Source organism: Halochromatium sp. NSM3 (assembly GCF_059621085.1).
In genome coordinates this window covers 1-56,616 of record NZ_JCAQIA010000002.1, presented here as the reverse complement: position 1 = coordinate 56,616, position 56,616 = coordinate 1, and the positions used below count along the sequence as shown (strand labels likewise).

52 protein-coding genes, 3 tRNA genes and 1 pseudogene (1 of these 56 only partly in view) are annotated in these 56,616 nt (G+C 64.5%); 32 read left to right on the top strand and 24 right to left on the bottom strand.

The genetic code is table 11. From position 1 onward, the window contains the following. Together AC54T3_RS01420 and AC54T3_RS01415 are read left to right on the top strand one after the other, a co-directional pair. Nucleotides 1-740: the 3' portion of a phytoene/squalene synthase family protein gene (locus AC54T3_RS01420; protein WP_496621726.1), read on the top strand. Its footprint begins 379 nt before the window's first position; only the last 740 of its 1,119 coding nucleotides appear in the window; its start codon lies beyond the left edge, outside the window; its stop codon occupies nt 738-740. Nucleotides 741-775: 35 nt separating this feature from the next. Further along, nucleotides 776-1,129, top strand: coding sequence for a hypothetical protein (locus tag AC54T3_RS01415; protein WP_496621724.1), 354 nt, complete (start codon nt 776-778; stop codon nt 1,127-1,129). Here AC54T3_RS01415 and AC54T3_RS01410 read toward each other — a convergent pair. Together AC54T3_RS01410 and AC54T3_RS01405 are read right to left on the bottom strand one after the other, a co-directional pair. Next, on the bottom strand, nt 1,126-1,905 hold the full coding sequence (locus AC54T3_RS01410) for a UDP-2,3-diacylglucosamine diphosphatase (protein ID WP_496621723.1): 780 nt from the start codon (nt 1,903-1,905) through the stop codon (nt 1,126-1,128). The two genes, AC54T3_RS01415 and AC54T3_RS01410, sit on opposite strands and share 4 nt — an antisense overlap. 77 nt (nt 1,906-1,982) lie before the next feature. Next, a complete protein-coding gene (locus tag AC54T3_RS01405; protein WP_496621722.1) occupies nt 1,983-2,471 on the bottom strand; it encodes a peptidylprolyl isomerase in 489 nt (162 codons plus the stop codon). 149 nt (nt 2,472-2,620) lie between these two features. Between AC54T3_RS01405 and cysS the strand changes: the two genes are divergently transcribed. After that, entirely contained in the window at nt 2,621-4,117 is a 1,497-nt protein-coding gene (cysS, locus tag AC54T3_RS01400) for a cysteine--tRNA ligase (protein WP_496621721.1), read from the top strand. A gap of 55 nt (nt 4,118-4,172) precedes the next feature. Here cysS and folD read toward each other — a convergent pair whose 3' ends face one another. Next, a complete protein-coding gene (gene folD / locus AC54T3_RS01395) occupies nt 4,173-5,024 on the bottom strand; it encodes a bifunctional methylenetetrahydrofolate dehydrogenase/methenyltetrahydrofolate cyclohydrolase FolD (RefSeq protein WP_496621720.1) in 852 nt (283 codons plus the stop codon). 192 nt (nt 5,025-5,216) lie between these two features. Between folD and AC54T3_RS01390 the strand changes: the two genes are divergently transcribed. From AC54T3_RS01390 to AC54T3_RS01375, 4 genes are all read left to right on the top strand, one after another. Beyond that, a tRNA-Pro gene (locus tag AC54T3_RS01390) sits at nt 5,217-5,293 on the top strand. 17 nt (nt 5,294-5,310) lie between these two features. Further along, a tRNA-Arg gene (locus AC54T3_RS01385) sits at nt 5,311-5,387 on the top strand. A gap of 47 nt (nt 5,388-5,434) precedes the next feature. Beyond that, nucleotides 5,435-5,510, top strand: a tRNA-His gene (locus AC54T3_RS01380). Nucleotides 5,511-5,613: 103 nt separating this feature from the next. Beyond that, the gene (locus AC54T3_RS01375) at nt 5,614-6,249 is read left to right on the top strand and encodes a class I SAM-dependent methyltransferase (RefSeq protein WP_496621718.1); all 636 of its coding nucleotides are present in this window, start codon (nt 5,614-5,616) and stop codon (nt 6,247-6,249) included. Here the strand turns inward: AC54T3_RS01375 and AC54T3_RS01370 are convergent. Genes AC54T3_RS01370 through AC54T3_RS01350 form a run of 5 tightly spaced genes read right to left on the bottom strand, consistent with a single transcriptional unit; the run spans nt 6,246 to nt 10,517 of the window. Further along, nucleotides 6,246-7,580 carry an MFS transporter gene (locus AC54T3_RS01370; protein ID WP_496621717.1) on the bottom strand — a complete coding sequence of 445 codons (1,335 nt, stop codon included), beginning with the start codon at nt 7,578-7,580 and terminating at the stop codon, nt 6,246-6,248. The genes AC54T3_RS01375 and AC54T3_RS01370 overlap by 4 nt on opposite strands. Then, entirely contained in the window at nt 7,561-7,989 is a 429-nt protein-coding gene (locus AC54T3_RS01365; protein ID WP_496621715.1) for a DsrE family protein, read from the bottom strand. Before AC54T3_RS01365 ends, AC54T3_RS01370 begins: the two co-directional genes overlap by 20 nt. Nucleotides 7,990-8,028: 39 nt before the next feature. Further along, the gene (locus AC54T3_RS01360) at nt 8,029-9,450 is read right to left on the bottom strand and encodes a PhoH family protein (protein WP_496621713.1); all 1,422 of its coding nucleotides are present in this window, start codon (nt 9,448-9,450) and stop codon (nt 8,029-8,031) included. An 11-nt stretch (nt 9,451-9,461) separates the two neighbouring features. After that, nucleotides 9,462-9,929: a peroxiredoxin gene (locus tag AC54T3_RS01355; RefSeq protein ID WP_496621712.1), complete on the bottom strand. Its 468-nt coding sequence runs from the start codon at nt 9,927-9,929 to the stop codon at nt 9,462-9,464. 48 nt (nt 9,930-9,977) lie between these two features. After that, nucleotides 9,978-10,517, bottom strand: a complete 540-nt coding sequence (locus tag AC54T3_RS01350; protein WP_496621710.1) for a glycine cleavage system transcriptional repressor — start codon at nt 10,515-10,517, stop codon at nt 9,978-9,980. Nucleotides 10,518-10,678: 161 nt separating this feature from the next. Here AC54T3_RS01350 and dapA point away from each other — a divergent pair, with 161 nt between their 5' ends. Next, nucleotides 10,679-11,554, top strand: coding sequence for a 4-hydroxy-tetrahydrodipicolinate synthase (dapA, locus tag AC54T3_RS01345; RefSeq protein ID WP_496621709.1), 876 nt, complete (start codon nt 10,679-10,681; stop codon nt 11,552-11,554). Nucleotides 11,555-11,594: 40 nt separating this feature from the next. Continuing rightward, nucleotides 11,595-12,866, top strand: coding sequence for an NlpB/DapX family lipoprotein (bamC, locus tag AC54T3_RS01340; protein WP_496621707.1), 1,272 nt, complete (start codon nt 11,595-11,597; stop codon nt 12,864-12,866). A 43-nt stretch (nt 12,867-12,909) separates the two neighbouring features. On the opposite strand, the gene AC54T3_RS01335 is transcribed toward bamC, so the two are convergent. From AC54T3_RS01335 to metG, 5 genes and pseudogenes are all read right to left on the bottom strand, one after another. Further along, entirely contained in the window at nt 12,910-14,757 is a 1,848-nt protein-coding gene (locus AC54T3_RS01335; protein WP_496621705.1) for an amino acid ABC transporter ATP-binding/permease protein, read from the bottom strand. Next, the gene (cydD, locus tag AC54T3_RS01330; RefSeq protein WP_496621704.1) at nt 14,750-16,501 is read right to left on the bottom strand and encodes a thiol reductant ABC exporter subunit CydD; all 1,752 of its coding nucleotides are present in this window, start codon (nt 16,499-16,501) and stop codon (nt 14,750-14,752) included. The genes AC54T3_RS01335 and cydD overlap by 8 nt, the downstream gene beginning before the upstream one ends. A gap of 114 nt (nt 16,502-16,615) precedes the next feature. Next, entirely contained in the window at nt 16,616-17,161 is a 546-nt protein-coding gene (locus AC54T3_RS01325; protein WP_496621702.1) for a lipocalin family protein, read from the bottom strand. Between the two features lie 91 nt (nt 17,162-17,252). Then, nucleotides 17,253-18,074, bottom strand: coding sequence for a DUF1295 domain-containing protein (locus tag AC54T3_RS01320; RefSeq protein WP_496621700.1), 822 nt, complete (start codon nt 18,072-18,074; stop codon nt 17,253-17,255). A gap of 116 nt (nt 18,075-18,190) precedes the next feature. Further along, nucleotides 18,191-19,864, bottom strand: a pseudogene (metG, locus tag AC54T3_RS01315) (methionine--tRNA ligase); the annotation flags it as partial. A 241-nt stretch (nt 19,865-20,105) separates the two neighbouring features. Between metG and apbC the strand changes: the two are divergent. From apbC to mtgA, 3 genes are all read left to right on the top strand, one after another. After that, nucleotides 20,106-21,197 (top strand): iron-sulfur cluster carrier protein ApbC, encoded by a 1,092-nt coding sequence (gene apbC / locus AC54T3_RS01310; protein ID WP_496621699.1) that lies wholly within the window; start codon nt 20,106-20,108, stop codon nt 21,195-21,197. A gap of 382 nt (nt 21,198-21,579) precedes the next feature. Next, nucleotides 21,580-22,911, top strand: a complete 1,332-nt coding sequence (locus tag AC54T3_RS01305; RefSeq protein ID WP_496621884.1) for a porin — start codon at nt 21,580-21,582, stop codon at nt 22,909-22,911. Nucleotides 22,912-23,081: 170 nt separating this feature from the next. Continuing rightward, a complete protein-coding gene (mtgA, locus tag AC54T3_RS01300) occupies nt 23,082-23,786 on the top strand; it encodes a monofunctional biosynthetic peptidoglycan transglycosylase (protein ID WP_496621697.1) in 705 nt (234 codons plus the stop codon). Between the two features lie 69 nt (nt 23,787-23,855). Here the strand turns inward: mtgA and ribF are convergent, their stop codons facing one another. Together ribF and murJ are read right to left on the bottom strand one after the other, a co-directional pair. Then, the gene (ribF, locus tag AC54T3_RS01295; protein ID WP_496621695.1) at nt 23,856-24,797 is read right to left on the bottom strand and encodes a bifunctional riboflavin kinase/FAD synthetase; all 942 of its coding nucleotides are present in this window, start codon (nt 24,795-24,797) and stop codon (nt 23,856-23,858) included. 190 nt (nt 24,798-24,987) lie between these two features. After that, the gene (gene murJ, locus AC54T3_RS01290) at nt 24,988-26,532 is read right to left on the bottom strand and encodes a murein biosynthesis integral membrane protein MurJ (RefSeq protein WP_496621694.1); all 1,545 of its coding nucleotides are present in this window, start codon (nt 26,530-26,532) and stop codon (nt 24,988-24,990) included. 179 nt (nt 26,533-26,711) lie between these two features. On the opposite strand from murJ, the gene rpsT reads away from it, so the two are divergent. Genes rpsT through AC54T3_RS01270 form a run of 4 tightly spaced genes read left to right on the top strand, consistent with a single transcriptional unit; the run spans nt 26,712 to nt 27,832 of the window. Further along, complete coding sequence (gene rpsT / locus AC54T3_RS01285; protein ID WP_201244090.1) at nt 26,712-26,978, top strand: 30S ribosomal protein S20; 267 nt, start codon at nt 26,712-26,714, stop codon at nt 26,976-26,978. After that, a complete protein-coding gene (locus AC54T3_RS01280) occupies nt 26,978-27,304 on the top strand; it encodes a cupin domain-containing protein (RefSeq protein ID WP_496621882.1) in 327 nt (108 codons plus the stop codon). Before rpsT ends, AC54T3_RS01280 begins: the two co-directional genes overlap by 1 nt. Nucleotide 27,305: 1 nt before the next feature. Continuing rightward, entirely contained in the window at nt 27,306-27,443 is a 138-nt protein-coding gene (locus AC54T3_RS01275; RefSeq protein ID WP_496621692.1) for a hypothetical protein, read from the top strand. Further along, a complete protein-coding gene (locus AC54T3_RS01270; RefSeq protein WP_496621690.1) occupies nt 27,443-27,832 on the top strand; it encodes a hypothetical protein in 390 nt (129 codons plus the stop codon). The genes AC54T3_RS01275 and AC54T3_RS01270 overlap by 1 nt, the downstream gene beginning before the upstream one ends. Here AC54T3_RS01270 and AC54T3_RS01265 read toward each other — a convergent pair. The 7 genes from AC54T3_RS01265 to ribBA form a co-directional block, all read right to left on the bottom strand. Beyond that, nucleotides 27,809-29,281, bottom strand: coding sequence for a carotenoid oxygenase family protein (locus AC54T3_RS01265; RefSeq protein ID WP_496621688.1), 1,473 nt, complete (start codon nt 29,279-29,281; stop codon nt 27,809-27,811). The genes AC54T3_RS01270 and AC54T3_RS01265 overlap by 24 nt on opposite strands. A 112-nt stretch (nt 29,282-29,393) precedes the next feature. Further along, the gene (parC, locus tag AC54T3_RS01260; RefSeq protein WP_496621687.1) at nt 29,394-31,643 is read right to left on the bottom strand and encodes a DNA topoisomerase IV subunit A; all 2,250 of its coding nucleotides are present in this window, start codon (nt 31,641-31,643) and stop codon (nt 29,394-29,396) included. 64 nt (nt 31,644-31,707) lie between these two features. Then, entirely contained in the window at nt 31,708-32,247 is a 540-nt protein-coding gene (locus AC54T3_RS01255; RefSeq protein ID WP_496621685.1) for a phosphatidylglycerophosphatase A family protein, read from the bottom strand. Nucleotides 32,248-32,346: 99 nt separating this feature from the next. Continuing rightward, on the bottom strand, nt 32,347-33,300 hold the full coding sequence (gene thiL / locus AC54T3_RS01250) for a thiamine-phosphate kinase (RefSeq protein ID WP_496621684.1): 954 nt from the start codon (nt 33,298-33,300) through the stop codon (nt 32,347-32,349). 73 nt (nt 33,301-33,373) lie between these two features. Beyond that, complete coding sequence (gene nusB, locus AC54T3_RS01245) at nt 33,374-33,997, bottom strand: transcription antitermination factor NusB (RefSeq protein WP_496621682.1); 624 nt, start codon at nt 33,995-33,997, stop codon at nt 33,374-33,376. Nucleotide 33,998: 1 nt separating this feature from the next. Beyond that, a complete protein-coding gene (gene ribH, locus AC54T3_RS01240) occupies nt 33,999-34,466 on the bottom strand; it encodes a 6,7-dimethyl-8-ribityllumazine synthase (protein ID WP_496621681.1) in 468 nt (155 codons plus the stop codon). Nucleotides 34,467-34,487: 21 nt separating this feature from the next. Next, nucleotides 34,488-35,627 (bottom strand): bifunctional 3,4-dihydroxy-2-butanone-4-phosphate synthase/GTP cyclohydrolase II, encoded by a 1,140-nt coding sequence (ribBA, locus tag AC54T3_RS01235; protein ID WP_496621680.1) that lies wholly within the window; start codon nt 35,625-35,627, stop codon nt 34,488-34,490. Nucleotides 35,628-35,777: 150 nt separating this feature from the next. Here ribBA and lipA point away from each other — a divergent pair, with 150 nt between their 5' ends. From lipA to AC54T3_RS01195, 8 genes are all read left to right on the top strand, one after another. Beyond that, nucleotides 35,778-36,752, top strand: a complete 975-nt coding sequence (lipA, locus tag AC54T3_RS01230; RefSeq protein WP_496621678.1) for a lipoyl synthase — start codon at nt 35,778-35,780, stop codon at nt 36,750-36,752. 148 nt (nt 36,753-36,900) lie between these two features. Further along, on the top strand, nt 36,901-37,593 hold the full coding sequence (locus tag AC54T3_RS01225; protein WP_496621677.1) for a riboflavin synthase: 693 nt from the start codon (nt 36,901-36,903) through the stop codon (nt 37,591-37,593). 32 nt (nt 37,594-37,625) lie between these two features. Further along, entirely contained in the window at nt 37,626-38,744 is a 1,119-nt protein-coding gene (gene mnmA / locus AC54T3_RS01220; protein WP_496621675.1) for a tRNA 2-thiouridine(34) synthase MnmA, read from the top strand. Nucleotides 38,745-38,975: 231 nt separating this feature from the next. Continuing rightward, nucleotides 38,976-39,617, top strand: coding sequence for a high frequency lysogenization protein HflD (gene hflD, locus AC54T3_RS01215; RefSeq protein WP_496621673.1), 642 nt, complete (start codon nt 38,976-38,978; stop codon nt 39,615-39,617). A 48-nt stretch (nt 39,618-39,665) separates the two neighbouring features. Beyond that, entirely contained in the window at nt 39,666-42,332 is a 2,667-nt protein-coding gene (acnA, locus tag AC54T3_RS01210) for an aconitate hydratase AcnA (RefSeq protein WP_496621672.1), read from the top strand. Between the two features lie 18 nt (nt 42,333-42,350). Then, a complete protein-coding gene (gene purB / locus AC54T3_RS01205) occupies nt 42,351-43,718 on the top strand; it encodes an adenylosuccinate lyase (protein WP_496621670.1) in 1,368 nt (455 codons plus the stop codon). A gap of 28 nt (nt 43,719-43,746) precedes the next feature. Continuing rightward, the gene (locus AC54T3_RS01200; RefSeq protein ID WP_496621668.1) at nt 43,747-44,787 is read left to right on the top strand and encodes a DMT family transporter; all 1,041 of its coding nucleotides are present in this window, start codon (nt 43,747-43,749) and stop codon (nt 44,785-44,787) included. After that, the gene (locus AC54T3_RS01195; RefSeq protein WP_496621666.1) at nt 44,784-45,986 is read left to right on the top strand and encodes a JmjC domain-containing protein; all 1,203 of its coding nucleotides are present in this window, start codon (nt 44,784-44,786) and stop codon (nt 45,984-45,986) included. Before AC54T3_RS01200 ends, AC54T3_RS01195 begins: the two co-directional genes overlap by 4 nt. A 124-nt stretch (nt 45,987-46,110) precedes the next feature. On the opposite strand, the gene AC54T3_RS01190 is transcribed toward AC54T3_RS01195, so the two are convergent. Both AC54T3_RS01190 and AC54T3_RS01185 read right to left on the bottom strand, forming a co-directional pair. After that, a complete protein-coding gene (locus AC54T3_RS01190; protein ID WP_496621665.1) occupies nt 46,111-46,683 on the bottom strand; it encodes an OmpA family protein in 573 nt (190 codons plus the stop codon). 156 nt (nt 46,684-46,839) lie between these two features. Continuing rightward, complete coding sequence (locus AC54T3_RS01185; protein ID WP_496621664.1) at nt 46,840-47,439, bottom strand: OmpA family protein; 600 nt, start codon at nt 47,437-47,439, stop codon at nt 46,840-46,842. 335 nt (nt 47,440-47,774) lie between these two features. On the opposite strand from AC54T3_RS01185, the gene AC54T3_RS01180 reads away from it, so the two are divergent. The 8 genes from AC54T3_RS01180 (at nt 47,775) to AC54T3_RS01145 (ending at nt 56,305) form a co-directional block, all read left to right on the top strand. Continuing rightward, nucleotides 47,775-48,509, top strand: coding sequence for a uracil-DNA glycosylase family protein (locus AC54T3_RS01180; RefSeq protein ID WP_496621662.1), 735 nt, complete (start codon nt 47,775-47,777; stop codon nt 48,507-48,509). A 171-nt stretch (nt 48,510-48,680) separates the two neighbouring features. Further along, nucleotides 48,681-50,024: a V-type ATP synthase subunit B gene (locus AC54T3_RS01175; RefSeq protein WP_496621661.1), complete on the top strand. Its 1,344-nt coding sequence runs from the start codon at nt 48,681-48,683 to the stop codon at nt 50,022-50,024. A gap of 20 nt (nt 50,025-50,044) precedes the next feature. Then, nucleotides 50,045-50,650 carry a V-type ATP synthase subunit D gene (locus tag AC54T3_RS01170; RefSeq protein WP_496621659.1) on the top strand — a complete coding sequence of 202 codons (606 nt, stop codon included), beginning with the start codon at nt 50,045-50,047 and terminating at the stop codon, nt 50,648-50,650. Nucleotide 50,651: 1 nt separating this feature from the next. Then, nucleotides 50,652-52,466, top strand: coding sequence for a V-type ATP synthase subunit I (locus AC54T3_RS01165; protein ID WP_496621658.1), 1,815 nt, complete (start codon nt 50,652-50,654; stop codon nt 52,464-52,466). Continuing rightward, complete coding sequence (locus AC54T3_RS01160; protein WP_496621657.1) at nt 52,463-52,909, top strand: ATP synthase subunit C; 447 nt, start codon at nt 52,463-52,465, stop codon at nt 52,907-52,909. The genes AC54T3_RS01165 and AC54T3_RS01160 overlap by 4 nt, the downstream gene beginning before the upstream one ends. A 12-nt stretch (nt 52,910-52,921) precedes the next feature. Then, complete coding sequence (locus AC54T3_RS01155) at nt 52,922-53,626, top strand: hypothetical protein (RefSeq protein ID WP_496621655.1); 705 nt, start codon at nt 52,922-52,924, stop codon at nt 53,624-53,626. A gap of 50 nt (nt 53,627-53,676) precedes the next feature. After that, nucleotides 53,677-54,408: a hypothetical protein gene (locus tag AC54T3_RS01150; protein ID WP_496621654.1), complete on the top strand. Its 732-nt coding sequence runs from the start codon at nt 53,677-53,679 to the stop codon at nt 54,406-54,408. Between the two features lie 28 nt (nt 54,409-54,436). Further along, a complete protein-coding gene (locus tag AC54T3_RS01145) occupies nt 54,437-56,305 on the top strand; it encodes a V-type ATP synthase subunit A (RefSeq protein WP_496621653.1) in 1,869 nt (622 codons plus the stop codon). Nucleotides 56,306-56,616: the final 311 nt, after the last annotated feature.

Below are 56,616 nucleotides of genomic sequence, written 5' to 3'. Positions count from 1 at the left end.
AGGGCGTGTTCGACTACTCGGCGCGCGTCGCCGCCGCCGTTGGCGCCATGATGACCGTGATCATGGGGGTGCGCGATCCACATGTGCTGGCACGCGCCTGTGATCTCGGCAGCGCGATGCAGCTGACCAATATCTGCCGCGATGTGGGCGAGGATGCCCGCAATGGCCGCGTCTATCTGCCCAAGGCCTGGCTGCGTGAGGAGGGCTTGGATGTCGAGGCTTGGTTGGCCAAGCCGACCTACAACGAGGCCGTCGGTGCCGTCACCAAGCGCGTGTTGGAGATGGCCGAGACGCTCTATCAGCGCGCCGAGTCCGGCATCGCCAAGCTGCCTGTGGCCTGTCGGCCGGGGATCTATGCCGCGCGCCTGCTCTACGCCGAGATCGGCCGCGAGGTGGCTCGCAACGGCTACGATTCCGTGACCACGCGCGCGGTTGTGGCGCCAGGGCGTAAGGTGACATTGTTGAGCCGAGCCGTGGCCGCGACCCCATTTCCAGGGCGTCGCTGCGCCGATCCAGCATTGGCCGAGAATCAGTTCTTGGTCAGCGCGGCCGCAGCGAAGGCAGGTCCGGCGAAGTCGCGGGCCGCTGTGCTGAGGGCGGATCAAGGTCGCTCTGCTCAAGGGAAAGGCCAGTGCCTAATGGAGCAGCAGGCTCCGCAGTCGGTGGGCGAGAAGCTGGTATGGGTGCTGGATCTGTTCGCGACCCTGGACGAGCGTCAACGCACGGCATCCCTGGGCTGAGTTCCTGCGCGGATATCCACCACAGGAGGCGATTCATGAGCTTCTACATCGGCATCCTGGCGCTGGTGCTCGGCGCCTTCTACTTCTGGCGCAGCGCGCGGCATCGCAGATTGGTCATCGGCGCCCGTGAGCGGGCCGAAGCCAATGGCGGCACGCCGGAGATCGATCCGTTCTTGGCCTCGATGGGCCTAACGTTCATGCCCTTCTTCCTGCTCTATGGCGCCTTCACGTCGCTGCTGCTGATTGGCGGTTACTTCCTGACCGATCTCAAACAGTATTTGTCGCTGTTCGATCTGTTCGGGCTCCTGACGCTGGTCGTTGCCTATACCGGCTGGATCCTGATTCGGACCTATTACAACAAGCTGGGGCTCGATTTCTCGGGCAGCTAGTGCTTGGCCCGCTCCTGCGCGGGCAGCTCGGCAGCGCCGCCGATCCAGGGCTCGCGATGCCAGCTACCCGCGCGATACACCAGCACCTCTCCGCGCGCCTCTTGCCAGTCCGCGAGCACGTGCCGCATGGCGGGCTGTCCATCGAGGTTGAACGCGTGATCCCCGGGCCGGTGGGTATGACCATGGATCAGCCGGCGCACCGCGTGGCGCTGCATCCGCAAGCTGACCGCGCCACTGTTCACGTCCATGATCTCGGCCGATTTGCCCGCCATCGCTTCGCTGCTGCGTTGTCGATAATCCGTGGCGATGCGGCGGCGCTTCTGTAGCGGCGACCACAGAAACAGGCGTTGGACCAGCGGGTTGCGCACTCGTCGGCGGAAGCGCTGGTAGGCGAGGTCGTCGCTGCAGAGGAGATCGCCGTGCATCAACAGGATCGGCTCATCGCCGAGCCGGATGCGGCATGGATCGCCGATGAGATCACAGCCCGTCGCCCGCGCGAAGCGCCGGCCGATGAGGAAGTCGCGATTGCCATGCATGAGCGCGCAGCGCGTGCCCTGGCGCGTTAGCCGCTGCAAGGCGACGCGCACCTCGGGCAGGGGGTCGTCGTCATCGCCGATCCAGGCGTCGAAGAGATCACCGAGGATGTAGAGCTGGTGCGCGCCAGTGGCCCGCTGCTCGAGGAAGCCGACGAAGAGCGCGGTCAGTGCAGGCCGCTGCGGCGAGAGATGCAGATCGGAGATGAACAGGGTCTCGCCCGCGCACGGCGACTCAGCCATGGCGCGGCTCCGCCATGGTCCCGGTGACTGCGCCGTTACTGTCTCGGCGGCTGTGCACCCTGTGTCCGGCGGTCGGGCTAGTCGAGAATCTCGGCGCGCTCGATGATGACATCTTCGACGGGAACGTCTTGATGACCTTGGCGGCCGCCGGTCTTGATCTCCTTGATCGCATTGACCACCTCCATGCCCTCGGTCACCTGGCCGAAGACGCAGTAGCCCCAGCCATCCTGCCCCGGGTGGTCGAGGAAACTGTTGTCCGAGACATTGATGAAGAACTGCGACGAGGCCGAATGCGGGTCGTTGGTGCGGGCCATGGCGATGGTGCCGACCTTGTTCTTGAGCCCATTGTTGGCCTCGTTCTCGATCGGGGGACGCGTCGCTTTGGGAGCGAAGTTGACGTCCATGCCGCCACCTTGAATCATGAAGCCATTGATGACGCGGTGGAACAGGGTGCCGTCGTAATGGCCGTCGCGCACGTACTGCTCGAAGTTCGCGGCCGTGGCCGGGGCGTTCTCGTGATCGAGTTCGAGCAGGATGTCGCCGTGATTGGTCTTGAGTTTAATCATCAGTATTCTCCATGGTGTCGGGCCCAGCTTATCAAAACTAGCCGCGAGATGCCCCCGCCGAGGTTTCCGGTTGTTCGCGCCGGCCGCGTTTTGGTCGACCCGTCCCCTTTGTTAGTATCGCTGTCCCCGTCGCTTGGATACGTCCTCCCATGTTACAGATCCACAATAGCCTGACCCGCCGCAAAGCCCCTTTTCAGCCGATCGAGCCCGGCAAGGTCCGCATGTATGTCTGCGGGATGACGGTCTACGACTATTGTCATCTCGGCCACGCGCGGGTGCTGGTGGTCTTCGATGTGATCTACCGCTGGTTGATGCGCAGCGGCTACGCGGTGAGCTATGTGCGCAATATCACCGACATCGACGATAAGATTCTGGCCCGCGCGCTCGCCAACGAGGAGTCCTTCATCGCCCTGACCGAGCGGTTCATCGGCGCCATGCACGAGGACGCGGCCGCGCTCGGCGTCCTGCCGCCGACTGATGAGCCGCGCGCCACCGCCCATATCGACGAGATCGTCGCGATGATCGAGCGGCTGATCGAGAACGGGCATGCCTATGTCGCCGCCAATGGCGATGTCTACTATGCCGTCGCAAGCTTCCCAGGCTATGGGCGTCTGTCCGGTAAAGACCCCAAGGATCTGCGCGCTGGGGCTCGGGTCGAGGTAGAGGATGCCAAACGCGATCCGCTCGACTTCGCGCTCTGGAAGGCGGCCAAGCCGGGTGAGCCGGCCTGGTCCGCGCCCTGGGGCGAGGGGCGGCCGGGCTGGCACATCGAATGCTCGGCGATGTCGACCTGCCGGCTCGGCAATCATTTCGATATCCATGGTGGCGGTGCCGACCTGCAGTTCCCGCACCATGAGAACGAGATCGCTCAGTCCGAGGGGGCGACCGGTGAGCCCTTCGTCAACGTCTGGATACACAATGGCTTCGTACGCATCAACGACGAGAAGATGTCCAAGTCACTGGGCAACTTCTTCACCGTGCGCGAAATTCTAGAGCGCTACCAGGCCGAGGAGGTGCGCTACTTCATCCTCACCAGTCATTACCGTAGCCCGCTCAACTATGACGACAGCCAGCTCGACGGCGCGCGTGCGGCGCTCACGCGCCTGTACACGGCGTTGCGCGGCTTGCCGGCTGTCGATGTCGAGGCCGAGGCCGAGGAAGCAGCCAAAGCGGTGGCTGAAGGCACGTCTGAGGAGACGCATCGAGTGACTGCGGGGGCTGCTGAGGGGGCGGCGCCTCGGGGGGCAACTGGAAGGGCACTTGGAAGCGAGCAGGCGCGCGCGCGTTTCGCCGCCGCCATGGATGACGACTTCAACACCCCCGAGGCGCTCGCGGTGTTGTTCGATCTGGCGCGCGAGATCAACCGCGTGCGCGACACCGATCCGCGCGCCGCAGCCGCCCTTGGTGCCGAATTGCGCCAGCTCGCCGCTGTGCTTGGGCTCTTGGAGCAGGATGCGGATGCCTATCTGCGTGGCGACAGCACGGAAGGCCCGAGTGACGCGGAGATCGAGGGGCTGATCGCGGCGCGCGCCGAGGCGCGGCGGGCGCGCGATTTCGCCGAAGCCGATCGCCTCCGCGACCAGCTCCAGACGGCTGGGATTCAGCTTGAGGATGGCGCCGGCGGTACCACCTGGCGCCGCGCATAGCAAGCGTCCAGCAACACTCGGGAAATAGGCTATAGACCGCTACATAGCGGCCCGTTCAGCCTGCGAGGTCGGCGGCCTGCAAGGTGTTTTCGAGCAGACTGGCGATGGTCATTGGGCCAACCCCGCCGGGGACAGGCGTGATCCAGCTTGCTTGCTCGCGCGCAGCGTCGAAATCGACATCGCCGCAGAGCTTGCCGGCGGCGTCTCGGTTCATGCCGACATCAATGACGATGGCGCCGGGCTTGATCCAATCGCCGGGCACGAATCGCTCGCGGCCGATCGCGACCACGAGGAGATCGGCGCCCCGCGCCTTCGCGGCCAGGTCTTGGGTGCGGCTATGGCACACGCTGATGGTGCAGCGCGCCGCGAGCAGCTCCAGCGCCATGGGTCGCCCGACGATATTCGACTGCCCGATGATGACTGCGTCCAGGCCTTCCAGCGCCTGTCCGGTGCGCGCGAGCAGCGTCATGACGCCCTTCGGCGTGCAGGGCCGCAGCACTGGCATGCGCAACGATAGCCGACCGACGTTATAGGGATGGAAGCCGTCGACGTCCTTGGTCGGCAGGATGCGCTCGATCACGGCCTCGGGATCGATCTGTGCCGGCAGCGGCAGCTGTACCAGGATGCCGTGGATGGCGGGGTCGGCGTTCAGCGCATCGACCACCTCGAGCAGCTCCGCCTGCGAGACACTGGCGGGCAGCTTGCGCAGCTCGGAATGGAAGCCGACCTCGGCACAGGCCTTGTGCTTGTTGCGCACATAGACCTGCGAGGCCGGGTTGTCGCCGACCAGCACCACGGCCAGCCCCGGTGTTGGCTTGCCTGCTCGCCGGCGCTCGGCGACCTGGGTCGCCACCTCGGCACGAACCTCGGCGGCGATGGCCTTTCCGTCTAGAATCTTTGCACTCATTCTCGTTACTCTCAGTCCCGCTTCGCAGTCCTACTCTAGCTCAGCGCTGCATCCTAACCTTGTGGCGGGATTCCTGCATGGGTCTCGCGCAGGCGAAGGCGTCCATGCGTTGACGCCTTGGCTCGCGGGGCGTATTCTAAAGGGCTTACCAGGCGACCCTGTATGGCTGGTAAGCAAGAAAGCAGCACAGCTCGGGGTATAGCGCAGTCTGGTAGCGCGCCTGCTTTGGGAGCAGGATGTCGGGGGTTCGAATCCCTCTACCCCGACCAATACGGCGGTGGAATGAGCGCCCGTAGCTCAGCTGGATAGAGCAACGGCCTTCTAAGCCGTTGGTCGCAGGTTCGAGTCCTGCCGGGCGCGCCAATGCGCGCGGATTGTTTGACGTTCAGTGAGTCAGCGTCGTTTCGATGGTGGACGTAGCTCAGTTGGTAGAGCACAGGATTGTGGCTCCTGCGGTCGTGGGTTCGATCCCCATCGTCCACCCCAATCAAAAAAGGGCTCAAGCATTCGCTTGAGCCCTTTTTGTTTGTCCATTCCAGGCGTGAAAGCCGTCGCTGTTGCCAGCGGCCTTTTGGGAGGTGTGTTCCGTATGTCCGAGGCGACGAAGCAGTTCTACGCCGGGTTATTGCAGCGCCATGGCACCTCTTGCCGCGCGTTGTCGTTTTCGTCCGTATCGACTCAGCAGGCCCGCTTCGCGGCGCTGCTGCCGGTGTTGCCGACAACGCGGGATACGGCGTTTTCGCTGCTCGACGTCGGCTGCGGATTCGCTGACCTGTATGGGTATCTGCTCGAGGCCGGTTATCGCGAGGTTCACTACACGGGGCTCGATATCATGCCCGAGTTCACCGCCCATGCTGCCGCCCGTTATCCCGAGGCCACCTTCATCACCGGCGACTTTCTCCAACGAGGGCCGCAGGGCGGACACTACGATGTCGTGCTCTCCTCGGGGGCGCTGAATCTGGTCAACGAGCAGTATCCAGATCATTACGACTTCGTGTTCGCGATGCTCGAGCAGATGTATCAGACCGCGACCCAGGCCGTGGCCTTCAATCTGCTTTCTGCGGAGGGTAAGCGCCATTTCGCCCATGATGCGCGCTTTTTCTACTGCCAGGCCGAGCGGGTGCTGGCGTATTGTCGAGGCAAGGCCCCGGCAACAGAACTCGATCACGGTTATCTCAGCTACGATTTTGCGATCCGCTCTCGGCTCGGTGACCCCGCACCCTAAAGTCGGGGTCGTGGTGTGCGCAGACGCACATAAAGGCTCGCGAAGAAGAGCAGGAGATTGACCGCGCCGACGACGACGAAGGGCGCGCGCGGATCGACGCTATCGAAGAGGCGCCCGCCGATCGCGGTGATGATCAGGATGCCGAAGGCGCCAGAGATATTGAAGGCGCTGAGCACAGACCCGCGCTGGTTCTTGGGCGCCTCCTGGCCGATCAGCGATTGGGCGGCGAGGAAGACGCTGATCTGGCCGATGCCCTGAAGGATGAAGAAGATCAACCGATAATCGCCATAGGGATCGGCGAGCAGGATCAGGGCGAGATTGCCGATGGCCGCCAGCACCATGCAGATGGCGAGCCCGGTGACCCGGTCCATGCGGTCGAGGATCGGCCCCATCACCGGTGCCCAGGCCAGCGCCGAGATCTGCGCGATGACGAAGATGAGGGTGCCGTTCATCACCGCCTCGGCATCGGTCATGCCGGCGGCGCGTCCGGCGAGCGTGCCCCAGAGGATCAGGAAGGCGGCGTTAACTGATTGATCGCCACGGGCGATGAAGGCGGCGCCGTAGGCGAGCAGAACGCGCGGGTTGCGGGCCTGAGCGAAGCCGCTCAGGAACAGAGCGCGCACCGACGGGCGCTCCTCGCGATGCACCGGCACCCCGCCGCGCAGCCCGAAGCGGACCACCAGGGCGCCGAGGACGCAAAGGCCGGCTACCCCCAGATGGGTCAGCAGACCGGCTTCCACGGGCCCGAATCCGCGAAGTGTGAGGATTTCCGGCAGCGAGCCGAAACCCTGGTTCATCACCACCACGCCGAGGCCGCTCAGCACCCCGACCATGGCCACGAGCTTGCCCCGGCAGCGCTCGAGGGGATAGTCGACCAGCACCGTCGAGAGCGCCCCCGCCACGGCCACCACGCCGATCCCATAGAGCACCCGCGAGGCGAACAGCCACTCCACCCCAGTGGCGAGTGGATAGAGGACGTAGGTGGCGCCGAGCATCAGGAAGCCGACGGCGAACACCCCGCGCCGGCTGACCCGATCGATCAGGATGCCAGCCGGCATGAACAGCAGCAGGGTGATGATTTCGGTGAAAAAGACCAGGTCGCCGGTGATGGTGCCCTGGGCCGATTGGGGGACACCCAGATGGGCATTGAGGATGTAGGTTTGCCCAGACGTGATGAAGGTCATCAGGCCGATCGACAGAAAGGCCGAGAGCAGAAAGGTATAACCGTTGAGACGGGTGACGCCGGGCGTGAGGGCGACCGGGCCGATGCGAGACAGCGTGGCGTCGTCCTTGGCGCCCGCCGAGGTCGCCTCAGGGGCGGATGTAGACATAGCCCTGCGACTGCAAGTCGGCGATGCGGGTCACGCCGCCCTGCTCAGCGATGAGGAAGCCGTCGAGCAGTTCATCGCGGTCGAAGTCCATCAACTCTAGGGTCCTGGCGCAGGCCTCGAAGGTCACGCCTTGCTCCTGCAGCTTGGCGACGTTCTCCCGCACCCGATTCACGGCCTCGATGTCATGGAAGCGTGTCACCGCTGGGCCGTGCGCGACGAGCACGATGTTGATCTTCTCGGGTCCGCCCACGCCATCGATGTGATTCTGGATGTTGTTGAGCGCGAACCCGACCTTCTCTTCATCGCTGACGTGATAGACCACATCGAGTTTGCCATCGGCGGCAAAGGTGCTGCCGGCGGCAAACATGAGGGAAAGGCCGAGCAGGAGGTGACGCAGTGTTTGGTTCATGGGTCTTGTTTTACTCCTCTGAACAGGTTTTTGGTGGTGTTATAAGGCGCCCGAGGCGAAGTCCGCGAGCCGCGAACGCTCGCCCCGCAGCAGGGTGATGTGGCCGCTGTGATCCCAGTCCTTGAAGCGGTCCACCACATAGGTCAACCCCGAGGTGGTCTCGGTCAGATAGGGCGTGTCGATCTGCGCGATGTTGCCCAGGCAGATGATCTTGGTGCCGGGGCCGGCACGCGTGATCAGCGTCTTCATCTGTTTGGCGGTCAGGTTTTGCGCCTCGTCGAGGATGATGTACTTGTGCAGGAAGGTGCGCCCGCGCATGTAGTTCAACGACGAGATGCGAATCCGGTTGCGCACCAGGTCATTGGTCGCGGCGCGGCCCCAGTCGCCGCCTTCGGTCTGGGTCAGGACCTCGAGATTATCCATCAAGGCGCCCATCCAAGGCGTCATCTTTTCTTCCTCGGTGCCGGGCAGGAAGCCGATGTCCTCGCCGACCGGCACCGTGACCCGGGTCATGATGATCTCGCGGTAGCGCCCGCAGTCGAGCACCTGCGCCAGCCCGGCGGCCAGGGCCAGCAAAGTCTTGCCGGTGCCGGCGGTACCGAGCAGGGTGACGAAATCCAGGTCCGGGTCCATGAGCATGTTCAGGGCGAAGTTCTGCTCGCGGTTGCGCGCGGTGATGCCCCAGACATTGTGCCGCTGGACGCGATAGTCCTCGGCGAGTTCGATGATCGCCTCGGTCTCGCTGTGCTTCTCCCGCACGATTGCCTCGAAGGCGTCGTCGCCCTCGAGGTTCAGACATTCGTTAACGTACCAGTCCGAGACATCCGGGCCGCTGATCCGATAGAAGGTCCGTCCCTCTTCCTTCCAGGCGTCGACGGCTTTCGCATTGTGCTCCCAGAAGTCGCCGGGCAGGGTCGCCATGCCCGTATAGAGCAGGTTGACGTCGTCGAGAACCTGGTCGTTCGAGTAGTCCTCGGCGGCGATCCCGAGCACCGCAGCCTTGATCCGCAGGTTGATGTCCTTGGAGACGATGACGATTGAGCGCCCAGGCGACTGCTCCCGCCGCTGCAGCTCCAGCGCTGTCGCGAGGATATCGTTGTCGGCCGAGGTGCCCGGTAGCACGCTGGCCAAGTCCGTGCTCAGACGCTCGGTCTGGAAGATCAGGCGACCCGTCGGCGCCTCGGTGAAGCCGCGCCCGAATTCGCTCAGCGGATGGATGGGCAGACCGGCCTCGATCTCGTCGCGATCGGCATCGCTCATCAGTTCATCGAGGAAGCGGCTCACCTGACGCACGTTGCGTGCGACCTCCGACAGCCCCTTCTTACCGGCATCGAGTTCCTCGAGCACGATCATCGGCAGGTAGATATCGTGTTCTTGGAAGCGGAATAGGGCGGTCGGGTCGTGCATCAACACATTGGTGTCGAGCACGAACAGGCAGTGGTCGCTGTCGCGCTTGATCATCGATCCTGATCTCAGCCGAGTGCACGAACGGCGGCAAGTACCTCGTCGACATGGCCCGGTACCTTGACCCCGCGCCATTCCTGGATCAGCGTGCCCTGCTCGTCGATCAGGAAGGTGCTGCGCTCGATGCCCAGCGATTCCTTGCCATACATCTTCTTGGGCTTGATGACGTCGAACGCCTTGCACAGCACCTCGTCCTTATCGGAAAGGAGGTCGAAGGTGAAGTGTTGATTGGCCTTGAAGTTTTCCTGCGCCTTGATGCCGTCGCGCGAGGCGCCAAGGAGGGCAGTCTTCGCGGCGGCAAAGTCGTCTGCGGCGGCGGTGAAGTCAAGACCTTCCTGAGTGCAGCCCGAGGTGCTCGCTTTCGGGTAGAAGAACAACACGAGGCGCTGGCCGCGAAAATCGCTCGGCTTGAGCTGTTTGTCGCCCGTGGCGGGCAGGGTGATATCGGGCACTGGTTCGTTGATTGCGACGGTCATCGAAGGTCTCCTCAAGGTTGGCGTTGGCTGTCGCCGGCAGGTTGCGCATCAGGCCTTCTGCGGCTCCAGCACGGCATCCAGGTTGAGCCCATCACAGTAATCCATGAATTCCTCGCGCAGGGTGGCGATGTGAGTGTCCGCCGGGATGCCGACGGTCATGTGCACCGCGAACATGGGCGTGCCGGTATGCGCGGCGGCATAGGTGGTGGTGGCCATGTCTTCGATGTTGATGCGTCGCTCGGCAAAGAAGCCAGCGAGGTTGTTGACGATGCCGGGATGGTCCATCGCGATCACATCCACCGCATAGGGCAGCTTGCCCTCGCCTTGGGCGCGCGCGCCGGTGCGCTTGCAGACGATGGTGAGGTCGAGCGAGCGCTGCAGCTCGGGCAGTGCGTTCTCCACCTTCGCGAGGGTGTTCCATTTGCCCTCGACCAACAGGATGGCCGCGAACTCGCCGCCGAGTACCGTCATGCGGCTGTCTTCGATATTGCACCCATGCTCGAGGATGCTGCGCGAGAGGTCGTTCACCAGGCCGGGGTGGTCGGCACCGACTGCGGAGATGACGAGGAAAGTCTTGTGCGTGGCCATGTCTCTGAATTCCTGAGCGCTCGCGGCGGGGAGGGCTAAAGTGTAGCAGCAAGCGGTGATGTCAGGCCAAACGCCGCCACGCCGGCGCGGACCGGCGCTTGTAAAGGTTCAATCCCCCAAGATACCATTCCACTCTAGTTTTTTGCCGGGAGTAGGACGGTATGATCAGAGGCAGCATCGTCGCTCTCGTGACGCCGATGAGCGCAGAGGGCGAGGTCGACGGCGAGGCGCTTGAGCAGCTCGTTGAGCGACACATCCAGGCCGGGACCGCTGCCATCGTCGCCGTCGGTACCACCGGTGAGTCGGCGACGCTGGACGAGGCCGAGCACTGCGACGTGCTAGCGCGCACCGTCGCAGCCGCAGCGGGCCGCATTCCGGTCATCGCCGGCACCGGTGCGAACTCGACCGTGGAGGCCATCCGCCTGACGCGCTGTGCCGCCGATACCGGCGCCGACGCGGCCTTGTTGGTGACGCCTTACTACAACAAACCAACGCAAGCCGGCCTGATCGCGCATCATACGCAGATCGCCGATGCCGTCGATATCCCGCAGATCCTCTATAACGTGCCCGGTCGCACCGCCTGTGATCTCCTGCCGACAACGGCGATCGAACTCGCCCGGCATCCACGCATCGTCGGCATCAAGGACGCGACCGGCGAGTTGGGGCGGGTCGTCGAGCTACGCGCGGGCGCCGGCGCGGAGTTCGCCATCTACAGCGGTGATGACGCCACCGGCTGCGAGCTGATGCTCGAGGGTGGAGACGGGGTGATCTCGGTGACGACCAATGTCGCGCCCGAACTCATGGCCCAGCTGTGCGCGGCGGCGTTGGCCGGCGATGCGCGGCAGGCGCGGGCCTTGAACGCGCGGCTGGACCCGCTCCACCAGCGGTTGTTCGTCGAATCCAACCCCATACCGGTCAAATGGGCGCTCCATGAGATGGGGTTGATCCCGGCCGGCATTCGACTGCCGCTCACCTGGCTGTCGCCATCGCAGCATGCTGCGGTCCGTGAGGCGCTCGTCGAGGCGGGCGTCTTATGAAGCGCGTGCCTTTCAAATGATAGGGTTTGACCGGACTCCGATGAAAACAGCCGCTTTCTCGACGCGAGATTCCGCAAGCGCGGGCCATGAAGCCGCCGCTCACCCTTTACCCCGGCTTGCCGGCAGCGGTCGCATCGTGCTGAGCGCGGCCCTGTTATCGACGACTTGGGGGCTGCCGCCCCTGCTGTTGACGGGCTGTGGGAGCGCGCAGAAGCTCGACCAATACCTGCCAGATCGCCGCGTCGAGTACAAGAAGGCGCGCGAAGCCGAGGTCAATCTCGAGCTGCCGCCCGATCTTGCCGGCGCCGGTTTCAATGACGCGCTCGATATCCCGGGGGCGAGCGGCACGGCCACCTTTTCCTCTTACGCCGGCGGACAGCAGGCGCGTGAGCGCATGGCCGGCAGCAGTGAGGTCTTGCCCGAGGTCTCCGGTGTGACGCTGAAGCGCTCCGGCGATCAGCGTTGGCTCGAGGTCGAGGCCTCGCCGCAGGTGGTCTGGCCCAAGGTCGTCGCCTTTTGGCGTCAACAGGGGATTCTGCTCGAGGAGCAAGACCCGGCCGTCGGCGTCATGAAGACCGACTGGCTCGAGAACCGTGCTGAACTGCGCAAGGACTTCGTCACCAACATGCTGCGCAAGGTGGCCGGTGGTCTGTATGCAACCTCCACCCGCGATCAATATCGCGTCCGCATCGATGCCGGGCCGCGCGCCACCACCGCCGAAGTCTATCTCACTCATCGCGGCATGGAAGAGCGGTTGGTGCGCAATACCGTTGGCGAAGGCTCGACGACGATTTGGGAGCCAGCACCGACCGATCCTGGCAAAGAAGCGGAGATGCTGCGGCGGCTGATGCTCTTCCTCGGTGTCTCCGACAGCAACGCGCAGCGCATGCTGGCGCAGGGCGGTGGCTCTGCGGCGGCGACCTCACCATCGGCGCCGCCAGCGGCGCCGGCACGGTTGCTCACGTCCGGAGCTGGCAGCGAGCTGATGATCCCGGAGGAATTCCGCCGCGCCTGGAGGCGGACCGGACTCGCGCTCGATCGCACCGGGTTTGCGGTCGAGGACCGCGATCGCAGCGCCGGCGTGTTCTTCGTCCGCTACGATGATCCAGGCAAGCGCGAGAAGAAGGGGATGCTGTCGAGGATGGCGTTCTGGAAAGGAGGCGATGGCCCGGATGGCGCCAAGACCTATCAGATTCGCGTCGAGGGCGATGGCCAAGAGAGTCGGGTGAAGGTGTACAACGAAGCCGGCCAGCGCGATACCTCGGCGACCGCCGAGCAGATCCTAGCGCTGCTGAAGGAGCAGCTTGGCTGAAGGCGGCCCGCCGCATTTGGACAGCGGCGGGTGCCACTCAGGCTCAGACGTCGAGATCCAATCCAAGCAGGCGCGGGTAGATCGGGGCCTTGAGCAATTCGGCGTGGGTGCCGCGCTCGATGACGCGGCCCTGATCGAGGACTAGGATCTCGTCCATCTGCGCCAGCGCGACTGGCTTGTGGGTGATCAGCAGCACCGTGCGCCCGGCCATCAGCCGTTGCACGGCATCCATCAGCGCGCGCTCGGTGACCGCATCCAGGCCCTCGGTCGGCTCGTCCAGCAGCAAGATTGGCGCATCGCGCAGCAACGCGCGGGCAATGGCGATGCGGCGTGCCTGGCCGCCGGAGAGCCGCACCCCGGTCTCGCCGACCCAGGTGTCATAACCCTCGGGCAGATCGGCGATGAAGTCGTGGATCTGGGCCGTCGCACAGGCCTGCTCGAGCAGGCCCTGCGGCGCATCGGGAGCGGCGATCAACAGGTTTTCGCGGATGCTGGTATCGAACAGATGCGTGTGTTGCGAGAGCAGGGCGATGCGGCTGCGTAGATCCTCACCCGAAAACGCCTCCAGCGGCTCGCCGCCGAGCCGGATCGAACCGGCCTCCGGTGCCCAGAAGCGCAGCAGTAGATTGAACAGCGTGGTCTTGCCGGAGCCGGTGGCGCCGACGATCGCCATCCGCCGGCCCGGCGGTAGCTCAAGATCAATGCCATCGAGTATTGGCGGTCGCTTGGTGGCCGAGCCCAAGCTTGAGCCGCCGGAGCCCGTATCGCTGGAGCCAGAGCCCATACCAGAGTTCATGCCAGGATCAGGGCTGTCTGAGCCGCCGGAGCCAGAGCCCGCACCTGTGCTGGGATAGCGGAAGCGCAGCCCTTCAATCGACAGCCCGTGATCGCGTGGCTGCGGCGCGGGACCAGTCGGCTCGGGTACCGCCGGCTCGGTATCGACGATCGCGAACAATCGGCGCGCTGCGGTCAGCGTCGACTCGAGCTGCTGGAAGGCCATCGGCAAGGGCGCGACGGCCTCGAAGGTCGCCAGCGAGAACAGTGCCAGCATCGCCAGCTCCGGCGGCGCCAGGCTGCCATCGTGCACCAGCGGGATACCGAACCAGAGCATGCCCCAGAGGGTCAGATTGGCGGTGAGGCCAGTCGCGGCCTGGGCGATGCCGGTGAGCTGGCTCATGCGCGCCTGCTCGGCGACCAACGCCCGGCTGAGCGCATCCAGATGCCGGGCGTGGCTGTCGGCGGCGCCATAGATCAGCAGCTCAGACAGACCCTGGGTGCCGTCGATGCCGGCCTGGCGCAGCTCGGCCTGGATCTCGACGATACGCCGGCCCGGCTGCTTGCCGAGCCAATGACCCAGCGCCGGCAGCACCACGCCGGCGATGAGCAACATATCCAGCAACAGCAGCGCGAGCCCCAGATCGAAGAGCGCCGTGAAGACAAAGAACGCGAGCCCAGCGGTGATCGCGACCAGGACCGGCACCAGCACGCGCACATAGAGGTTATCGAGGGCGTCGATGTCGGCGCGGATGCGGGTCAGCAGATCGGCGCTGTGGTACTCCATCAGCCGGGCGGGGGCGAGCGGCTCTAGATGCCGATAGAACCAGACCCGCAGCCCGGCGAGTTGGCGCAGCGTGGCCTCGTGCGTGATCAGGCGCTCGAAATAGCGCCCAGCGGTGCGGCCGATGGCGCTGCTGCGGATGATGGCCGCCGGCGTGAAATAGTTCATCGCCACCCCGGTCGCGCCAGCGACTGCCATCGCGGTGATGAACCAGCCCGAGATCGCCATCAGCGTCACATTGGCCAGCAGCGTGATCAGCGACACCGCGAAGCCGCCGAGCATCCAGCCCCGATAAGGCCGGAACAGGCGCCAGAGCCGAGTCAGCTCAGGCATGCGCGTCTCCCGGCTCCAGCAGTCTCACCATGCGCCGATAGGGCCCATCGCGCTCGATCAGCTCGGCATGGGCGCCGGATTCAACGATGCGCCCGCCATCGATGACAAGGATGCGGTCGGCGTTGCGCACCGTGCTCAGCCGATGCGCGATCACCAGCATCGAGCGCCCCTCGGCGAGCTGATCGACCGCGCGCTGCACCAGGGCCTCGCTGGCCGGATCCAGGCTTGCGGTCGCTTCGTCCAAGATCACCAGCCGTGCATCGCGCAAAAAGGCGCGCGCGAGGGCGACGCGCTGGATCTGACCGCCCGAGAGCCCGGCACCGCGCTCGCCGACCGGGCTGTCGTAGCCGAGTGGCAGGCGCTCGATGAACTCGGTGGCCTGCGCGCGCTCGGCGGCTTGGCGGACTTCATCAAGGGTCGCATCGGGCAGGCCGAGCCGGATGTTGTCGGCGATGGTCCCTTGGAACAGCCGCGGCTGCTGCGGCAGCCAGGCCAGGCGCCGGCGCCAGTCGTCGATCGCCAGCGCGTTGAGATCCTGACCATCAACGCTGATGCGACCCGCCTCGGGTCGGATGAAGCCGAGCAGGAGGCTCGCCACCGTGGTCTTGCCGGCGCCACTCGGACCGACCAGCGCGATGCGCTCGCCGGGGTTGATCTCGAACTGGGCGCCAGCGAGTGCCGGTCGCCCCGGCTCATAGCTGAACCAGACCTCCTCGAAACGGATCTGCAGCGGGCTATCCGCGCTCAGGCTTGCGACCTGCCTCGGCGGCGCTGGCAGTTCGGTATCCATCACCGCGACCAGGCGCTCGGCGGCGGCGATCGCCTCCATGCGGCCATGATAATGGGTGCCGAGATTGCGCAGCGGCGCATAGAACTCGGGCGCCAGCAGTAGGATGAAGAAACCGGTGACGAAGCTGATCTCGGGTGGCGCGATCAGATCCGGGATCGGCAGGTCCAGCTGATAGAGCCGGAAGCCGATGAAGACCGCGATGATCGCAATCCCCAGGGTCGAGAACAGCTCGAGCACCGCCGAGGTCAGGAAGGCGACACGCAGCACGCGCATGGTGCTGGCGCGATAGTCATCGGAGATGCGCGCGATCACCTCGGCCTCGCGCCGGCTGGCGTTGAACAGCTTCAGCGTCGTCATGCCCTGGATGACGTCAAGAAAATGCGCCCCCATCCGCGCTAGGTCTTTCCAGAGCTGCTGGTTCAGGCGCTCGACGCCACTGCCGATCAGGATCATGAAGATCGGGATCAGCGGCGCGGTCACCAGCATGATCAGCGCCGAGAGCCAATCCAGCGGCAGCACCACGATCAGGATCGCGAGCGGGATCAGCGCGGTCAGCGACATCGCTGGCAGATAGCGTGAGTAATAGGCCTCCACGGCCTCGATGCCGCGCGTGAGATCCTCGGCGATGGCGCCGCTGCGCTGTCCGGCCATCCAAGCCGGACCGGCGGCCTGGATATGGCGATAGAGCCGATCGCGCAGGCTGATCTTGACCTGTGCCGCAGCGCGGAAGGCGGTCTGCTCCGAGGCCCAGGCAATGACCGCACGGATCACGAACAGGTCGAGCAGGAGCCAGAGCCAGTGGCTGACATCGGCCAGTGTGGTCTTGCTGAAGACCACGGCATCGATCACCTGGGCGAGCAACCAGGCCTGGAGGATCAGCAGCACCCCGTTGCCGAGGCCAAGGCCGACCGAAAGCCGCAGCCAGCGCGAGGCTAGCGGCTTTTGGTCATCCAACAATGCGCGGGGAGCAGTCAAGCGAGTTGGGGGTCCGTCGGGTTCCGGGAGCGAGTGACGTGACAGGAGCGCGATTGTAGCAACTCTCGCAGCAAAACTGAGTGCTGACCTCATTCAAGCGTCTTGCTGCGGCACCCGTTGCAGCTCGCTGGGATCATAGCCGACGCTCTCGATGAAGGCCTTCATCTCCTCGAATTCTGCGTCGCTGAAGTCAGGTGTTCTCGACATCACCCAGACATAGTCACGTTTGGAGCGCCCAATGACCGTGTTCTGATAGTCATCATCGAGAGAGATGATGCGAAAGTCGGCCTTGATCGGCCAGATGAACTGCATCCCCCACTGGGCATTGGTCGTCGTATCCAGCACGAAGCCCTTCGGATGGTGGACCTTCTGGGGGCCGTCGAACGCATCCTTGTTGAAGGTGAAGGTGGTGGCGATAGTCCCATCCGGATTCAGGGCGTAGGACTCGACGGCATTATGGGCGCCCTTCTCGACAAAGGTCGGGATGTTCGCGACCACGTACCAGTCGCCCATGAATCGTTCTAGGTCGACATGATCGACGGTCTTCATCGGTTCACCTCCGGTTTCGGTACAGCCGCTGAGCAGACTAAGGATGCCGGCCGCGAGCAGCAACCGCCGTGTTGGTTGGAATCGCTGCATCAGAGTCTCCACTAGATTCAGTGTCGGCCTTGCCGGTCGCGTTAACAAGCCGCACCAGCCGAGGTCATCGTTATACCAGAGCCGCAACATGCTAGAGCCGCGACTCGCCATCAGGGGCTTGGGGCGAGTCGTTTCCGGTCGATGCGCGCGGTGGGCCGGGAAAGAAGGCATTGGTGCGCTGGATATAGTCACGATAGGCCGGCCGGCGCTCGCCGATGTCTTTCTCGAGCAGGCTCACCCCGGAGACGCGCAGTAGCAGGATGGTGACCAGGATCGGGCCGATGATGCTCCACCAGGCGCCAGCCGAGAGCGCGAACAGGTAGAAGCCCCACCAGATGCAGGCCTCGCCGAAGTAATTCGGGTGCCGGGTGTAGCGCCAGAGCCCGCGATCGAGCACCTGTCCCTTGTTCGCCGGGTCAGCCTTGAAGGCGGCGAGCTGTTGATCGCCGATGGCCTCGAAGCCGAAACCGATCAGCCACAGCAGCACCGCCGCATAGTCGAGCCAGCCGAGCGGCGCCGCGCTCAGGATGCCACCCAACAACGGCAGCGAGATGATCCAGGCCAAGACCGCCTGCAGGCCGAAGACGAGATAGAGGCTCTTGTACCAGAACCCGGGCTCGTTCTCGGCGCGGATGGCCTGATAGCGTCGGTCCTCGGGCTGGCCGCGATTGCGCAGCGTGATGAACACCGAGAGCCGGGTGGCCCAGACCGTGACCACGAACAGCAGGATGTACGCGCGCGCCTCTAAGGTCGGCGCCCAGGTGATGTAGACCAGCGCAAGCACCAGGAAGAACAGGGACCAGAGGCTGTCGACGAAGCTGACATTCTGCTTCGGGATGCTGACCAGCCAGGCGGTGACGGCAATCGACAGCACAACGGCAAGTCCAACGGCATAGATATGAATGTCAAACATGATTGAGCTTGTCCAGGTCGTAAAGGCTTGGCGAGCGTCCTAGGGATGGATTGTCTAGGACTTGACCAAAGATTGTGCAGCTGTTGGGCATTGGCAACCCTGACTTCGGCTTAGCCTGCCGAGGCGCTCAGGTCCTCTTTCGACGCCTCGAGCATGGCCGCGATCTGTTTTGGCTCGATGCGGGTCATCAGCGGCTTGAATGTGGCGATTTCATGATCCAGCAGCGGCTGTTCGAGCTGATCCCAGCTCAGCGGCTCGATCTGCAGGAACTGCTCGGCGGCCTCGGCAGTGCCGGGCAGGATCGGCTTGAGCCAGCCGATCAGCAGTCGGAACAGATTCAGCCCCTGGGTGCAGATGCCCTGCAGCTCGGCCTCGCGCCCGTCCTGTTTGGCGACCACCCAGGGCGCCTGCTCGTCGATGTACTGATTGGCGCGATCAGCAAGGTTCATGATCTCGCGCACCGCGCGGCTGTACTCGCGCGCCTCAAAGGCCTCGGCGATGACCGCATTAGCGGCGACGAAGGTCTCGAACAGCGCGGAATCCGGCAGCTCGGCGGCGAGTCGGCCGTCGAAGCGCTTGCCGATGAAGCCGGCGGTGCGGCTGGCGATGTTGACCACCTTGCCGACCAGATCCGAGTTCACCCGCGCCTGGAAGTCATCAAGACTTAGGTCGATGTCGTCGACGCCAGCGCCGAGCTTGGCGGCGAAGTAATAGCGCAGATACTCGGGGTTGAGGTGATCCAGATAGGTGCGCGCCTTGATGAAGGTGCCGCGCGATTTGGACATCTTCTGGCCATCGACGGTCAGGAAGCCGTGCGCGAAGACTGCGGTTGGGGTGCGAAAGCCCGCGCCATGCAGCATCGCGGGCCAAAACAGCGCATGGAAATAGATGATGTCCTTGCCGATGAAGTGATAGACCTCGGCGGGACTCTCGGGCGCCCAGAAGTGATCGAAGTCGAGCCCTGCGGCCTGGCCTTTGGCGCTGTCGCAGAGGTTCTGGAAGCTGGCCATATAGCCGATCGGCGCATCGAGCCAGACGTAGAAGAACTTGCCGGGGTGGTCCGGGATCTCGAAGCCGAAGTAGGGCTCATCGCGCGAGATGTCCCACTCTTGCAAGCCGGCATCGAACCATTCATCCAGCTTGTTGGCGACCTGTCCCTGCAGGCCCCCGCCTCGGGTCCAGGCCTTGAGCATCGGCTCGAAATCGGCGAGCCGAAAGAAATAGTGCTCGGAGGTGCGCTGCTCGGGCACGGCACCGGAGACCGCCGAGCGTGGGTTCTTCAGCTCGGCCGGTGAGTAGCTGGCGCCACAGGCCTCGCAGTTGTCACCGTACTGATCCGCAGCGCCGCATTTCGGGCACTCGCCTTTGATGAAACGGTCGGGCAGGAACATCTGCTCGACCGGATCATAGGCCTGCTCGATACTGCGCTTGGCGATGTGTCCGCCGTCGCGGTTGCGCGCGTAGATCAGGCTTGCGTAGTGGCGGTTCTCGTCGGAATGGGTCGAGTGGTAATTGTCGAAGCCGACCCGGAAGCCGTCGAAATCAGCGCGGTGCTCCTCGGCGACGCGGGCGATCAGCGCCTCGGGCGTGATGCCCTCTTGGCGCGCCTTGAGCATGATCGGCGTACCGTGCGCGTCGTCGGCGCAGACGTACCAGCAATGCTCGCCGCGCATCTTCTGGAAGCGCGCCCAGATGTCGGTCTGGATGTACTCCACCAGATGGCCGATGTGGATCGGGCCGTTGGCGTAGGGGAGTGCGCTGGTGACCAGGATGTCGCGGGGTTGACGCATTGCAGAGGGCTCTGGGGTTGGGGTTTATTGCACTGCACGAGGCCTGTCAAGGCCACTAAACTGTTTTAAGGCTTGGCCTGAGGCGACGCGTGCCCAGTGTATCAAGGAGCGCTGAGCAGATCGCCAAGCAGGCTTGAATTAGCGCTTGCTGATACCAGTTGGAATGCCAGCGACGGGGTCGGTTCGTCAGCATTCGCCGTCGAAGCCAGGCGCTCGCATCTTACAGACAACGGAGTTTCCCATGACCGAAGTGACCAAAGAGACTGTCGAAGCCGCCCTCAAAGGCTACACCGAGCCGCATCTCGGCCGAGATTTAGTCTCCGCCAACTGTATCAAGGGTATCGAGGTCGAGGGCGATCAGGTCAAGGTCCAGGTCCTGCTCGGCTTCCCGGCCAACGGCATCCAGCAGGTGATTGCCGATGCGGTGAAGGCGCAGGTCGAAGGCATCGAGGGCGTCAGCATGGCGCAGGTCGATGTCGGCTGGCAGGTCAAGGCGCACTCGGTGCAGAAGTCGCTCAAGCCGATCGATAGCGTTAAGAACATCATCGCCGTGGCCTCGGGTAAGGGCGGTGTCGGCAAGTCGACCACGGCGGTCAATCTGGCGCTGGCACTAGCGGCCGAGGGTGCCAAGGTTGGCATCCTGGACGCCGACATCTATGGTCCGTCCCAGCCGCGTATGCTCGGCGTCTCCGGCAAGCCGGAATCCAAGGATGGCAAAACCCTGGAGCCGATGATCAGCCACGGCCTGCAGACCATGTCGATCGGTTTCCTGATCGAGGAAGAGACGCCGATGATCTGGCGCGGGCCGATGGTCACCCAGGCGCTGGAGCAGCTGCTGAACGACACCAACTGGTCCGATCTCGATTATCTGGTCATCGACCTGCCGCCGGGCACTGGTGATACCCAGCTGACGCTGGCGCAAAAGGTGCCAGTCTCGGGCGCGGTCATCGTTACCACGCCGCAGGACATCGCCCTGCTCGACGCGCGCAAGGGCCTGAAGATGTTCCAGAAGGTCGAGGTGCCGGTGCTCGGCATCGTCGAGAACATGAGCATCCACATCTGCTCCAAGTGCGGTCACGAGGAGCACATCTTCGGCAAGGGCGGCGGCGAAAACATGTCACAGCAGTACGGCGTCGATATGCTCGGCTCACTTCCGCTCGATATCCAGATCCGTGAAGAGACCGATGGCGGCAAGCCGACCGTGGTCGCTGACCCGGACTCGCGCATCAGCGAACTCTACCGCGAGATCGCCCGTAAGACCGCCGCCAAGCTCTCGCTGCAGGCGAAGGACTACGCAGCCAAGTTCCCGCGGATTGTGATCCAGAACAATTAGGCGCTGTTGCAACCGACTTTCTTGGACGATACTCACCGCTGTTATCGGCGGTGAAAGCGCGCGCAAATCGCTGCTGACTGTGCAATGATCGCCACGCTCAAGGCGCTACCTCGCCCTTTCTGGGTTGTCGATACGCCGGGGAGACAGCAGGTTCGTAATCGGTAACACTATGTTTTTCATTTGAAATTATTGAGACCCCTAGGTGCCTTGTCCTGCACTTTCACAAGGTTGTTGCGATGTCGCAACGAAATCACCAGTTGTCTCTTTTTTCTAAAAAACTGTTGCGAGCTATCCCGGCCTAGTCTACTATTTCCGCTGCAAGGCACGATTGCGGAAGGTTAGTGCAATCTTTCGTCTTTTTCACAACACAGCGGAGATCAAGATGCAGAAGAAGCTTCTCACCCTGGCCGTCGCCGCCGCGATGGCCGCCCCGGCCGCCGCGATGGCCGAGGCCACCCTGTACGGCAAGTTGCACATGTCGATCGACTATGCCGACGTCAGTGATGCGATTGGCACCAATTATGTCGATCCGGACGGAGTTCCCTCCGACGCAATTTATCTCGATGAAAACGGTAACCCCCTCACCGCTGGAGGCAAAGACTTCGAGGGCTGGGGGATTTCGGGTAGAGGTGGCTATATGCCCGGCGTTAGCCGTGCAAACCGCCTCGGCGTCAAGGGCTCCGAGGATCTGGGTAACGGCCTGAAGGCGATCTACCAGGTCGAGCTTGGCGTGAACTTCAGTGCCGCCGACAATAATATTCCTAGCGGCGGCAACGGCGGCATCAGCATGCGTAATAGCTTCGTCGGCCTGGCTGGCGACTGGGGTACCGCGTTGGTCGGTCGTCACGACACCCCGCTGAAGATCTCCACTGGCAAGCTGGATCTGTTTAGCGACACCATGGCTGACTACAACGGCACCGTTGGTTTCGACGACATCCGTGCTGATAACGTCATCGCTTACATCTCGCCGAGCTTCTCTGGCTTCTCGTTCATGGGTGCCGTGGTCGCTGGCGGCGGTGCGACTGCCGGTTATGGCACGAACATCAACTCGGATTCGCTGGCAGGCGCCTGGTCGCTGGCTGGTATCTACAACAACGGTCCCTTCTACGGATCGCTCGCCTACGAGTCGCTGGACAAGGACATGTTCATGAACGAGACGACCAGCCTGGCTGGCAAGTCTGCATGCATCGAAGCCGATGGCACGCCGACGCTGAGCTGCAACTACATCGGAAGCTCGTACGATAAGTGGCGTATCGGTCTTGGCCTTCTGGACTTCAACGGCTTCACCCTGACCGGACTCTGGGAGCGGCAGGAGAACCTGCCCGGTGGTCAGATGCGCACACCTGTGACGACCGTCGCCTCTGACGGCACCGTCAATGTTGGTAGCGCTAGCATGTTCGAGAAGCAAGACCTGTGGCAGGTCCAAGCCGCTTACGCCTTTGGTAACAACACCGTCAAAGCCATGTACGGTTCGGTCGATCGTGGCGACGCCGAGGTACTCGGTCGGACTCGCGATGTTATTTCGCTGAATAACCTGGAGAGCGATCTCAAGGGCGATCGCTATACCTGGGCAATCGGCTTTGATCACAACTTCAGCAAGCGCACCCAGGCCTACGTGCTTTACACCCAGGTCGACGATGATCTGAGCGGCTCCCCAGACGCCCCCGGCACTGAGTGGAGTGGCTTCTCCGCTGGCATGATCCACAAGTTCTGATCTCGATCAGTAATCTGTGTTAAGGACGGGGCCTTCGGGCCCCGTTTTTTTGTTTGGCCGGCTTCATCCCAAACCAATTCTGCGACGACGTGCTCGATCCGCAAGGGTTGAGGAACCTCATCCGCGCCTGGTTAACTATGATTCTGCGCGGCAGACAGAGCTGAGCGTGCATGCGACTCCTTTTGCGTTTGCTCAAATGGCATGCGGTAGCGGTTGCGCTGCTGCTGATCTTGACAGCCGCGCTGATCTTGCTCTTCCGCTGGGTTGATCCGCCCACCTCGGCGTTCATGGTCCGCCACTGGCTGACGGCTGGTTCAGACGACAGGAACGGCGCTCAGCGGCTCTACCACGAATGGGTCGCGGCCGATCTGATCCCGCCCGAGGTCAAGCTCGCAGTGATTGCCGCCGAGGACCAACGCTTTCCCACCCATGCCGGCTTCGATCTGGTGGAACTGAACAAGGCGCTTGAGGGATGGCGCAACGGCGGCTCGCTGCGCGGTGCCAGCACGCTCTCGCAACAGACCGCGAAGAATCTCTTCCTCTGGCCCGGCAGCGACTGGCTGCGCAAGGCACTGGAGGCTCCGCTGACCGTGCTGATCGAGCTGCTCTGGCCCAAGCAGCGCATCCTCGAGGTCTATCTGAACATCGCTCAGTTCGGCCCGAAGACCTATGGTGTCGGGGCCGCGAGCTGGCGCTTCTTCGATCGGCCCGTCTCCACGCTCGGCACGCCCGAGGCTGCACTGCTTGCCGCCGTGCTGCCGAATCCGAGCATCTACCGCGTTCACTCACCCTCGCCGCATGTGCGCCGCAAGGCCGCTTGGATCGAGCGGCAGATGCGCAATCTCGGCGGCCCGGCTTATCTGGATCGGCTCTAGCTACCCGTTGTCTGCAAAGCTATCTGATCTAGGCTAACTGGCGCCGGCTGCGCTGAGGCCGATGCGCCGTCACTCGCCGACCAACCAAGCGTGCGCCGATTCGGCATCGCGTGCGATCTGTGCTTTGAGCGCCTCGAATGAGTCGAACCGTTGTTCATCGCGCAGTCGCAACAAGAATTCGACCTGAAGATGGGTGCCGTAGAGATCACCGTCAAAATCGAACAGGTGGACCTCGAGCCGCTCATCGGTGCCGGCGACCGTGGGGCGGCGCCCGATATTCGCCACGCCGGGCCAAGGCGCGTCGCTCACTCCATGCACCCGCACCGCGTAGACACCCCGCAGCGGGCTTACGCGCCGATGCAGGCTGATGTTGGCGGTCGGAAAACCGATCGTGCGTCCACGCCGGTCGCCATGCCCGACTCGACCACAGATGCGGTATGACCGGCCAAGCAGGTGTCGGGCCTGCTCGAAATCGCCGGCGGCGAGCAATTCCCGGATACGGGTGCTGCTGATGCGCTCATCCTGGTGCTTGATGGTGCGCAGATTGGCGACCTCGAAGCCCTGCTCGGGCGGCAGTTCAGCGCCAACGCGCTCGAGCAACGCATAGTCGCCCGAACGGTTGTGGCCGAAGCGAAAATCATCCCCGACCAGCAGGAAGTGCACCCCGAGTCCATCGACGAGCACTTGCTGAATGAAGTCGCGCGCGGCCATCTCGGCCAGTCGCGGACCGAACTCGAGCAGCAGGATGCGTTTGATCCCGTCGTCGGCGATTGCCGCCACCTTCTCGCGCAACCGGGTCAATCGGGCTGGGGCGAGCGTCGGCGCGAAGAACTCCATCGGCTGCGGCTCGAAGGTAATGACGGTGGCCGGCAGCCGGAGCGCCTCGCCCTGCGCGAGCAGGCGCTGAAAGACCGCGCGATGGCCGAGGTGCACGCCATCGAAGTTACCGATGGTCGCCACGCAGCCGCGATCCTGGTTGCGCAGATTATGAAGGCCTCGAATCAGCCGCATGCCAATGAGTCCGTCGGTTCGGTGAGCGAATACCGTGGATTATAGGGCGCGTCGCCGTTGACTGTGCTGTCGCGAAACGAATGTTCGGAAAGTCCTGATCTCGTCGAGGGCGAATGAGTGCGTCGATCTCAGCATCACTGTTGGTGTCGGTGCTGGCTTAGAGCGCCCCCAGCAATCGACTTCGGCCGTGTCAGGCTGCTGGATTCATCCGCAGCAAATGCCGTGGTCGGATGCCGAGCACCAGTGCAAGCAGCAGATAGCAGAGCCCGCCGATCAGGATCAGACCGAGCAGGCGGATCAGGCGTTCACTAAAGTCCCAGACGGTCCAGAACGGCGTCGGCCCGCTCAGGAACCAGAGCGCGAGTCCCATCGCGAAGCTGGCGATCAGACCCTGGGCGAGCAGCAGCCACCAGCCCGGCAAGGGGCGATAGATACCCTGCTTCAGCAGCCCGATCAACAACAGCAGCGCGTTGACGCTGGCGGCGATGATGGTCGCCAGCGCCAGGCCGGCATGGCCGAGCGGGAACATCAGGAGCAGATTGAAGCTGATGTTGGTCAGCATCGCGACCACAGCGATCTTCACCGGCGTCTTCATGTCTTGGCGGCTGTAGAACCCCGGCGCGAGCACCTTGACGCCGAGAAATGCCATCAGCCCGAGCGAGTACGCCATCAGGCTGCGCTCGGCCATGAGCACATCATAGGCGGTGAATTCGCCGGAATAAAACAGGGTCGCGATCATCGGCCCGGAGAGCACAAAAAGCCCCACCGCCGCCGGCAGCCCGAGCAGCAGCACCCAGCGCAAGGCCCAGTCCAGCGTCAGCGAAAAGGCCTCGGGTGACTCCGCAGCATGCTGGCGTGAGAGCTTGGGCAGGATCACGGTGCCAAGCGCAACCCCGAGGATGCCGAGCGGAAACTCCATCAGCCGATCGGAATAATAGAGCCAGGAGATGCTGCCGGTAGCCAGAAAGGAGGCGAGCAGGGTATCGATGAGCAGGCTGATCTGGGTGACCGAGACGCCGAACAGCGCCGGGATCATCAGCCGCACGATTCGCCGTACGCCCTCATCGCGCGGGCTGAACCGCAGTCTGGGCAACAGTTGCAGCTGATGCAGAAAGGGTAGCTGGAACAGCAGTTGGACAATGCCGGCGAGGAGTACCCCCCAGGCCAGCGCCATGATCGGCCGTTCCATCTGCGGCGCCAGCCAGAGCGCGCAGCCGATCAGCGAGAGGTTGAGCAGCACCGGCGTGAAAGCCGGCACGCCGAAGCGATCATAGGTATTGAGAATGCCGCCGGCGAGCGCGGTCAGCGAGATGAACAGTAGATAAGGGAAGGTCAGCCGCAGCATGTCGCCGGCCAGCAACTGCTTATCCGGGTCGTCGGCAAAGCCGGGTGCGAAGATCAGCACCAGGATCGGAGCGCCCAGTACCCCGAGCGCGGTAATCACGAACAGGATGGCGCCGAGGGTGCCGGCGACATCGTCAACGAAGCGTTTCAGGGCCGGGAAGCCGCGTTGCGTCTTGTACTCATTGAGCACCGGCACGAAGGCCATCGAGAAGGCGCCCTCGGCGAACAGCCGGCGCATGAAATTCGGGATCTTAAAGGCGACGAAGAAGGCATCGGTGCCCGCATCGGCACCAAACAGACGCGCGACGATGAGATCCCGCACGAAGCCAAGGATGCGCGAGAGCAGGGTGTTGCTGCCGACCTTGGCAATGGATGCGGCCAGCGATGCCATGGGGTGTTGCCTCTGAGGGCGCGCAGATGCGCGATGCTTGAGCCAAAGAGGCGCGATTATAGGGGATCGCTCGGGATCGACACTCGGTATTGACAACGGAGGCTGTTGCGGGCGAAAATAGCCGGCTAGGCGTTTGAGCGCCACCGAACATTTGATCCGCCAAGCTTAGGAGATCACTCTTGGCCAACACCGCACAAGCACGCAAGCGCGCCCGTCAGGCGGAAAACCATCGCCAACGCAATGCCGCGCAGCGCAGTACCTTGCGTACCGCGATGAAGAAGGTTCTGAAGGCTGCCGCCGCTGGCGATCACGCCACTGCCGCAGATGCCTACAAGCAGGCCGTACCGGTCATCGATCGTGCCGCCGGCAAGGGGCTGATCCATGCCCACAAGGCCGCGCGTCACAAGTCCCGGCTGAATGCCCGCGTCAAGGCGCTGGCTTCCTAATTCCTGGTCTGATCCAACGCGGTAACCTGTTCGCTGACCAGCCATCGCCAGCAACAGGCGAGGTCTTCGAAGAGCTGCTGCGTTGTCGAAACCTGCGCATCGAGCGCATCATCAGCAGCGGCGAGCCTGAGCCAGTCCTCTACGATCAGGCCCACGACGAGTGGGTTCTGCTGCTGAGCGGTGAAGCGCGACTTGAGATCGCGGGTGAGACGCTCGCGCTGACCAGCGGCGATTATCTCTTCATCCCGGCTCACACCCCGCATCGCGTGTTGCAGACCTCAGCCGAGCCAGGCTGCACCTGGCTGGCGATCCATCTCGAGGCCTGACGTGCCCCACCTCTTCGTCGCCGTGACCGCCCATGGCTACGGCCATCTCGCACAGGTCGCGCCGGTCGTCACCGAACTGAAGCGTCGGCTCCCGGATGTGGTACCGGCTGCTTGCAGCTCGGCGGCGCTCCGCGACTGATGGATGGCGTGCACCTGCTGAGCCCGGATGCCGACGCTGGGCGTGGACGCGATGACCTGACCCTGATCGATGCCGAAGGCGGCACTGTCCTTGAGGTGCTCGCGAGCTGTGATGCACTGATCACCAAGCCTGGTTACGGAACCTTCGCCGAGGCCGCCTGCAACGGCATCCCGGTGCTGTCGGTCGAGCGCAAGGACTGGCCCGAGAGCCGTTGGCTGGTCGACTGGCTGGCCGCTCAGGTGCCGATGCGCGAGATCAGCGCGAGCGACTTCGCTGCCGGCCAGATTCGCGAGCCGCTGGCTGAGCTGCTTGCTGAGGGCATCGCCGAGCCCGTTGCGCCGACCGGGGTCGCAGAGGCCGCCGATCTACTCATCGACCTTCTCAAGTAGAGAGTCTGCGGGAACCCAACAACCATGAAATCCAGGCGGGATGGCATGAGGTAGCTCGATCGTCGCTTGGATCGCCAGATCCGCAGCGCGCAACACCAGCAGATCGGAGCGCCGCTCGGCGCCGCGATAGACCAGGCTCAGTAGCCAATCCTCCTGATCCGGGTGCGTCGCGGTTGGGATTGGCTCCCCTGGTAGGTCAACGCCAAGATCCTGCTGGATCAGCTCACCAGACCACGTATCGAAGCGTTGAATCGCGCTGAAGAACGGGAGCCGGCGACCGACTGGCGTGCCGATGCCATAGATCTGCCGCCGCTCGGCGCCGAGTCGGCCCGGGTTGACGGATGGCAGCTCGAATCCGACCTCTTCAGTGCAGGGACTGAGCGAGCAACGATTGGCTGCGGGATCGATCTGAAGACGTTCTAGTCGCGGCAGCCCATCGCTCTGCTCGACCTCAAGAAAAAAGCCTTCGACATCCCCCAGGGCCGGAAAGCTCGGATAACGGATCACCCGCAGATCGAGACCGCCGTCGTCGCGATCACTGGCTGTGGCGATGTGGAAGATGAAGCCCGGCACCGCATCGATCAGCTGCGCGGGCCCGCCCATACGCGGGATCAACAGCGCCTGCATTGGCTGATCCGTCTTCAGCTTCAATGACGCCGCCGGGCTCTTGAGCCCAAGCAAGGCGCGCGGGATGTCGAAGTCGGCAAACGGCAGTAACACACAGATCCAGCGCGCGGTGACGGCGATATCGTGCACGAAGCTGAAGCGATCGAGCTGATGGACCTCGGGGGTCGCCATCACCCCTTGGGCATCGACCCGATACAACAGCAGCCGGCTCGGATGCCCGAGCACCAGCCCGAAGTTGATCAACTCACCGGTCTCCGCATCGAGCTGCGGATGCGCCGAGAACGGCAGCAGCGGCGAACTCCAGCGTGAGAGCGGATCGAACCGATTGCGGAGCTGGCCGGCAAAATCCTCTTCGCCCTGGGTGGTCAGCGTCACCGGGTCCAGGCGATGCGGCGCGCCACCTTCCCATAGCGCCAGCAGCCGCTGGCCATGCCAGATCACGTTGGTATTGGCGGCGTTCTTGAAGCGCAGCCGGAGACCGTTCGACCAGAGTCCGCCGGGCTTCTGCGTGCCGAAGCCACGCCAGAGCATGTGTCCGGCGGCCTCCTCTGCACAAAAAGCCTGAGTGCGAACGAAGTGATTGGTGTAGCGCACGCGCCCATGCGCGAAGTCGAAGCGACAAACATGGCCATCACCGTCGAAGGCATGGCCATAGGGCATACCGCCGCGCTCGAAGCGTCCTGGCCCGTTGCGATAGAGCACGCCATTCAACGCAGGGGGTAGCGTCCCCGAGACGCTCAGCTCAAGATCGGTATACTCGCGCTCCACCGGCGTCATGGCCTGCGCCAGTCTCTTCAGCATCTCAGCGCGATGGATGGTCATGAGGGATCTCGAGTTCTTGAAAACAGAGCGAGCACAACGGGCCACCCAGTGGCTGTCACAGGTGGCGCTCTGGGGCTGTGTGTTGGTCGTCGCCTCCTGGGATGAAGCGCTTCTATCCTGCCTCCATCCCCTCAACCCGCTGGAAGCCCCGCGGCAACAAGGCACCCCGGCGCCCACGCTCGGCCTGATAACGTGCGATATCAGCCGGCTTCAGCGTTAGCTGGCGCTTGCCGCTGAGGATGCTCAGGCCAACCCCAGGCGGCAAGGTGCAGAGCGCGGCGACCACCTCCTCGCGCGCCTTCACGCGGGCGCTTGGGATGCCGATCAGCTTATTGCCCTTGCCGCGCGTCAGCTCGGGCAGCTCTGCGGCTGGAAAGACCAACAGATGGCCGGCGGTCGTCGCGATCGCGACCAGCGCGTCCGGCGCGTTCACCAACGCCACCGGCGGCAGTACCCGAGCGCCCTCGGGCAACGTCAACACCGCCTTGCCTCCACGCGGCTTGGCGATCAAGGCATCCAGGGTGCAGATAAAGCCATAGCCTGCATCCGAGGCCAGCAATAAGCGCTGGGCCGGATCGCCTCCCAGCAGCGCGACGAAGCTCGCCCCCTTCGGCGGATCGAGCCGCCCGGTCAAGGGCTCTCCCTGACCCCGCGCCGAGGGCAGCGAATGCGCTGGCAGCGAATAGCCGCGCCCGGTGCTATCTAGGAAGACCGCCGGCTGGTTGCTGCGCAGTCGAGCCGCCGCCAAGAATCGGTCCCCAGCCTTATAGGAGAGACTGGCGCCGTCGATCTCGTGGCCCTTGCCCTGACGCACCCAGCCCTTTGCCGAGAGCACCACGGTCACCGGCTCGCTCGGTGCCAGTTCGGCCTCGTTCAGCGCTGCGGCCAGCGGCCGCTCGGTCAGCGGTGAGCGGCGCTCATCGCCGTACTGCTTGGCGTCTTGCTTAATCTCGTCGATGATCAGATCGCGTAGCTTGGTCTCGTCACCGAGGGTCGCTTGAATGCCATCGCGCTCCTTCGCCAGCGCGTCCTGCTCGGCGCGGATCTTCATCTCCTCGAGCCGCGCGAGCTGGCGCAGCCGGGTATTGAGCACATACTCGGCTTGGACCTCGGTGAGTTCAAAGCGCGCCATCAACACCGGCTTGGGCTCGTCCTCGGTGCGGATGATGTGGATCACTTCGTCGATGTTGAGGAAAGCGATCAGCAGCCCGTCGAGCAGATGCAGCCGCTCGAGCACCTTGTCGAGCCGATGTTGCAGGCGACGCCGCACCGTGGTGCGCCGATAGCTCAGCCATTCGCTCAGGATCTCGCGCAGGTTCATCACCCGCGGCCGGCCGTTGAGCGCGATCAGATTCATGTTGACCCGATAGCCGCGCTCAAGATCGGTGGTCGCGAACAGGTGCGACATCAGCCGGGCGACATCGATGCGGTTCGAGCGCGGCACCAGCACCAGGCGCGTCGGGCATTCGTGATCCGACTCATCGCGCAGGTCCTCGATCATCGGCAGCTTTTTCGCCTGCATCTGCGCGGCGATCTGCTCCATCACCCGGCTGCCGGAGACCTGATAGGGCAGGGCGGTGATGATGATGTCGCCTTGCTCCAACTCGTAGCGGGCGCGCTGCTTCACCGAGCCATGCCCGGTCTCGTACATCCGCCGCAGCTCGGCCGCAGGCGTGATGATCTCGGCGGCGGTCGGGAAGTCGGGGCCGGGGATGTAGCGCATCAAGGCATCCAGCTCGGCATTCGGATGCTTGAGCAGGTGGATGCAGGCACGGGCGACCTCGCGCAAATTGTGCGATGGGATGTCGGTGGCCATGCCAACCGCAATGCCGCTCGTGCCGTTTAACAGCAGATTCGGCAGCCGGGCTGGCAGGGTCTTCGGTTCTTCCAGGGTGCCGTCGAAGTTCGGCTGCCAGTCGACGGTGCCCTGCGCGACCTCGGCGAGCAGCACATCGGCATAGGGCGTGAGGCGCGACTCGGTGTAGCGCATCGCCGCAAACGACTTGGGATCATCTGGCGAACCCCAGTTGCCCTGGCCATCGATCAGCGGATAGCGATAGCTGAACGATTGCGCCATCAGCACCATCGCCTCGTAGCAGGCGCTGTCGCCGTGCGGATGGAACTTGCCGAGCACATCGCCGACGGTACGCGCCGATTTCTTGAACTTGGCTGTGGCCGTGAGCCCGAGATCCGACATCGCGTAGAGGATGCGCCGCTGCACCGGCTTGAGCCCGTCGCCGATGTGCGGCAAGGCCCGATCCAGGATCACGTACATCGAGTAATCCAGGTAGGCCTTCTCGCTGAACAGATGCAGCGGCAGACGCTCGAGGCCTTCGGGGCTGTAGAGTGGGTTATCGCTCATGCAATGGCGTCAGCTGGCGGCAACTTAGCGGCAACTTAGCGGCAACTGGGGGGGCAGAGGCTCATCAGTGCGCGATCGTCGTCATGCTATGGCCGAGCGAGGCGCTGACGATCATCGCCATGAACGTTAATACCACCCAGGTCATGGCCCCGGCGACCAGGTCATCGGCCATGATGCCGATACCGCCACGGAAGCGATTCTTGGCCCAGCTCACCGGCCAGGGCTTGTAGATGTCGAACAGGCGGAACAGCAGGAAGCCCATGATGATCCAGGCCAGACTGACCACGGGTGCCGCAGCCATCGCGACCAAGAAGCCCACGACCTCATCCCAGACGATGGCGGGTGAATCATCCTGGCCGAGTTCAGCGGCAACCTTGTCGCAGGCCCAGACGCCGGCACCGATCAGCGCCGCGACGGCGAGCAGGTAGACCAGACCCGGTAGATTGGCGAGCAGCAGGTAGATCGGGATCGCGACTAGCGTGCCCATGGTGCCCGGCGCCTTTGGCGAGAGACCAGCACCGAAGCCATAGGCGATCAGGTGCTCGGGCCGTTTGGGCTGAAATGTCGGGCTCAGGGTCGCGTCGGAGGTCGGGGGCGTGCTCATTGGTTATCTCCTTAAAGCAGGTTGGAACGCGTAACAATCATTGAGAGGCTTATGCGAGGCTGATCAGCCGCGCATCGCGGATTATCTGGTCACCACACATCAGGCTGCAAAGTGGTCGTAGCCGAGGCTGTTACTGTGCCATTGATGGCCGTCGGCGGTCATCCAGCGCAATCCCGAGCGCGCTTCGATCTCCCCGATCTGGGTCAGCGGACAGCCGGCGGCGGCCGCGAGCACCCTGAGTTCGCCGATGTGCGTGGGCGGCAGGGTGAAGCAGAGTTCGTAGTCATCGCCGGCGGTGAGCGGCAGCGTCCAGTCGTTGTCGGCGGCAACCTCACCGGCGACCTGATCGGCGAGCGGCAGCCGGTCGAGTTCGATGCGGGCGCCGCAAGCCGAGGCGCCGAGGATATGACCCAGGTCCGAGGCCAGGCCGTCCGAGAGGTCGATGGCGGCGGTGGCGACGCCTCGCAGCACCTCGCCGAGGGCCACGCGCGGCGTTGGGCGCTCGAGGCGCTGGCGCAGGTAGTCGCCGAGCGGCTCTCCGCGTTGCAGATGCCGCAGCGCGAGCCCGGCGTCGCCAAGCGCGCCACTGACGCAGACCAGATCGCCGGGCCGCGCGCCGGAGCGGCGCAGCGCATGGCCTTGGGGCACCAGTCCATGTACTTGCACGGAAATCGTCAGCGGCCCACGGGTCAGGTCGCCGCCGACTAGGCGGACGTCTTCCTGGCGGGCCAACTCGGCGAAGCCGCGCGCGAAGGCGGCCAGCCAGGCCTCGTCGGGCGTCGGCAGGGTCAGCGCCAGCGTGGCCCAGGCCGGCTCGGCGCCGACCGCCGCTAGGTCGCTGAGACCGACCGCCAGTGACTTGTGACCAAGCCCTTTGGGATCGGTCTCGGGCAGGAAATGCACGCCGGCGACCAGGGTGTCGATGCTCAATGCCAATTCACGATCGGCCGGTACCCGCAGCAGGGCGCAGTCGTCGCCGACATCGAGCAGGACATCGTCACGCGCCGCGCCAAGGCCGGTGAGGTGGCGCTGGATGAGGTCGAATTCGGACATTGGAATGGTCCTCGTGAGAATGCGCCGTGCGCGGCTCGGCTCTCGGCTGGGCTGGGTCCGGCTAGGGCAAGGGCTAGCCCTTGGTCTTGCGGGCCAGCTCATCGGCGCGTGCCGAGCGCCCGACCCGATCCAGTACCGCGTTCACATAGCGATGGCCCTGCTCGGCGCCGAACGCCTTGGCCAGTTCCACCGCCTCGTTGATGACGACCCGCACGGGTAATTCCGGACTGAACAGCAGCTCGTAGGTACCGATGCGCAGGATGCTGCGCTCGACCGGGTCCAGGCTCTGCAACGAGCGGTCGAGGTTGCCGCGCAAGGCGTCGTCGATCTCGTCGGCCTTTTCCGGCACCCCGCGCAGCAGGCTACTGAAGAGCTGATGATCGTAGGGGCGGGCGCCGTTCGAGGTGGCCGTCGTGCTCGGCGGCTGACCTGAGCGTGCACGGGACGTCGCTGGCCCTGGGGTGGAACCTGGGTCGGACCCTGGAGCAGACCTTGAGGCAGACCCTTTGGAGGATGCTCCTTGAGTGCCAGTGCCGTCCTCGCCCCGATCCTCGGACATGCCTTCGGCGATCGCCTCCATCCAGGCCGGATCATCGAAGAAATGGCCGGCGATCTCGGTCGGCGACTGACCGCTCACCTGCCATTGGTACAGCGCGAGCACGGCATAGCGGCGCGCCTCGCTGCGGCGTCCGGCCATCTCAGGACAGCCCGCGCAGCAGGTCGACCATCTCGATCGCCGAGAGCGCGGCCTCGGCGCCCTTGTTGCCGGCCTTGGTGCCGGCGCGCTCGATAGCCTGCTCGATGGTATCCACCGTGAGCACGCCGAAGGTCACCGGCAGCCCATGTTTGAGGCTGACCTGGGCCATGCCCTTGACGCATTCGCCAGCGACGTACTCGAAGTGCGGCGTGCCGCCACGGATCACCGCGCCAAGGGCGATGATGGCATCGTAACCGCCCTTGGCCGCGATGCGCTCAATCACCACCGGCATCTCGAAGGCACCCGGCACGCGCACGATGCCGAGGTCCGATTCCTCGGCGCCATGCCGTTTGAGGGCATCGATCGCGCCTTTCTCGAGGCTCTCGACGATGAAACTGTTCCAGCGCGAGACCACCAAGCAGTAGCGCGCGTTGCCGGCGCGCAGCGCGCCTTCGTAGGTCTTGATCATCTTTGGTTCTGCTCTTAAACGCTAGACACCGAGGTACTCGACGACCTCGAGGTCGAATCCGGAGATGCCGTGCATGGCCTTGGGCGCGCTCATCACGCGCATCCGGTGCACGCCGACATCGGCGAGGATCTGCGCGCCGATGCCATAGGTGCGCAGCTCGTTGCGCGCACTGTGCGGGGCCAGTGCGGCCATGTGTGGAGCCGTTTCCTGAGCGGGGTCGCGATTGGGTGGCTCGGTGATCGCGGCCAATTTGGCCAGCACATCATCGCCTTGATCGCGATTGCGCAGCACCACGATCACGCCCTCTCCGGCCTCGGCGATCTGGCGCATCACATCATCGAGCGGCCAGCCACAGGCCGGGTGCTGGGCGCCGAACAGGTCGCAGAGGGTGTTTTGCAGATGCACCCGCACCAAGGTTGGCCGCTCGGCGTTGATTTCACCCATGACCAGCGCCAGGTGAATGTCGTTCTCGATGGTATCGCGATAGGCGGTCACCTCAAAGGTTCCAAACGCCGTCGGCAGGCTGCCTTGTGACTCGCGGATCACCGCCTTCTCATTCGCGACTCGATAGTGGATCAGGTCGGCGATGGTGCCGATCTTCAGACCATGGGCCTCGGCAAAGCGCTCGAGATCCGGGCGCCGCGCCATGGTGCCGTCCTCGTTCAAGATCTCGACGATCACCGCAGCCGGCTCGAAACCGGCGAGCCGGGCCAGATCGCAGCCGGCCTCGGTATGACCCGCGCGCACCAAGACCCCGCCCGGCTGCGCCATCAGCGGGAACACATGGCCGGGCTGGACCAGATCGCTCGGCTTGGCCTCGGCGGCGACCGCAGCGGCGATGGTGCGCGCGCGGTCGGCCGCCGAGATGCCGGTGGTCACGCCGCGCGCGGCCTCGACCGAGATCGTGAACGCGGTCGAATGCGGGGCGTTGTTGGCGTTGACCATCAGCGGCAGCCGCAGGCGCTCACAGCGCTCCTTGGTCAGGGTCAGGCAGATCAGTCCACGACCATACTTGGCCATGAAATTGATCGCCTCCGGCGTGACGCTGTCGGCGGCGAGCAGCAGATCGCCCTCGTTCTCGCGATCCTCGTCGTCCATGATCACCACCATGCGCCCGGCGCGGAGTTCGTCGATGATCTCGTTGGTGGAATTGAGGGGCATAACAGGGAACAACGTCGGGGTGGGCGATGCGGGATCAAGCCGACAAGCATAACGCAGCATTGACAAACCGTCACTCAGTGCCGACGGAATCGAGGCTGCAGCCGATGCTAGACTGCAATCATCATTCTGCTTTTGGAGAGGTTCTCGAACATGCCGAATCACAGCTCGCTCACCCCGCCTTCACGGTTTAGCCCGCACACCCATCAGCGCGGCTTGGACAAGGTCGCACGCATCCCGGTCAAGGTCGAGCGGCTCCCTGAGGTGCCACGCAAGCCGGCCTGGATTCGCGCCAAGGCGCCAACAGGCCCAGGGGTTGCACGGATCAAGCGGCTGCTGCGCGAGAATCGGCTCGCGACCGTCTGCGAGGAGGCACAATGCCCCAATCTCGGCGAGTGCTTCAACCATGGCACCGCGACCTTCATGATCCTCGGCGATGTCTGCACCCGGCGTTGTCCGTTCTGTGATGTCGCCCATGGCCGACCGCAACCGATCGACGAGGCCGAGCCCGAGCTGCTCGCCGAGTCGATCGAGCGCATGGGACTGGGGTACGTCGTCATCACCTCGGTTGATCGCGACGACCTGCGCGATGGCGGGGCCGGGCACTTCGCGGCCTGTCTGCGCGCGGTGCGGGCGCGTTGCCCGAACACCCAGCTCGAGGTCTTGGTGCCGGACTTTCGGGGGCGCGAGGAGCGGGCCCTAGCCGCGTTCGCGGGCGAGGCGACGCCGGATGTGTTCAACCACAACCTGGAAACCGTGCCGGCGCTCTACCGCGAGGCGCGCCCCGGGGCCGATTACGCCGGCTCGCTGGCGCTGCTGCAACGCTTCAAGGCACTGTATCCGCAGGTGCCGACTAAGTCCGGGCTGATGCTCGGGCTCGGCGAGACCTCGGAGCAGGTGCTGGCGGTGATGGCCGATCTACGCGCGCACGGCTGCGACATGCTGACGCTGGGTCAGTACCTGCAGCCGAGCCGCGAGCATCTGCCGGTGCGCCGTTATTGGGAGCCGGCCGAGTTCGAGGCGCTGCGCGTCGCCGGCGAGCGGATGGGCTTCACCAATGTCGCCAGCGGTCCGATGGTGCGCTCCTCTTATCATGCCGATCAGCAGGCGCTGGGTGCGCTTGGCTGAGCGGTTTGATCAATCTATCCACTGACTTATCCACAGCTCCTGTGGGTCGCCACCGAAAGGCGAGTTCCGGGAATGACTTGAGTAAGCATCGCGCGATAGCTATGAGCTTTGATGCGCAAACTAAGATCAACGTCGATCGGGGGTAGCGATGTTCACCGGAATCATTGAGGCCATTGGTCGGGTCGAGGCGCTCGAGGATCGCGGCGGCGATCAGCGCATCCGCATCGATGCCGGAGTTAACGCCGGGGTCGACGCTAGGATCAATGCTGGCGCACTCGATCTGAGTCAGGTCTCGATGGGCGATAGCATCGCCGTCAATGGGGTCTGCCTGACCGTCGTCAAGCTGAGCGCGCATGGGTTCGCGGCCGATGTCTCGCGCGAGACCTTATCGCTCACCACCTTTGGCAAACTCAAGGTTGGCGCCCACGTCAATCTGGAGCAGGCGCTGCGCCTCTCGACCCCGCTCGGCGGGCATTTGGTCAGTGGGCATGTCGATGGTGTCGGCACCCTGCTCGAGGTGCGCGAGGATGCCCGCTCCTGGCGCCTACGGATTCACGCGCCCGGCGAGCTTGCGCGCTACATCGCCCCTAAGGGCTCGATCTGCGTCGACGGCACGAGCCTGACCGTCAACCAAGTCAAGGGCGCGGTCTTTGATCTGAACATCGTTCCGCATACCCTCGGCGCGACTATCATCGGTGAGTATCGTGTCGGTACCCAAGTGAATCTCGAGGTTGACCTGATCGCGCGCTATCTGGAGCGGCTGCTGCTCGGCGAGCAGGCGTCGGAGCACGCGGGCGCGGGTCTTACCGAGGAGTTTCTGCGCCGCCATGGGTTCGCCTGAGCGTTGCGTTGCACGCGAGCCTGTCGTCACTGATGATGCCCGACGCATTCGATCCCTCTAAAGAGAGCGAACAGCTCGTCATCGTCGGCCTTTCCGGCGGTGTCGACTCGGCCGTTGCCGCGCATCTGCTGATCGAGCAGGGCCATCGCGTCGAGGCCCTGTTCATGAAGAACTGGGAGGAGGATGACGAGCCCGGTTACTGCGCGGCGGCAGAGGATCTGGCCGATGCCCAAGCGGTGGCCGAGCGGCTCGGTATCCGGCTGCATACCGTGAACTTTGCCAGTGAGTATTGGGATCGGGTGTTCGAGCATTTTCTTGCCGAGTATTGCGCCTCGCGCACGCCGAACCCGGATGTGCTCTGCAACAAGGAGATCAAGTTTCGCGCCTTTCTCGAGCATGCGCAGACGCTGGGGGCGACACGGATCGCAACCGGCCATTACGCCCGTGTGACCCAGGACGCCGCAGGCCTGCATCTGCGGCTGGCGGCCGATGCCAACAAGGATCAGACCTATTTCCTGCATCTGTTGGACCAGGCGCAGCTCGAGCGGGCGCTGTTCCCGCTGGCCGATCTGAGCAAGGCCGAGGTGCGGGCGATCGCCCGTCAGCTCGGGCTCGCCAATGCCGAGAAGAAGGACAGCACCGGCATCTGCTTCATCGGCGAGCGGCGCTTTGGTGATTTCCTGGCGCGCTATCTTCCGCGCACGCCGGGGCCAATCATGACGCCCGAGGGTCGCGTCCTGGGCGAGCATCACGGGCTCGCCTGGCACACCATCGGTCAGCGCCAGGGCCTTGGGATCGGTGGTGTCACCGAGGCCGACGAGGCGCCCTGGTTCGTGGCCTGCAAGGATGTCGCGCGCAATGCGCTGATCGTGGTGCAGGGCGGCGATCATCCGCTGCTCTTTGCCGCGTGGCTCGTGGGCGAGCAGTTGCATTGGATCGCTGGGAGGGCACCTGCGGCGGCGCCCATCGACTGTCTCTGCCGGTTGCGGCACCGGCAACCGCTGCAGCGCTGTACCATCGTCGGTTACGATAGTGCTACCTGCCAAGTTCGATTCGCCGCGCCCCAGCGCGCGATTACGCCTGGCCAATCGGCGGTGTTCTACCAAGGCGACGAGTGCCTGGGTGGTTGTGTGATACAGCAGGCTGACTAGAAGCGCGCTGAACGAAGCGGCCTTGAGCATCATTCTGTCGACCGGTGTTATCGGGTGCGTCATCAGGCCATCCCGGCCTGAAGACTCGGGGCTGGAAGCCCTGACTACGCGGGGTTCGCGGTCAACTGCTCGGTCGCGGGATGCTCCCACTATTCCGCCATCGGCTAGCTCTTGGCCTACTTGCAGCCCTAAATCGTTGCGACTAGCACACGTTTTCGAGACCTATTATCCATGCCCTATAGCGACCAAGACCGCATCATCGCGCTCGCCGGACTCCATCAGGCGACCCACTCTGTGCTGCGTATCGCCAATCGCGGTAGCGTCGACATCGATCAGATGGCACCCTGCCTGCACAGCCTGTTTCAGATCGATGCCGAGGATGTGCCCTCGGTGTTCGGCGAGCCCGGCGCGGTGGCGACCGGGGCGCGACAGATCATTGCCCAGCTGACCGGCCAGCCCGAGCGCGACATGGAGATGACGCGCTATGTGATCACGCTGCTCAAGCACGAGCGCACCCTGGCCGGGCGTGGCGATATGCTGGCGGCGATCGGCGAAGGGATCGAGGCTGCGCGCGAAGCGCGCGGCGACGCGCCCTTGATCGACCGCGAGGTGATCGCCCGCTTCGCCAGCCTCTACTCGGCGACCATCAGTAAGCTGGAGCCGCGCATCATGGTGCGCGGCAATCCGCTCTATCTGCAGAACGAAGAGAATCAGGAGCGCATCCGCGCGCTGCTGCTGGCCGGTATTCGCTCGGCGATGCTCTGGCGCCAGTGCGGCGGGCGGCGGATGCAGATCCTGCTCGGTCGGCGCAAATTACTCGATGCGGCGCGCGCCTATCTGAGCCCGACCACGAATCTGCATCAACCAAGCTGAGCTAGAATTTCCCTCATTCTGCCGTAAGCCCAATCTCCGGAGTCCTCCATGCACGACAGCTTCAAGTCCAAGGCCCGTCTCGACGCCGCTGGCAAATCCTACGAGATCTTTCGCGTCGACGCGGTGCCGAACAGCGCGCGGCTGCCGTTCTCGCTCAAGATCCTGCTCGAGAACCTGCTTCGGTGCGAGGATGGCGTGACCGTCAGGCGCGCCGATATCGAGGCGTTGGCCAATTGGGATGCCAAGGCCGAGCCTGATCGCGAGATCCAATATCGCCCGGCGCGGGTGCTGATGCAGGACTTCACCGGCGTGCCAGCGGTGGTCGATCTGGCGGCGATGCGCGATGCGATGAGCGCGCTCGGTGGTGACCCGAACAAGATCAACCCGCTGCAGCCGGCGGAGCTGGTCATCGACCACTCGGTGCAGGTCGATAATTACGGCTCCGACAGCGCGCTCGGGCTCAATGCGCAGCTCGAGTTCTCGCGTAACCGCGAGCGCTACCGCTTCCTCAAGTGGGGCCAGCAGGCGTTCGACGACTTCAAGGTGGTGCCGCCGGATACCGGTATCGTGCACCAGGTCAATGTCGAATATCTGGCGCGCGTCGTCTTTGGCCGCGAGGTGAACGGGGTGCTCCAGGCCTATCCGGACACATTGGTCGGCACCGATTCGCATACCACCATGATCAACGGGGTTGGTGTGCTGGGCTGGGGCGTCGGCGGCATCGAGGCCGAGGCCTCAATGCTCGGCCAGCCGGTCTCGATGCTGATCCCACAGGTGGTGGGCGTAAAGCTGAGCGGACGGCTGCCCGAGGGCGCCACCGCGACCGACCTGGTGCTGACCATCGTCGAGCAACTGCGCCAGCATGGCGTGGTCGGCAAGCTGGTTGAGTTCTATGGGCCGGCGGTGAAGAGTCTGCCGATGGGTGACCGCACCACCATTGCCAACATGGCGCCCGAGTATGGCGCCACCTGCGGCCTGTTCCCGATCGACGACGAGACCCTCGACTTCCTGCGCCTGACCGGGCGCTCCGATGAGCAGGTCGCGCTGGTCGAGGCCTATGCCAAGGCGCAGGGCATGTTCGATGCCGACGGCACCTTCGAGGCCGATTTCAGTGAGACCCTGGAACTCGATATCGGCACCATCGTGCCAAGCCTGGCCGGCCCGAAGCGCCCGCAGGATCGGGTGCCGCTGACCGAGATCAAGGCCAGCTTCGCTGCGGCGCTGAAGACGCTGAACGCCGAGCGTGGCGTCGATGACCGCCCCGCCGTGACCACCGAGATCGATGGCGAGCAGGTCGCGATTGGCGACGGCGCGGTGGTGATCGCCGCCATCACCTCCTGCACCAATACCTCGAATCCAACGGTCATGCTCGGCGCCGGATTGGTCGCTAAGAAGGCAGCCGCGCGCGGCCTGAAGGTGCCGGCCTGGGTCAAGACCTCGCTCGGACCGGGCTCGATGGTGGTGACGCGCTATCTGGAGGCCGCTGGGCTGATGGGGCCGCTGAAGCAGCTCGGCTTCCATGTCGTCGGCTACGGCTGCACCACCTGCATCGGCAACTCCGGCCCGCTGCGCCCGGAGGTCTCGAAGGCGATCAGCGACGGCGATCTGACCGTCGCCTCAGTGCTCTCCGGCAACCGTAACTTCGAGGGCCGGGTGCATCCTGAGGTGCGGATGAACTATCTGGCCTCGCCGCCGCTGGTGGTGGTCTACGCGCTCGCCGGTCGGATGGGCTTCGACCCTTACGACGACCCAATCGCCGACGATGCCGAGGGCAATCCGGTGTTCATGCGTGACATCTGGCCGACCCAGGCCGAGGTGGCCGATACTGTTTCTAGCTTCCTCGGGCAGGACGATTTCCGCTCGACCTACGCCGACGTCTTCGCCGGCGATGCGCATTGGCAGAAGCTCGAGGCGCCTGCAGGCAAGGTCTTCGATTGGGACCCAAGCTCGACCTACATCCAGGAGCCGCCCTATTTCCAGGGCATCCAGATGCAGCCGGAGCCGGTGCGGCCGATCCGCGACGCGCGCTGTCTGGCGGTGCTTGGCGACTCAGTGACCACCGACCACATCTCGCCCGCTGGCAGCATCAAGGCCGACAGCCCGGCCGGGCGCTATCTAGTCGAGCAGGGCGTGGCGCCGGTCGATTTCAATTCATACGGTTCGCGCCGTGGTAATCATCAGGTGATGATGCGCGGCACCTTCGCCAACATTCGGCTGCGCAACCGCATGGCACCTGGCACCGAGGGTGGGGTGACCCTGCATCAGCCGTCGGGCGAGGCCGAGTCGATCTACGATGCAGCGATGCGCTATCAGGCCGAGGGCGTGCCGGTGGTGGTGATTGCCGGCAAGGAATATGGCTCCGGCTCCTCGCGCGACTGGGCCGCGAAGGGTCCGCGGCTGCTTGGCGTGCGCGCGGTGATCGCCGAGAGCTACGAGCGCATCCATCGCACCAATCTGGTCTGCATGGGCATCTTGCCCTTGCAGTTCCCGTCCGGTGAGAGCGCCGAATCGCTCGGCCTGACCGGCACCGAGCTGTTCAGTATTGGCGATCTCGACGATGGCAACGCCAAGCAGGTCGAGGTGACCGCGACCCATGCCGATGGCAGCGAAGTGCGCTTCCAGGCCAAGGTCCGGATCGATACCCCGAACGAGGCCGATTACTACCGCAACGGCGGCATCCTGCACTATGTGCTGCGGCGCCTGGCGGCGGCCTAAGAGGAGCGCGTGAGCCTCATGGAGTTATCTTCCCTCACTGCCATCTCGCCGATCGACGGCCGCTATGGCGCCAAGACCGCTGATCTGCGCCCGATCTTCAGCGAATTCGGGCTGATCCGGCATCGGGTCGTGGTCGAGATCGCCTGGCTCAAGGCGCTTGCCGACTGCCCCGAGATCGCCGAGGTGCCGGCGCTGTCGAACGACGCCCAGCAGCGGCTCGATGCGATCGGCGGCGAGTTCTCGGTCGAGGACGCCGCGCGCATCAAGGCCATCGAGCGCACCACCAATCACGACGTCAAGGCGGTCGAATATTTCCTCAAGGAGCGCATCGCCGATCACGCCGAGCTGGCGGCGGTCTCGGAGTTCATTCACTTCGCCTGCACCTCCGAGGACATCAATAACCTGGCGCACGGGCTGATGCTCAAGGATGGGCGTGATCATGTGCTGCTGCCGCGCATCGACGCGCTGATCGAGGCCCTGCGCACACTGGCGCATTGCCATGCGGAGCTGCCGATGCTCTCGCGCACCCATGGTCAGCCCGCCTCGCCGACCACCCTCGGCAAGGAGCTTGCCAACCTGGTGTACCGGTTGCGGCGGCAGCGCGATAGCGTCGCTGCGGTGGCGGTGCTGGGTAAGATCAATGGCGCGGTCGGCAACTACAACGCCCATCTGGTCGCCTATCCGGAGCTGAATTGGCCGGAATTTGCCCGGCAGTTCGTTGAGTCGCTCGGCCTGGCCTGGAATCCCTATACCATCCAGATTGAGCCGCACGATGGCATGGCCGAGCTGTTCGATGCCATCGGCCGCTTCAATACGGTGCTGATCGATGGCTGCCGCGACCTCTGGGGCTATATCTCGCTCGGTTACTTCAAGCAGCGCACCGTTGAGGGCGAGGTTGGCTCCTCGACCATGCCGCATAAGGTCAACCCGATCGACTTCGAGAACGCCGAGGGCAATCTGGGCATCGCCAATGCGCTCTTCGATCATCTCTCAGCGAAGCTGCCGATCTCGCGGTGGCAGCGCGACCTGACCGACTCGACGGTGCTGCGCAACCTGGGTGTGGCGATCGCCCACACGCTGATCGCGCTGGATTCGGCGTTCAAGGGTGTCGGTAAGCTGGAGGCCAACGCCGCACAGCTGGCGGCTGACTTGGATGCCAACTGGGAGGTTTTAGCCGAGCCGATCCAGACCGTGATGCGCCGCTACGGGGTCGAGCAGCCCTACGAGAAGCTCAAGGCCCTGACGCGCGGGCAACGCATCGGCCCCGAGGCCCTAGCGGCCTTCGTCGAGACCCTCGCTATCCCGGAGTCGGCCAAGGCCGAGCTGCGGGCGCTGACGCCGCCGCGTTACATCGGTAACGCAGCGGAGCAGGCGCGGGCGATCTAGGTCGAAGGACTCGCGGCCTGAGTCTCGCGTGCAGTCAGCCAGCCGAATCCGTGGTCGCGATTATCGCCCTCAGCAACTGCTGCTCGGCGCGGCCTTCATCGTGCTCGGTGAGTTCTGTTTTGCGTCGATGGGGGTCGGTATCCGCGTCGTCTCGGCCGAATTGCCGAATGCGATGATCGTGTTCGGGCGCAATCTGATTGGGTTGATGCTGCTCGCGCCCTGGCTGCTGCGCCACGGCATTGGTGATGTGAAAACCAGGGTGCCGGGCCTGCATCTGCTGCGGGCGGTGGCTGGTATCGGTGCCATGTATTGTTTCTTCTTCGCGATCGCCGAGCTGCCTTTGGCCGAGGCGATGCTGCTCAAGCTGACCGCGCCGATCTTTATCCCTTTAATCGCTATCGCCTGGCTGCATGAGCGAGTGACCGGTCTGCTCTGGGTCGCGCTCGGGATCGGTTTCGCCGGCGTGATCCTGATCTTGGAGCCCGATCCGAGCCGGCATTGGGCCGGGATCTCGCCGGTGGCGTTGATCGGCCTGATGGGAGGCGTGTTGGCGGCGGTGGCCAAGGTCACGGTACGTCGGCTCTCGCGTAGCGAGCCCACCGGGCGCATCGTCTTCTACTTCGCGCTCATTGGTGGCTCGATCTCGGCACTACCGCTCTTCTGGGACTGGCAGACACCGACGCCGATCGCACTGCTCTGGCTGCTTGGCATCGGCATCGCCGCGACTCTGGGCCAGTTGGCGCTGACGCGTGGCCTCTCCTTGGCGCCGGCCTCACGCATGGGCGCCTTTGGTTATTTCTCTGTGGTGTTCGGGGCCGGTTATGGCTGGCTGTTCTGGGGCGAGCCGATGACCCTCACTCTGATGCTGGGCACTTTGTTGATTGCCGCAGGTGGTCTGCTGGCCAGTCGCTCTAGCCGCGTCCCGCGTATCGAGCCGTTGCCAGCCTCCGGGCAGGCAGCCGCCGGGCACGCCGTCTCCGAGCACGCAGTCGACGCGTTTCCAGTTCCCGAACTTCCAGTCCCCGGATCGGAAACACCGCCACGCACCGAGGTTGCCTCCAGCCCATGAGCGCGCTGCCTGAGTTCCCCGCGCTGCGGTTTCCCGACGGCCTAGATGCACAGAGTTTCCTCGCGCGTTATTGGCAGCGTCAGCCCTTGTTGATGCGCCAGGCCTTTGCTGGCTTCGAGAATCCCTTGCCCGGCGATGAGCTGGCCGGACTTGCCTGCGAGCCCGAGGTCGAGTCGCGGATCGTGCTGGAAGGCACTGAACAAGGCCCCTGGCAGGTGCGGCACGGACCCTTCGACGCCGAGCGCTTTGCCGCCTTGCCGCCGAGCCACTGGACGCTGCTGGTGCAGGATGTCGATAAGCACATCCCCGAGATCGGCGCCTTACTCGAGCGCTTCGATTTCCTGCCACGCTGGCGCATCGACGACCTCATGGTCAGCTATGCCGAGGATCAGGGCTCGGTCGGCCCGCACGTCGATGAGTACGATGTCTTCCTGATCCAGGCCGAGGGCCGTCGGCGCTGGCGCATCGCGACCGATCCCGGCTTACCGCTGGATCTGATCCCGGACATCGAGATCCGCATCCTGCAGCACTTCCAGGCAGACCAGGAGTGGCTGCTGGAACCGGGTGATATCCTCTATCTCCCCGCCGGGGTGCCGCATTGGGGCATCGCCGAGGGGCCTTGTCAAACCTGGTCGGTCGGGCTGCGCGCCCCGGCCTGGCGCGAGCTGGCCGATGATTGGCTCGCGCGGGTGGCTGAGCATTTCACGCCCGCTGGGCGTTGGCGCGATCAGCCGCCAGTCGCGCCTGCGCGAGACCCCGCCGAACTCGATGCCGAGACGATCCGCGTGCTGCGGGCGACGATCGAGTCCGGTCTCGCCACCGCCAGTCGCGAGGATTTTCAGGCGTGGCTCGGCGGTTGGCTGACTGAACCGAAGCTCCATCTGGAACTGGAACCGCCCGATCAACGCTGGTCCGTTGACGCTGTCATCGCGGTCTTGGAGGCGCGCGGGCGGTTCGAGCGCGACGGACGCTCACGGCTGCTCTTTGCCGGCTCGAGCACGGAAGGTCAGTCAGTGGTGTTATTCGCGAATGGGCACGCGCATCACCTGCCGAGCGATCTCTTGGCGCTGGCATCGCTGTTGGCCAACAGCCGGGTGTTGGAGTGGGAACGCATCGGGCCCTGGCTAGAGCGCGAGGAGGCCAGGACGCTCCTCGGTGCGCTGTTCAATGCTGGGCACTTTCTGAATCCGAGCCTCTGAGCCCGAGTGTTGCCGGCAAGGACAGGGGCAGGCGAGAGCCCGCATGAGTGCGGTGGCTTCGATGCGCCACGCCTTGAGCCGCCGATGGATGCCGTCTCGTATGGGCCGCGCGTTCGCGCTGGCGTCAACGATCGACCTTGGTGATGACAACGCGGCGCTGCTCGACCGAGAGCGGGCTGTACTGCGGAAGGAGTTCTCGTTCGCCGCGGCTTTTGGGTGGGGCGAGCAGTGACGATGGATAGCCCTGGGCGATGAAGTAGTCACGCACGGCCTTCGCCCGCCGCATGCCAAGCGCCATATTGTAGTCATCGGAGCCCTTGGCATCGGTATGACCGATGATGGTGATATATTCCTGGGCTGGGGAGCGAATCACCTTGTCGATGTAGCCGTCGATGGTGGCGATGACCCAGCGGTTGACCACGGTATCCGGCACGATGTACTCATCGAATTCAAAGAGCAATTTGACCGTGATCTCTTCTGGAACCCGGGCATCGCCACACTCGGGTAAGCGATTGCTGTTCGGATCCTCCCAGCAATCGCCATAGCTGGGTTCTGGTCCCCAAAAGCTTGTCGAAGAAGGGCGGGCAGCTTCGGGAGCGGCGGAGCCGTCGTAGAACCCCGCAAATGTCGTCGCTGTGAAAAGAAGTGTTGCGCAGGCAACACAGGCGGGGATGAGAGCGATGGGGAAGGGCTTCACGGCGATGGGGGCGGCGATGGAGACCCAAGAGGGCTGGATATGGAGAAGCCGGCTAGACAGAGGCTAACCGGCTGTTCGTCGCGCGGTACAAGGCGAATGGAGCGGGACGCAAGGCCGGCTTGAGCCGATGCCTTTGCGCCCGCCCCCGGACGCGGCTTACTGACCGACGACCTCGCTGCGCAGGACTACGCGGCGCTGCTCGAGTGCAAAGGGGTCGTACTGAGGCAGGAGATTGCGTTTGCCGACGCTTTCAGCCGGGCCGAGCAGGCTCGCCGGGTAGCCCTGGGCGATGAAGTAGTCACGCACCGCGTTGGCGCGCTGCCGGCCAAGCGTCATGTTGTAGGCGTCCGAGCCCTTGGCGTCGGTATGGCCAACGACGGTGATGTATTCATCGAACGGTGATGCCTGGATCTTGGCGATATAATCGTCGATCTCGGCCAAGACGCTACGGTTGACCACGGTCTCGGGCACCTGGTACTTGTCGAACTCGAATAGGAGCTGCACGCTGATCTCGGGTGGCACCGCCATTTCACGCTCACAGGGCGGAAGGTTGGTCGGGCCGTCTGGATAGGCGCTCTCCCAGCACTCGCCGTAGCTGGTTTGCCACAGCTGACCATTCGGGAAGTTTTTGCCGCCGGCGGCATACCAGTAGGATTCCTGCAGGTCTTGAGCGCTTGCGGCGCCGCCGAGAGTAAGGGCGGCGGCCGCAGTGCAGGCGACGGCCGCGTTGCGGAAGGCTTTCATAGTGATGAACATCAGTGGCTCCTGTCGAAAGTTAGAGGTGCGGACGCGAGGACGGCCTCGGGAAAATTTAGCAGCTGGCGAGATCTGGCGTCGACGAACCAACTGCTGCCGTGGAACAATGATAGCGTGTTGTCGGTAAAATGAAACAGGAAAAGCGAAAAAACCGCAGTCATGCGCGAACTATACCATAGTAGTGCCGCTTGAACACTCGCTTAGCGTTTTGTTGTGAAACTACAACAGCTGTATCAAAGGCCGCGAAGTCATTGGTGGCAATGCTCTCTGCGTTGGCGCCGAACAGGGCCGGCCGACTTGGCTAGGGGTTTGCGGACAGCGATCAAGGTGTTGCGATGACGCTGCAAGAGATCGCGCAAGCCCTGCGCGCCGAGACCTCCGCGCTGGCCTTCGGGGCGCCGGTTGCGTTGGCCTATCATCCGCTGTCCTATGCCTGGGAGTCGCATGTGGCTTACCTGGAGCGCTACGGTCAAGCGCGCCGTTCGGTCCTCCTGCTCGGGATGAATCCGGGGCCGTTCGGCATGGTGCAGACCGGCGTGCCGTTCGGTGATGTGGAGATGGTGCGCGATTGGCTAGGAATCCAGGCCCGGGTTGAGGCGCCGCCGAGCGTGCATCCGAAACGACCGGTGCTCGGATTCCAATGTCCGCGCCGCGAGGTCAGCGGTCAGCGGCTATGGGGTTGGGCGCGCGCGCGCTTTGGGACGCCGGAGCGGTTCTTCGCGCGGTTTTTTGTCGTCAATTACTGTCCGCTGGTGTTCATGGCCGAGACCGGGCGCAACCTGACGCCCGATGCGCTGCCAGCCGCCGAGCGGGCGCCGCTGTTCGCGGCCTGTGATCAGGCACTGCGCTCGACCGTCGATCTACTCGAGCCCGACTATCTGGTCGGCATCGGGCGCTTCGCCGAGGAGCGGGCGCTCGCCGCGCTCGGTGGACATGGGCCGCGCATCGGCCGCATTCTCCATCCCAGCCCAGCCAGCCCCGCCGCGAATCGGGACTGGGCCGGCCAGGCGGAGCAGGGCTTGCGCCAGCTCGGTATTTCACTCCCCGACTCCCGCGCAGCCGCCGATTGAGGCGGGCTGTTCACCCGCATCTAAGGTGGATCGGGTGACCTGGGGAGACACGCTTTGCTCATCAGGCTTGCCGTCCGGCTCGGGTCGGATTAACGTGATGCGCTGCCCGGGACTCGGGTGCGTCATACTCACCAAACCCACACTAAATCGACTGAGCCAAGAGGGACGTTGATGGCCCACACCCTGACTCGCTACACCGATATCCTCGAGATCGTCGGCGATCTGCTCAAGGTGCGCGTGGCACGGGCGGGCGACGACGCCCCGACCATTGCCTATGACGATCTCGCATTGGTCGAGGGCATCGACGGCATGCGCTCGCTGGCGCGGGTGATCAAGATCGATCGTGAGCTGGTTTCGCTCCAGGTGTTCTCGGGCACCAAGGGTGTCTCAACCGCCTCGACGGTGCAGTTCCTCGGCCACGCGATGCGCGCGACCTACTCGGCGAACATCCTCGGGCGCGTCTTTCGCGGCGACGGCGGCCTGCTCGATGCGGGCCCCGAACTGGATGACGAGCCGAAGATCGCCACCGGCGGTCCCTCGGTGAATCCGGCGCGGCGGCTGCTGGCCTCGAAGATGATCCGCACCGATGTGCCGATGATCGACGTCTTCAACGCCTTGGTCGAAAGTCAGAAGATCCCGATCTTCTCGGTCGCCGGCGAGCCCTACAATCAGCTCTTGGCGCGCATTGGTATCCAAGCCGATGCCGATATCATCGTCTTTGGCGGCCTCGGCCTGATCTTCGACGACTTTTACTTCTTCCGCCGTCAGTTCGAGGATGCCGGCATCTTCGCCCGCACCGTGATGTTCGTGAACCTCTCCGCCGACCCGGTGGTCGAGCGCCTGCTGGTGCCGGACATGGCCCTGGCGGTGGCCGAGAAGTTCGCGCTCGAGGAAGGCAAGCGCGTGCTGGTGCTGCTCACCGACATGACCGCCTACGCCGACGCGATGAAGGAGGTCGGCATCGCCATGGAATCGGTGCCCTCGAACCGTGGCTACATGGGCGATCTCTACTCGCAGTTGGCGCGCCGCTACGAAAAGGCCGCCGACTATCGCGAGGGCGGCTCGCTGACCATCCTCACCGTGACCACCATGCCGGGCGGCGATGTGACCCATCCGGTGCCGGACAACACCGGCTACATCACCGAGGGGCAGTTCTATCTGCACGATGGCGTCATCGATCCCTTCGGCAGCCTGTCGCGGCTGAAGCAGCATGTGATCGACAAGGTCACGCGCGAGGATCATAGTCAGGTCATGAACACCATGATCCGCTTCTACTCGGGCGCCAAGGACGCGCAGCAAAAGCAGGCGATGGCCTTCGAGCTGAGTGAGTTTGACCAGAAACTGCTGCGCTTCGGCGCGCTGTTCAGGGAGCGCTTCATGGACATCAACGTCAGCCTGCCACTGGAGCAGGCGCTGGATCTCTGCTGGCAGACCATGGCCGAGTGCTTCGAGCCCGAGGAGCTGCTGATGAAGCAGCCGTTGATCGACAAATACTTCCCGCGCGAGGCCGCCTGAGCCGCGCCGCGCGCTTCACCATGGCCAAGATTGCGCTCAGTAAATCCGCGCTCTCGCAGCAGTCGCAGAAGCTGAAGAGCTATCAGCAGTTTTTGCCCTCGCTCGATATGAAGCGTAAGCAACTGATGGGCGAGCGCGCGCGGGCGCTGGCCGAGCGACGCACGCTCGAGGCCGAACTCGAGGCGGTGCGCCAGCGCGTCGCCGAGACCCTGCCGATGCTCGCCAACCAAGAACTCGACCTGTCCGGGCTGGTGCGGATCGAGCGTGTCGAACTCGGCCGCGAGAACCGCATGGGCACCTGGCTGCCAACGCTGGCGGAACTGGAGATCGCGGTGCGCCCCTACGGCTACCTGTCCAAACCGCATTGGGTCGAGCCCTTGATCGCGGCGTTGCGCGAGGCGGCGCGGTTGCGCATCGAGCTGATGCTGGCCGAGCAGCGGGTGGCGCTGCTGGATCAGGCGGTGCGCACCGTCACCCAGCGCGTCAACCTGTTCGACAAGGTGCTGATCCCGCAAACCCGCGCCAACATCAAGCGCATCCGCATCGCGCTCTCGGATGCCGAGCGTGCGGCGGTGGTGCGCTCGAAGATCGCGAAGAAGAAACGTGCCGCAGAGGGGCTGGTCTGAGATGGCGATCGAACCCCTGAAGCGGCTGTCGCTGGTCGGCAGCCAGGTGCAAAAGCCACAGGTGATGGATCAGGTGCAGGCCCTCGGCTGCCTGCATCTGGTGCCGCTGGTGCCGACCTCGGCGCAGCCCGAGACGCTCCCACCCACGCATGCGGTCGAAGCGCGCCAGGCGTTGCGCTACCTGGTCGATGAGCCGGAAAAACGCCGTCAGGTCCACAACGAAACCGATTTCGACCTGGCCGCGACGATCCAATCGGTGCTCACGAACAAGGACCGGATACGCGCCACCCTCGATCGGCGCGACGCTCTCGCGCAGCGGGCCAAGGATCTCGCGCCCTGGGGCGACTTCAGCCTGCCGCCCGACGCGGCACTGGCCGGCCACAAGCTGTGGTTCTACTGCGTGCCGCTGCGCCGGCTCAAGGAACTCGACGGCCTTGAGCTGCCCTGGCAAGTCGTCCATCGCGACAACCGCCAGGCCTTTCTGGTGGTGATCGCGCCCGATGAGCCGCCCGCCGACGCTTTGCCGGTCCCGCGCACCCACACCGGCGCGCTGTCGCTGAGCGAGGTCGAGCGGCGGCTCGAGGCCGCCGAGCTGGACTTGGAAGCGCTCGAGGCCGAACGGCGCGCGCTGACACGCTGGATCTATCTGCTGCACACGCACTTCGCCCGCGCCGAGGACCAGGCCGTGCTGCAGCACGCGCAGACGCAGACGCGCGACGACGATGACCTGTTCGCGGTCCAAGGCTGGATCGGCGAGCGGCAACTGCCCGCGCTCGAAGCGCTGGCCGCCGAGCAGGGCCTGGCGCTGTTGATCGAGGACCCAGCACCCGAGGATGCACCGCCGACGCTGCTGACCAACCCGGTGTCGCTCAGTGCCGGCGAGGATCTGGTCAACTTCTACCAGATGCCGGCCTACGACAGCTTCGACCCGAGTCGGGTGCTGTTCTTCTCGTTCGCGCTCTTCTTCGCGATGATCCTCTCCGATGCCGGCTATGCCGCCCTTTTGGGGCTGGCGCTGCTGCTGTTCTGGCGCAAGCTCGGCGGCTCGGCGCGCGGTCGGCGCTTGCGCGTGCTCGCCGGCGCCATCACCGCCGCCGCATTCACCTGGGGCGTCTTGGTCGGCAGTTACTTCGGGGTCGCCCCGGTGCCCGACAGCCTGCCGGGCCAGCTTCGGCTGCTCGATATTCAGGACTTCGACACCATGATGCGGCTCGCCGTCGGGGTTGGCGTGCTGCACTTGGTGCTGGCGAATCTGGTCCGGGTCGGCAACCTCTGGCCGCGCTGGCAAGCGTTGGCGCCGATCGGCTGGAGTCTGGTCGCGCTTAGCGGCTTCGGGCTCTGGCTGGGGCTCGGACTGGCTGCGGAGACGTACACCGCGTTGATCGAGCTGCTCGGCTACGGTGGCATCATTGCTGGGCTGGCGTTGGTCTTCTTCAGCACCAGCGCGCGCCCGATCACTGGCCTGGGCGCGGTGCTGATGCGCGGCCTCGATGGGCTGCTGGCGCTGACTCAGGTCACCAAGATTTTTGGCGATACATTGTCGTATCTGAGGCTGTTCGCGCTCGGCCTGGCCTCGGCCTCGCTGGCGCTCACCTTCAATGATCTGGCCGTGCGCGTCGATGCGCAGGTGCCGGGTCTCGGGCTGCTGCTGCAGATCCTGCTGCTGCTGATCGGCCATGGCCTGAACCTGGCGCTGGGGCTGATCAGCGGCCTGGTGCATGGTCTGCGGCTGAACTATATCGAGTTTTATAACTGGGCATTGTCCGGCGAGGGCTATCCCTTCCGCCCCTTCAAGAAGACGGAGATCACCGAATGAACGAGTTGGTTGTCGCGCTCGGCTGGGCAGGCATGTTCGGCGCCCTGGCGCTGGGCGCCATCGGCAGCATCATCGGCTGCGCCATCGCCGGCCAAGCCGCGATTGGCGCCATGGTCGATACCGAGTCCGGCCATGGCCGCTATCTCGGCGTCTCGGTCATGCCCTCGACCGGTGTCATCTACGGCATCGTCATCATGTTCACGCTGCAACGCGAGGTCACCGCCGCTGCCGCGCCAGCGCTGTTCGGCATCGGTCTGCTGGCCGGCATCGCGCTGCTCTACGCCAGTGTGTTGCAGGGGCGCGCCTGCGCCTCGGCGATCCAGGCGATGAAGGTCAAGCCCGAGATCTTCGGTCTGTCGCTGGCGCCCGCAGCCATCGTCGAAGGCTTCTCGGTCTTCGTCTTCGTGTTCGCGCTGGTACTTGCCGGCAACATCCCGGCTTGAGGTGCGTTCCCGATGACTCAGGCAAACCGCGATACCGCTCCTGACTCGGCCGCTTCGGCCGGGGTCGATGCGCTGATCAGGCGCTTACGCGACGAAGGCGTCGCCAAAGGCCGCGACGAGGCGGCCAAGATCGAACACGAGGCACGGCAGGCGGCCGCGCGCACCCGGCAGCAGGCCGAGGCCGATGCCGAACAGTTGCGCGCCGAGGCGCGCCAGGAAGCGGCCGCGCTCAAGGCTGCAGGCGAGGATGCCTTGCGCCTGGCGATGCGCGACACCGTGCTGCGGATGACGGCGGTGCTCACGCGCGCGGTCAATGAAAAGGTGCAGCGGCTGATCACCACCGAACTCGAGCGCGAGGAATTCCTCCAGCAGCTGATCCTCGAGGTCGCCCGACGCGGTCGCGACGAGGCCGGCCGCGAGCCCGGCGAGGCGATGGAGATCGTCCTGCCGCGCGAGTTGATTGGGATCGAGGAGCTGCGCCGCAATCCGCTCGAGTTGCGCGAGGGCTCGCTCTCGCACTTCGTGCTCGCGGTGGCCTCCGATGTGCTCGAGGAAGGCGTCCATTTCCGCGTCGCCGAGGATGACGCGCGCGGTATCCGCTTGCGGCTCGAGGATAAGCAGATCGAGATCGACCTCACCGACGAAAAGGTCGCCGAGGTGATCCTGGCCCATCTGCAGCCGCGTTTTCGCGCGATCCTGGAAGGCACGGTGAAATGAGCCCGAGCCGCGCCGCCATTCGCCCGCTGTGCGCGTCCGGGAGCTAGCCGATGCAGCCCGCCGATCGCTATCTGACGTTGCTGACCTCGCTGCCGGCCCATGGTCCCTTGTTCGGCGCCAAGCAGACGCCGCTCTCGCGCATCCGCCTGGAGATGCGTCTGCACTGGCTCGAGGCCGAGGACGCCGAGGATCTGGCTCGGCTCTCGGCGGCGGTCGATTGGTACGACCAGCGCTTCGGCATCGACGACGAGGCCGTGGTGCGCCAGGCCGAGCAATGCATCGCCGCGATCGGCAACGACTTCACCCGCGAACTGGCCAGTTGGCGCTTGGAGATGCGCACTCTGGTCGCCGCGCTGCGCCTGCGCCGGGATGGGGCCACGGCGCCCTCCAACCGTCGGCGCTGGGGCTTCGGGCGCTGGGTTCCGCAGATCACGCGCCACTGGGGGGAGCCCTATTTTCGCCTCGAGCGCGTCTTCCCCTGGCTGCCGGAGGCCAAGCGCCTGCTCGATAGCGGCGACGCGCTGGGCTTGGAGCGACTCCTGTTCGGGACCGTCTGGGCGCACCTCGAGCGCATCGGCGCCGAGCATTATTTCGACGTCGAGGCGGTGGTGGTCTACGTCAGTTGTTGGGATCTGGTCGCGCGCTGGACCCGTTATGAGTCGCAGGCGGCGCTCGCGCGCTTCGACGGCCTACTGGACGCGACGCTCGCCGGTGCCGACGACATCCTGCGCGAGGCCGGCTTCGCATCGCTCGACGGCGCGACCGAGGCGGTCGCGGCATGACATCACCGAGAGGAAGAGGACGCTGATCGTGTCAGAGACAACAGAGGCAGCGCCAAGCGCCACCCCAACCCGGGTCGTCGCGGTGCAGGAATCCCTGGTCACCATCGAAGGCGGCAGCGCCGAGGGCGCGCCGCTGCCGTTGGTGAAAAACGAGGTGGTCTACATCGAGCCCCGGCGCCCGTCCGAGAGCGGTGCTCAGGAGCGGCTCAAGGCCGAGGTATTGCGGGTGCGTGGTCGCTTCGCCGACGCGCAGGTGTTCGAGGACACCGCCGGCGTCTCGATCGGCGACCCGGTCTTTCAGAGTGGCGACCTGCTCTCGGTGACGCTCGGCCCGGGGCTGCTCGGCCAGGTCTACGATGGGCTGCAGAACCCGCTCGAGAGCCTCGCCGTGCGCCACGGCACCTTCCTGCCGCGCGGGGTCGAGATGCCGGCGCTCGATATGAGCAAGAAGTGGTCGTTCGTGCCACGCGTGCAGGTCGGCGCCCGGCTCAAGGCCGGCGGCGTGCTCGGCAGCGTCCAGGAGGGGCGTTTCAGCCACAAGATCATGGTGCCCTTCGACCAGCTCGGCGAGGTCGAGGTGACCTGGATTCGCGAGGGCAGCGTCACCGTCGACACGCCGGTGGTGCGCATCCGCGATCAACACGACCAGGAGCGCTCGCTCGATCTGACCCGGCGCTGGCCAGTGCGCCGCCCGCTGACCGAGCGCATGCTGCGCAGCCGTGGGATCGAGCGGCTGTTTCCGCATGAGCCGATGATCACCACCATCCGGCTGGTGGATACCTTCTTCCCGATCGCGCGCGGTGGCACCGGCTGCATCCCCGGCCCTTTTGGTGCCGGCAAGACGGTGCTGCAGCATCTCATCGCCAAGCATTCGTCGGTCGATATCGTGTTGGTCGTCGCCTGCGGCGAGCGCGCCGGTGAGGTGGTCGAGACCCTGACCGAATTCCCGGGCCTGTCCGATCCGATGACCGGCGGCTCGCTGATGGATCGCACCATCATCGTTTGCAATACCTCGTCGATGCCGGTGGCGGCGCGCGAGGCCTCGATCTACACCGGCATCACGCTCGGCGAGTATTACCGCCAGATGGGCTATCAGGTGCTGCTGCTGGCCGACTCCACCTCGCGCTGGGCGCAGGCGATGCGCGAGACCTCGGGCCGGCTCGAGGAGATCCCGGGCGAGGAGGCCTTTCCGGCCTATCTGGATTCGTCCATTCGTGGCGTCTACGAGCGCGCAGGGGTGTTTCGCACCGCCGACGCGAGCGAGGGCAGCCTGACCCTCATCGGCACCGTCTCGCCGGCCGGCGGCAACTTCGAGGAGCCGGTCACCCAATCGACCCTGAGTACGGTCAAGACCTTCCTCGGCCTCTCCTACGACCGCGCCTACAAGCGCTTCTACCCGGCCATCGATCCGCTGATCTCCTGGTCGCGTTATTTGGATCAGCTCGCCGACTGGTACGCCGCGCACATCGATCCGAGCTGGGTGCCACGGGTCAAGCGCGTGCAGGAGTTGCTGCGCCAAGGCGACCGCGTGCAGCAGATGATGCAGGTCACTGGCGAGGAGGGCGTCACGCTGGCCGATTACCTGATCTATCAGAAGGCGCTGTTCGTCGACATGGTCTTCCTGCAGCAGGATGCCTTCGACAAGATCGACGCGTCGGTGCCGATCGAGCGCCAGCAACGCTCTTTCGAGCGGGTCTATGACCTGGTCCATCGTGACTATGACTTCGACGGTAAGGAGGCCGCGCGCGAGTTCTTCATCAAGCTCACCGGCCTGTTCAAGAACTTCAATTACGCCGCGCCCGAGAGTCCTGATTACAAGCGGCTGCTGAGCGAGATCGCCAGCTTGGCGGATGAGGTGGCGGTGCCGGTGGGGTCTGCTGAGGACGCCAGCGCCTGAAGGAGCACGGCAAACCGCTGTTGATCAGCGGCCATCGTCTTGCTGCTCGCAGTCCATGGTTAGCGTTTTCTTTGAAGGGGGTGTCAAGTCCCGTGAGATTGCTAGGATCAACCACCAGCCCTTTTAAGGTGCTCATGGGGCGAGCCCTCCCGCCAAGAGTTTAGCCGTCGAGACATGCGGCTTATCCTTGTGCTGCGTGCGTGGTGTGCGCGGTTTCTTCGCCCCTCGGGTGGTCTTGCGCAGCTTCTTCAGATCCCCCTGGAGCTTGTCATAGACCGCCACGACCGAGGCGGCGATGCGCGACTCCCGAT

Bases quoted from the DNA above. Each gene is read 5' to 3' on its own strand.
- AC54T3_RS01270 (WP_496621690.1), top strand. From the start codon at position 27,443: ATGGATGGCGTGCACCTGCTGAGCCCGGATGCCGACGCTGGGCGTGGA.
- AC54T3_RS01255 (WP_496621685.1), bottom strand. From the start codon at position 32,247: ATGAGCACGCCCCCGACCTCCGACGCGACCCTGAGCCCGACATTTCAG.
- AC54T3_RS01305 (WP_496621884.1), top strand. From the start codon at position 21,580: ATGCAGAAGAAGCTTCTCACCCTGGCCGTCGCCGCCGCGATGGCCGCC.
- bamC (WP_496621707.1), top strand. From the start codon at position 11,595: ATGAAAACAGCCGCTTTCTCGACGCGAGATTCCGCAAGCGCGGGCCAT.
- AC54T3_RS01180 (WP_496621662.1), top strand. From the start codon at position 47,775: ATGACGCTGCAAGAGATCGCGCAAGCCCTGCGCGCCGAGACCTCCGCG.
- AC54T3_RS01185 (WP_496621664.1), bottom strand. From the start codon at position 47,439: ATGTTCATCACTATGAAAGCCTTCCGCAACGCGGCCGTCGCCTGCACT.
- AC54T3_RS01150 (WP_496621654.1), top strand. From the start codon at position 53,677: ATGCAGCCCGCCGATCGCTATCTGACGTTGCTGACCTCGCTGCCGGCC.
- murJ (WP_496621694.1), bottom strand. From the start codon at position 26,532: ATGGCATCGCTGGCCGCATCCATTGCCAAGGTCGGCAGCAACACCCTG.
- cysS (WP_496621721.1), top strand. From the start codon at position 2,621: ATGTTACAGATCCACAATAGCCTGACCCGCCGCAAAGCCCCTTTTCAG.
- AC54T3_RS01225 (WP_496621677.1), top strand. From the start codon at position 36,901: ATGTTCACCGGAATCATTGAGGCCATTGGTCGGGTCGAGGCGCTCGAG.
- AC54T3_RS01350 (WP_496621710.1), bottom strand. From the start codon at position 10,517: ATGGCCACGCACAAGACTTTCCTCGTCATCTCCGCAGTCGGTGCCGAC.
- AC54T3_RS01415 (WP_496621724.1), top strand. From the start codon at position 776: ATGAGCTTCTACATCGGCATCCTGGCGCTGGTGCTCGGCGCCTTCTAC.
- AC54T3_RS01195 (WP_496621666.1), top strand. From the start codon at position 44,784: ATGAGCGCGCTGCCTGAGTTCCCCGCGCTGCGGTTTCCCGACGGCCTA.
- purB (WP_496621670.1), top strand. From the start codon at position 42,351: ATGGAGTTATCTTCCCTCACTGCCATCTCGCCGATCGACGGCCGCTAT.
- mtgA (WP_496621697.1), top strand. From the start codon at position 23,082: ATGCGACTCCTTTTGCGTTTGCTCAAATGGCATGCGGTAGCGGTTGCG.
- dapA (WP_496621709.1), top strand. From the start codon at position 10,679: ATGATCAGAGGCAGCATCGTCGCTCTCGTGACGCCGATGAGCGCAGAG.
- thiL (WP_496621684.1), bottom strand. From the start codon at position 33,300: ATGTCCGAATTCGACCTCATCCAGCGCCACCTCACCGGCCTTGGCGCG.
- AC54T3_RS01405 (WP_496621722.1), bottom strand. From the start codon at position 2,471: ATGATTAAACTCAAGACCAATCACGGCGACATCCTGCTCGAACTCGAT.
- AC54T3_RS01160 (WP_496621657.1), top strand. From the start codon at position 52,463: ATGAACGAGTTGGTTGTCGCGCTCGGCTGGGCAGGCATGTTCGGCGCC.
- ribF (WP_496621695.1), bottom strand. From the start codon at position 24,797: ATGCGGCTGATTCGAGGCCTTCATAATCTGCGCAACCAGGATCGCGGC.
- AC54T3_RS01320 (WP_496621700.1), bottom strand. From the start codon at position 18,074: ATGTTTGACATTCATATCTATGCCGTTGGACTTGCCGTTGTGCTGTCG.
- AC54T3_RS01370 (WP_496621717.1), bottom strand. From the start codon at position 7,580: ATGTCTACATCCGCCCCTGAGGCGACCTCGGCGGGCGCCAAGGACGAC.
- AC54T3_RS01360 (WP_496621713.1), bottom strand. From the start codon at position 9,450: ATGATCAAGCGCGACAGCGACCACTGCCTGTTCGTGCTCGACACCAAT.
- parC (WP_496621687.1), bottom strand. From the start codon at position 31,643: ATGAGCGATAACCCACTCTACAGCCCCGAAGGCCTCGAGCGTCTGCCG.
- folD (WP_496621720.1), bottom strand. From the start codon at position 5,024: ATGAGTGCAAAGATTCTAGACGGAAAGGCCATCGCCGCCGAGGTTCGT.
- AC54T3_RS01355 (WP_496621712.1), bottom strand. From the start codon at position 9,929: ATGACCGTCGCAATCAACGAACCAGTGCCCGATATCACCCTGCCCGCC.
- AC54T3_RS01410 (WP_496621723.1), bottom strand. From the start codon at position 1,905: ATGGCTGAGTCGCCGTGCGCGGGCGAGACCCTGTTCATCTCCGATCTG.
- AC54T3_RS01165 (WP_496621658.1), top strand. From the start codon at position 50,652: ATGGCGATCGAACCCCTGAAGCGGCTGTCGCTGGTCGGCAGCCAGGTG.
- AC54T3_RS01265 (WP_496621688.1), bottom strand. From the start codon at position 29,281: ATGACCATCCATCGCGCTGAGATGCTGAAGAGACTGGCGCAGGCCATG.
- lipA (WP_496621678.1), top strand. From the start codon at position 35,778: ATGCCGAATCACAGCTCGCTCACCCCGCCTTCACGGTTTAGCCCGCAC.
- mnmA (WP_496621675.1), top strand. From the start codon at position 37,626: ATGATGCCCGACGCATTCGATCCCTCTAAAGAGAGCGAACAGCTCGTC.
- AC54T3_RS01335 (WP_496621705.1), bottom strand. From the start codon at position 14,757: ATGCCTGAGCTGACTCGGCTCTGGCGCCTGTTCCGGCCTTATCGGGGC.
- AC54T3_RS01375 (WP_496621718.1), top strand. From the start codon at position 5,614: ATGTCCGAGGCGACGAAGCAGTTCTACGCCGGGTTATTGCAGCGCCAT.
- hflD (WP_496621673.1), top strand. From the start codon at position 38,976: ATGCCCTATAGCGACCAAGACCGCATCATCGCGCTCGCCGGACTCCAT.
- AC54T3_RS01365 (WP_496621715.1), bottom strand. From the start codon at position 7,989: ATGAACCAAACACTGCGTCACCTCCTGCTCGGCCTTTCCCTCATGTTT.
- AC54T3_RS01325 (WP_496621702.1), bottom strand. From the start codon at position 17,161: ATGCAGCGATTCCAACCAACACGGCGGTTGCTGCTCGCGGCCGGCATC.
- ribH (WP_496621681.1), bottom strand. From the start codon at position 34,466: ATGATCAAGACCTACGAAGGCGCGCTGCGCGCCGGCAACGCGCGCTAC.
- AC54T3_RS01175 (WP_496621661.1), top strand. From the start codon at position 48,681: ATGGCCCACACCCTGACTCGCTACACCGATATCCTCGAGATCGTCGGC.
- acnA (WP_496621672.1), top strand. From the start codon at position 39,666: ATGCACGACAGCTTCAAGTCCAAGGCCCGTCTCGACGCCGCTGGCAAA.
- nusB (WP_496621682.1), bottom strand. From the start codon at position 33,997: ATGGCCGGACGCCGCAGCGAGGCGCGCCGCTATGCCGTGCTCGCGCTG.
- AC54T3_RS01170 (WP_496621659.1), top strand. From the start codon at position 50,045: ATGGCCAAGATTGCGCTCAGTAAATCCGCGCTCTCGCAGCAGTCGCAG.
- ribBA (WP_496621680.1), bottom strand. From the start codon at position 35,627: ATGCCCCTCAATTCCACCAACGAGATCATCGACGAACTCCGCGCCGGG.
- apbC (WP_496621699.1), top strand. From the start codon at position 20,106: ATGACCGAAGTGACCAAAGAGACTGTCGAAGCCGCCCTCAAAGGCTAC.
- AC54T3_RS01155 (WP_496621655.1), top strand. From the start codon at position 52,922: ATGACTCAGGCAAACCGCGATACCGCTCCTGACTCGGCCGCTTCGGCC.